At 56.0% G+C, this 56,881-nt stretch carries 55 protein-coding genes and 1 pseudogene (2 of these 56 cut by a window edge); 22 read left to right on the top strand and 34 right to left on the bottom strand.

The features are described 5' to 3' along the window. The 3 genes in view from RAL88_RS19550 to RAL88_RS19540 are tightly spaced (at most 3 nt apart) and all read left to right on the top strand, a layout consistent with a single transcriptional unit that may run on beyond the window. A protein-coding gene (locus RAL88_RS19550) for a transglycosylase domain-containing protein (RefSeq protein WP_306265752.1) crosses the window boundary here: on the top strand, window positions 1-1,354 show its 3' portion. 872 nt of this gene lie to the left of the window's left edge; the window shows 1,354 of its 2,226 coding nt (coding positions 873-2,226); its start codon lies beyond the left edge, outside the window; its stop codon occupies window positions 1,352-1,354. Window positions 1,355-1,357: 3 nt separating this feature from the next. Further along, window positions 1,358-2,002, top strand: a complete 645-nt coding sequence (locus RAL88_RS19545; RefSeq protein WP_306265751.1) for a DUF1214 domain-containing protein — start codon at window positions 1,358-1,360, stop codon at window positions 2,000-2,002. Beyond that, window positions 1,999-2,637, top strand: coding sequence for a hypothetical protein (locus RAL88_RS19540; RefSeq protein WP_306265750.1), 639 nt, complete (start codon window positions 1,999-2,001; stop codon window positions 2,635-2,637). The genes RAL88_RS19545 and RAL88_RS19540 overlap by 4 nt, the downstream gene beginning before the upstream one ends. Here RAL88_RS19540 and RAL88_RS19535 read toward each other — a convergent pair. Beyond that, window positions 2,612-3,442, bottom strand: a complete 831-nt coding sequence (locus tag RAL88_RS19535) for a hypothetical protein (RefSeq protein ID WP_306265748.1) — start codon at window positions 3,440-3,442, stop codon at window positions 2,612-2,614. The genes RAL88_RS19540 and RAL88_RS19535 overlap by 26 nt on opposite strands. Before the next feature lie 530 nt (window positions 3,443-3,972). Here RAL88_RS19535 and RAL88_RS19530 point away from each other — a divergent pair. Then, complete coding sequence (locus tag RAL88_RS19530) at window positions 3,973-4,845, top strand: hypothetical protein (RefSeq protein ID WP_306265746.1); 873 nt, start codon at window positions 3,973-3,975, stop codon at window positions 4,843-4,845. Window positions 4,846-4,853: 8 nt separating this feature from the next. Here RAL88_RS19530 and RAL88_RS19525 read toward each other — a convergent pair whose 3' ends face one another. The 3 genes from RAL88_RS19525 to RAL88_RS19515 are packed head-to-tail and all read right to left on the bottom strand — an operon-like array spanning window position 4,854 to window position 7,261. After that, window positions 4,854-5,201, bottom strand: coding sequence for a DUF1491 family protein (locus RAL88_RS19525; RefSeq protein ID WP_306265744.1), 348 nt, complete (start codon window positions 5,199-5,201; stop codon window positions 4,854-4,856). Between the two features lie 9 nt (window positions 5,202-5,210). Next, entirely contained in the window at window positions 5,211-5,909 is a 699-nt protein-coding gene (locus tag RAL88_RS19520; RefSeq protein ID WP_306265743.1) for a peptidoglycan-binding domain-containing protein, read from the bottom strand. Beyond that, window positions 5,909-7,261, bottom strand: a complete 1,353-nt coding sequence (locus tag RAL88_RS19515) for a sensor histidine kinase KdpD (RefSeq protein WP_306265741.1) — start codon at window positions 7,259-7,261, stop codon at window positions 5,909-5,911. The genes RAL88_RS19520 and RAL88_RS19515 overlap by 1 nt, the downstream gene beginning before the upstream one ends. A gap of 384 nt (window positions 7,262-7,645) precedes the next feature. Here RAL88_RS19515 and RAL88_RS19510 point away from each other — a divergent pair, with 384 nt between their 5' ends. Together RAL88_RS19510 and RAL88_RS19505 are read left to right on the top strand one after the other, a co-directional pair. After that, entirely contained in the window at window positions 7,646-8,050 is a 405-nt protein-coding gene (locus RAL88_RS19510; protein WP_306265740.1) for a DUF5330 domain-containing protein, read from the top strand. 114 nt (window positions 8,051-8,164) lie between these two features. Next, window positions 8,165-8,578, top strand: a complete 414-nt coding sequence (locus tag RAL88_RS19505; protein ID WP_306265738.1) for a SufE family protein — start codon at window positions 8,165-8,167, stop codon at window positions 8,576-8,578. 189 nt (window positions 8,579-8,767) lie between these two features. On the opposite strand, the gene RAL88_RS19500 is transcribed toward RAL88_RS19505, so the two are convergent. The 8 genes from RAL88_RS19500 to RAL88_RS19465 form a co-directional block, all read right to left on the bottom strand. Beyond that, window positions 8,768-9,211 (bottom strand): MucR family transcriptional regulator, encoded by a 444-nt coding sequence (locus RAL88_RS19500; RefSeq protein ID WP_306265737.1) that lies wholly within the window; start codon window positions 9,209-9,211, stop codon window positions 8,768-8,770. 304 nt (window positions 9,212-9,515) lie between these two features. Continuing rightward, a complete protein-coding gene (gene mnhG / locus RAL88_RS19495; RefSeq protein ID WP_371932122.1) occupies window positions 9,516-9,881 on the bottom strand; it encodes a monovalent cation/H(+) antiporter subunit G in 366 nt (121 codons plus the stop codon). Next, the gene (locus tag RAL88_RS19490; protein WP_371932196.1) at window positions 9,881-10,240 is read right to left on the bottom strand and encodes a cation:proton antiporter; all 360 of its coding nucleotides are present in this window, start codon (window positions 10,238-10,240) and stop codon (window positions 9,881-9,883) included. The genes mnhG and RAL88_RS19490 overlap by 1 nt, the downstream gene beginning before the upstream one ends. After that, entirely contained in the window at window positions 10,240-10,716 is a 477-nt protein-coding gene (locus RAL88_RS19485) for a Na+/H+ antiporter subunit E (protein ID WP_306265734.1), read from the bottom strand. Before RAL88_RS19485 ends, RAL88_RS19490 begins: the two co-directional genes overlap by 1 nt. Then, window positions 10,713-12,401, bottom strand: a complete 1,689-nt coding sequence (locus RAL88_RS19480) for a Na+/H+ antiporter subunit D (RefSeq protein WP_306265732.1) — start codon at window positions 12,399-12,401, stop codon at window positions 10,713-10,715. Before RAL88_RS19480 ends, RAL88_RS19485 begins: the two co-directional genes overlap by 4 nt. 116 nt (window positions 12,402-12,517) lie before the next feature. Continuing rightward, window positions 12,518-12,895 carry a Na+/H+ antiporter subunit C gene (locus RAL88_RS19475; RefSeq protein WP_306265730.1) on the bottom strand — a complete coding sequence of 126 codons (378 nt, stop codon included), beginning with the start codon at window positions 12,893-12,895 and terminating at the stop codon, window positions 12,518-12,520. After that, window positions 12,895-13,314, bottom strand: coding sequence for a Na+/H+ antiporter subunit B (locus RAL88_RS19470; RefSeq protein ID WP_306265728.1), 420 nt, complete (start codon window positions 13,312-13,314; stop codon window positions 12,895-12,897). The genes RAL88_RS19475 and RAL88_RS19470 overlap by 1 nt, the downstream gene beginning before the upstream one ends. After that, window positions 13,311-15,728 carry a putative monovalent cation/H+ antiporter subunit A gene (locus RAL88_RS19465; protein ID WP_306269766.1) on the bottom strand — a complete coding sequence of 806 codons (2,418 nt, stop codon included), beginning with the start codon at window positions 15,726-15,728 and terminating at the stop codon, window positions 13,311-13,313. Before RAL88_RS19465 ends, RAL88_RS19470 begins: the two co-directional genes overlap by 4 nt. Before the next feature lie 519 nt (window positions 15,729-16,247). Here RAL88_RS19465 and msrB point away from each other — a divergent pair. Further along, window positions 16,248-16,667 (top strand): peptide-methionine (R)-S-oxide reductase MsrB, encoded by a 420-nt coding sequence (gene msrB / locus RAL88_RS19460; protein WP_306265726.1) that lies wholly within the window; start codon window positions 16,248-16,250, stop codon window positions 16,665-16,667. Between the two features lie 81 nt (window positions 16,668-16,748). Beyond that, entirely contained in the window at window positions 16,749-18,833 is a 2,085-nt protein-coding gene (locus RAL88_RS19455; RefSeq protein ID WP_306265725.1) for a S9 family peptidase, read from the top strand. Window positions 18,834-18,851: 18 nt separating this feature from the next. Here RAL88_RS19455 and RAL88_RS19450 read toward each other — a convergent pair whose 3' ends face one another. The 7 genes from RAL88_RS19450 to RAL88_RS19420 form a co-directional block, all read right to left on the bottom strand. Next, entirely contained in the window at window positions 18,852-19,418 is a 567-nt protein-coding gene (locus RAL88_RS19450; RefSeq protein ID WP_306265723.1) for a hemerythrin domain-containing protein, read from the bottom strand. A 15-nt stretch (window positions 19,419-19,433) separates the two neighbouring features. Beyond that, a complete protein-coding gene (locus RAL88_RS19445) occupies window positions 19,434-20,093 on the bottom strand; it encodes a peptidylprolyl isomerase (protein ID WP_306265721.1) in 660 nt (219 codons plus the stop codon). A gap of 242 nt (window positions 20,094-20,335) precedes the next feature. Further along, complete coding sequence (gene narI / locus RAL88_RS19440; protein WP_306265720.1) at window positions 20,336-21,109, bottom strand: respiratory nitrate reductase subunit gamma; 774 nt, start codon at window positions 21,107-21,109, stop codon at window positions 20,336-20,338. A 12-nt stretch (window positions 21,110-21,121) separates the two neighbouring features. Then, window positions 21,122-21,826, bottom strand: coding sequence for a nitrate reductase molybdenum cofactor assembly chaperone (narJ, locus tag RAL88_RS19435; protein ID WP_306265718.1), 705 nt, complete (start codon window positions 21,824-21,826; stop codon window positions 21,122-21,124). A 1-nt stretch (window position 21,827) separates the two neighbouring features. After that, window positions 21,828-23,351, bottom strand: a complete 1,524-nt coding sequence (narH, locus tag RAL88_RS19430) for a nitrate reductase subunit beta (protein ID WP_306265717.1) — start codon at window positions 23,349-23,351, stop codon at window positions 21,828-21,830. Continuing rightward, window positions 23,348-27,088: a nitrate reductase subunit alpha gene (locus tag RAL88_RS19425; protein WP_306265716.1), complete on the bottom strand. Its 3,741-nt coding sequence runs from the start codon at window positions 27,086-27,088 to the stop codon at window positions 23,348-23,350. The genes narH and RAL88_RS19425 overlap by 4 nt, the downstream gene beginning before the upstream one ends. Before the next feature lie 13 nt (window positions 27,089-27,101). Then, the gene (locus RAL88_RS19420; protein WP_306265714.1) at window positions 27,102-29,834 is read right to left on the bottom strand and encodes an MFS transporter; all 2,733 of its coding nucleotides are present in this window, start codon (window positions 29,832-29,834) and stop codon (window positions 27,102-27,104) included. A 256-nt stretch (window positions 29,835-30,090) separates the two neighbouring features. Here RAL88_RS19420 and RAL88_RS19415 point away from each other — a divergent pair, with 256 nt between their 5' ends. Then, entirely contained in the window at window positions 30,091-30,786 is a 696-nt protein-coding gene (locus tag RAL88_RS19415) for a helix-turn-helix domain-containing protein (protein WP_306265712.1), read from the top strand. A 10-nt stretch (window positions 30,787-30,796) separates the two neighbouring features. Further along, a complete protein-coding gene (locus tag RAL88_RS19410; RefSeq protein WP_306265710.1) occupies window positions 30,797-31,108 on the top strand; it encodes a carboxymuconolactone decarboxylase family protein in 312 nt (103 codons plus the stop codon). Window positions 31,109-31,261: 153 nt separating this feature from the next. Here RAL88_RS19410 and rnhA read toward each other — a convergent pair whose 3' ends face one another. From rnhA to ispH, 3 genes are read right to left on the bottom strand one after another with little or no spacing between them, the layout of a single operon-like run. Then, a complete protein-coding gene (gene rnhA / locus RAL88_RS19405; RefSeq protein WP_306265709.1) occupies window positions 31,262-31,705 on the bottom strand; it encodes a ribonuclease HI in 444 nt (147 codons plus the stop codon). After that, on the bottom strand, window positions 31,702-32,667 hold the full coding sequence (gene thrB / locus RAL88_RS19400; protein ID WP_306265708.1) for a homoserine kinase: 966 nt from the start codon (window positions 32,665-32,667) through the stop codon (window positions 31,702-31,704). Before thrB ends, rnhA begins: the two co-directional genes overlap by 4 nt. Before the next feature lie 5 nt (window positions 32,668-32,672). Then, window positions 32,673-33,656, bottom strand: a complete 984-nt coding sequence (gene ispH / locus RAL88_RS19395; RefSeq protein ID WP_306265706.1) for a 4-hydroxy-3-methylbut-2-enyl diphosphate reductase — start codon at window positions 33,654-33,656, stop codon at window positions 32,673-32,675. 299 nt (window positions 33,657-33,955) lie between these two features. Between ispH and RAL88_RS19390 the strand changes: the two genes are divergently transcribed. From RAL88_RS19390 to RAL88_RS21755, 4 genes are all read left to right on the top strand, one after another. Beyond that, on the top strand, window positions 33,956-34,552 hold the full coding sequence (locus tag RAL88_RS19390; RefSeq protein ID WP_306265704.1) for a superoxide dismutase: 597 nt from the start codon (window positions 33,956-33,958) through the stop codon (window positions 34,550-34,552). Window positions 34,553-34,709: 157 nt separating this feature from the next. After that, complete coding sequence (locus RAL88_RS19385; RefSeq protein WP_306265702.1) at window positions 34,710-35,156, top strand: cytochrome c; 447 nt, start codon at window positions 34,710-34,712, stop codon at window positions 35,154-35,156. An 18-nt stretch (window positions 35,157-35,174) separates the two neighbouring features. After that, window positions 35,175-36,098 carry a cytochrome c gene (locus RAL88_RS19380; RefSeq protein ID WP_306265700.1) on the top strand — a complete coding sequence of 308 codons (924 nt, stop codon included), beginning with the start codon at window positions 35,175-35,177 and terminating at the stop codon, window positions 36,096-36,098. Between the two features lie 103 nt (window positions 36,099-36,201). Then, the gene (locus RAL88_RS21755; protein WP_371932121.1) at window positions 36,202-36,612 is read left to right on the top strand and encodes a BA14K family protein; all 411 of its coding nucleotides are present in this window, start codon (window positions 36,202-36,204) and stop codon (window positions 36,610-36,612) included. Between the two features lie 48 nt (window positions 36,613-36,660). On the opposite strand, the gene RAL88_RS19370 is transcribed toward RAL88_RS21755, so the two are convergent. Together RAL88_RS19370 and RAL88_RS19365 are read right to left on the bottom strand one after the other, a co-directional pair. Next, window positions 36,661-37,515 (bottom strand): branched-chain amino acid aminotransferase, encoded by an 855-nt coding sequence (locus RAL88_RS19370; protein WP_306265699.1) that lies wholly within the window; start codon window positions 37,513-37,515, stop codon window positions 36,661-36,663. A 36-nt stretch (window positions 37,516-37,551) separates the two neighbouring features. Continuing rightward, the gene (locus RAL88_RS19365) at window positions 37,552-39,462 is read right to left on the bottom strand and encodes a tetratricopeptide repeat protein (protein WP_306265698.1); all 1,911 of its coding nucleotides are present in this window, start codon (window positions 39,460-39,462) and stop codon (window positions 37,552-37,554) included. Window positions 39,463-39,686: 224 nt separating this feature from the next. On the opposite strand from RAL88_RS19365, the gene RAL88_RS19360 reads away from it, so the two are divergent. From RAL88_RS19360 to RAL88_RS19350, 3 genes are all read left to right on the top strand, one after another. After that, window positions 39,687-40,349 (top strand): haloacid dehalogenase type II, encoded by a 663-nt coding sequence (locus RAL88_RS19360; RefSeq protein ID WP_306265696.1) that lies wholly within the window; start codon window positions 39,687-39,689, stop codon window positions 40,347-40,349. A gap of 144 nt (window positions 40,350-40,493) precedes the next feature. Then, complete coding sequence (locus RAL88_RS19355) at window positions 40,494-41,924, top strand: saccharopine dehydrogenase NADP-binding domain-containing protein (RefSeq protein ID WP_306265695.1); 1,431 nt, start codon at window positions 40,494-40,496, stop codon at window positions 41,922-41,924. Between the two features lie 74 nt (window positions 41,925-41,998). Next, complete coding sequence (locus tag RAL88_RS19350; RefSeq protein ID WP_306265693.1) at window positions 41,999-42,553, top strand: hypothetical protein; 555 nt, start codon at window positions 41,999-42,001, stop codon at window positions 42,551-42,553. Window positions 42,554-42,620: 67 nt separating this feature from the next. Here RAL88_RS19350 and RAL88_RS19345 read toward each other — a convergent pair whose 3' ends face one another. The 5 genes from RAL88_RS19345 to RAL88_RS19325 form a co-directional block, all read right to left on the bottom strand. Further along, complete coding sequence (locus RAL88_RS19345) at window positions 42,621-43,346, bottom strand: cytochrome b561 domain-containing protein (RefSeq protein WP_306265691.1); 726 nt, start codon at window positions 43,344-43,346, stop codon at window positions 42,621-42,623. 111 nt (window positions 43,347-43,457) lie between these two features. Continuing rightward, the gene (locus RAL88_RS19340) at window positions 43,458-44,438 is read right to left on the bottom strand and encodes a tripartite tricarboxylate transporter substrate binding protein (RefSeq protein WP_306265690.1); all 981 of its coding nucleotides are present in this window, start codon (window positions 44,436-44,438) and stop codon (window positions 43,458-43,460) included. 37 nt (window positions 44,439-44,475) lie between these two features. Continuing rightward, window positions 44,476-46,044 (bottom strand): sulfatase, encoded by a 1,569-nt coding sequence (locus RAL88_RS19335; protein WP_306265688.1) that lies wholly within the window; start codon window positions 46,042-46,044, stop codon window positions 44,476-44,478. Then, window positions 46,041-47,561, bottom strand: coding sequence for a tripartite tricarboxylate transporter permease (locus RAL88_RS19330; protein WP_306265687.1), 1,521 nt, complete (start codon window positions 47,559-47,561; stop codon window positions 46,041-46,043). Before RAL88_RS19330 ends, RAL88_RS19335 begins: the two co-directional genes overlap by 4 nt. After that, window positions 47,561-48,037, bottom strand: coding sequence for a tripartite tricarboxylate transporter TctB family protein (locus tag RAL88_RS19325; RefSeq protein WP_306265686.1), 477 nt, complete (start codon window positions 48,035-48,037; stop codon window positions 47,561-47,563). The genes RAL88_RS19330 and RAL88_RS19325 overlap by 1 nt, the downstream gene beginning before the upstream one ends. A gap of 113 nt (window positions 48,038-48,150) precedes the next feature. On the opposite strand from RAL88_RS19325, the gene RAL88_RS19320 reads away from it, so the two are divergent. Further along, on the top strand, window positions 48,151-49,095 hold the full coding sequence (locus RAL88_RS19320) for a LysR family transcriptional regulator (protein ID WP_306265685.1): 945 nt from the start codon (window positions 48,151-48,153) through the stop codon (window positions 49,093-49,095). 290 nt (window positions 49,096-49,385) lie between these two features. On the opposite strand, the gene RAL88_RS19315 is transcribed toward RAL88_RS19320, so the two are convergent. Then, on the bottom strand, window positions 49,386-49,751 hold the full coding sequence (locus tag RAL88_RS19315; RefSeq protein ID WP_306265683.1) for a hypothetical protein: 366 nt from the start codon (window positions 49,749-49,751) through the stop codon (window positions 49,386-49,388). A 320-nt stretch (window positions 49,752-50,071) separates the two neighbouring features. Here RAL88_RS19315 and RAL88_RS19310 point away from each other — a divergent pair, with 320 nt between their 5' ends. Further along, window positions 50,072-51,235, top strand: coding sequence for a PLP-dependent aspartate aminotransferase family protein (locus RAL88_RS19310; protein WP_306265681.1), 1,164 nt, complete (start codon window positions 50,072-50,074; stop codon window positions 51,233-51,235). 38 nt (window positions 51,236-51,273) lie between these two features. Next, window positions 51,274-51,585, top strand: a complete 312-nt coding sequence (locus RAL88_RS19305) for a hypothetical protein (RefSeq protein WP_306265679.1) — start codon at window positions 51,274-51,276, stop codon at window positions 51,583-51,585. Between the two features lie 248 nt (window positions 51,586-51,833). On the opposite strand, the gene RAL88_RS19300 is transcribed toward RAL88_RS19305, so the two are convergent. Further along, window positions 51,834-52,268, bottom strand: a complete 435-nt coding sequence (locus RAL88_RS19300) for a type II toxin-antitoxin system HicB family antitoxin (RefSeq protein ID WP_306265677.1) — start codon at window positions 52,266-52,268, stop codon at window positions 51,834-51,836. A gap of 12 nt (window positions 52,269-52,280) precedes the next feature. After that, window positions 52,281-52,430: pseudogene (locus tag RAL88_RS19295) on the bottom strand (addiction module toxin, HicA family); the annotation flags it as partial. Window positions 52,431-53,283: 853 nt separating this feature from the next. Between RAL88_RS19295 and RAL88_RS19290 the strand changes: the two are divergent. Both RAL88_RS19290 and RAL88_RS19285 read left to right on the top strand, forming a co-directional pair. Further along, a complete protein-coding gene (locus RAL88_RS19290; RefSeq protein WP_306269765.1) occupies window positions 53,284-54,456 on the top strand; it encodes a PLP-dependent aminotransferase family protein in 1,173 nt (390 codons plus the stop codon). 33 nt (window positions 54,457-54,489) lie between these two features. After that, entirely contained in the window at window positions 54,490-55,026 is a 537-nt protein-coding gene (locus RAL88_RS19285) for a gamma-glutamylcyclotransferase family protein (RefSeq protein WP_306265676.1), read from the top strand. Between the two features lie 38 nt (window positions 55,027-55,064). Here the strand turns inward: RAL88_RS19285 and RAL88_RS19280 are convergent, their stop codons facing one another. After that, the gene (locus RAL88_RS19280; RefSeq protein WP_306265675.1) at window positions 55,065-55,661 is read right to left on the bottom strand and encodes a TIGR00730 family Rossman fold protein; all 597 of its coding nucleotides are present in this window, start codon (window positions 55,659-55,661) and stop codon (window positions 55,065-55,067) included. After that, window positions 55,658-56,881 carry the 3' portion of a dipeptidase gene (locus RAL88_RS19275; protein WP_306265674.1) on the bottom strand. The gene runs 162 nt beyond the window's last position, so the window shows 1,224 of its 1,386 coding nt (coding positions 163-1,386); its start codon lies off the right edge, out of view; it ends in the stop codon at window positions 55,658-55,660. Before RAL88_RS19275 ends, RAL88_RS19280 begins: the two co-directional genes overlap by 4 nt.

Here is a 56,881-nt window from a genome sequence, read left to right as displayed (position 1 = left end):
CCTTGCCGCCCGGCAGAATCCGGCCACCCCGGTACATATTTCCGAACAGGACTATGGCAATTACTATCTTGACTGGGCGTTTGAGGAGATCAAGCGTATTGCCCCGGGGCCCGAGCAGGTTCTGAATGTCACCGTCAGCTACAATCAGCGTCTGCAAAAGGCTGCGACTGAAACAATTGTAAACATGCTGCGCGAATTTGGTGATGAAAAAGAAGTTGAACAGGCAGCCTCGGTGACGATCGAAAATGATGGCCGGGTGCTGGCAATAGTTGGCGGCCGCGACTATGGCGACAGCCAGTTCAACCGCGCCACAGATGCCTTGCGCCAACCCGGATCGGCCTTCAAGCCGTTCGTTTATGCAACGGCCATGATGAACGGCTACACGCCTGACAGCATTGTGGTTGATCAGCCATTACGCATGGGCAATTGGCAGCCGAAGAATTATAACCGCAAATATGCTGGCCGGGTTTCGCTGACCACGGCTCTGGTGAAGTCGATCAACACAATTCCGGTCCGGCTGGCGAACAGCATTGGCCGCAAGAAAATTGTCGACACCGCCCGTGCCATGGGACTGACCACTGATCTGCCTGAATCCTCGCCCATGCCGCTGGGCGTGGCCGAGGTGCGGGTCATCGATATGGCATCTGCCTATGCGAGCATGGCCAATGGCGGCTTTCTGGCGACGCCTTATACGGTGCTCAAAATCTCGAGCACCGATGGCACGGTGTTGTATGAACGGGATTCCGAGGCGACTCCCAAACGTGTTCTGCCGGAACAGGCAGTGGCCAATATGAACGGCATTCTCAATCAGGTGACAACAAAGGGTACTGGCCGCAGAGCGCTGATCGAAGGCATTAATGCGGCAGGTAAAACCGGGACAACACAAGACTACAGAGATGCTTGGTTCGTGGGCTACACCGGGAATTTCACCACATCCGTCTGGTTCGGAAATGATGATTTCACCGGTACAAACCGCCTCACCGGCGGCAACCTGCCGGCTATGGCCTGGCAACAGATCATGTCCGAGGCTCACAAAGGCAAGACTACCTTACCTATGCCCGGTGTGGATATGCCTGTGGCGGAGGCTTTGATCGCCCGAGCGGACGCAGGTAAAACTCCCGGCAATGTGACTGAAACCGCCGGCTTTGATGGTGGGGCGACGAGTGATCAGGCGGCACGTCTGTCTCCTGCAACCGCACTTGCGTTGCAGCGCATTCATCTGTTGCTGGGGGGCGAGGGAATTCAGATTCAGCTGGGTCTGGATGAAACTGACAGTGACGTGGAACCGGTTGCTCTCGACCCTTCCGATAGTGCAATTCTGACGACCAAAACGGCCCCGGATCAGGCAGGTTAATTTATGGCATCGCTGTCTGGAATCAGTATAGCCATGGGGCTTGCTGTTGTCGTCGGCCTCGGGTCTACGGATTTCTTTCTGCGCGCAAAAGCACCGCTGGGAACCACCAGATACCAGATGTGGACCGGGTGGCCGAGTACGGGCCTTGGCACCGATGTCAATGCGGAAAATCCTTATCTTCAGGCCCATACCGCACGCAACGGGACAATTCCGCTTGGCGCAAATGAAGGCGTTCTGTTGAAAACCTATCGCGACAGTGCAGGTGACAAGCTCGTGCGCAATTGCCTCTACCGGTTCACAGGCGAGGTTCCGCGCTCACAATTGTGGACACTGACGGTGACGGACGATGTTGGCCGGGTTCTGCCGAATCCGTCCCTGCGCTACGGCATCACCTCGCGCCAGCTGCTGCGCTCGGCGGACGGGAAATTCGATATCTGGCTGGCGCGGGATGTGCAGCCCGGAAACTGGATCTCACTGGGAGACCTGCCAGAGGACCCCTACACGTTGAATGAACAGGTGCCGATCGAAGGCCGCGATCAGGATCAGAGTTTTCTGCTTACCTTGCGGCTCTATGGTGCCAGCCTCTCATCTGAAGCCTCCCTCAGTGCGGTGACGTTTCCGAGCGTGGAGAAGGTCAAGTGTCCGTGACAAGACGTTCTCTCCTGGTTGTTGCAATTATCGGTCTGTTTCTGGCAGCGATCATCCATATCGGCATTTTGCTGTTCGCGCCGCGCCTGTCGGTCAATGACGCCTGGGATGCGCTTGCGATGCCGTTAGACACCTTTGTGGCGTACCCGGCGCGACCGATGCAGCCGGGTGACGCCTTGCATATCGAGACCATTGAGGACAACCCGATTCTGGAAGTTCCGATCAAGGATCTGGACCCGCAATTTTCCCATGCAATTTGCCGGTTTGATCTGCGCACAGGACCAGTCCATCTGCGCACAGAGGGGCTGGAAGGGTTTTGGACACTCAATTTATTCAGTGCAGGAGGCATCAGTTTTTTCAGCACCAATGAACAGGTCAATGCCGGCAAACCCCTGAATTTGCTGGTCGCCACGCCTCAGCAAGTCGCCAGCATGCGCACAAATAACAGCGCAAGCCTCGACAATCTGGTGCTGGTCGAAACAGACATTGAAGATGCTGCCGTCCTGTTCAGGGTTTACCGCGAGCATCAGGTAGCATTGCCGGACACGGTATCGGAACTGCAAACCGTGTTTTTCTGCACCCCATTCCAGCAGAATCCGTTGGGCAGTTTTATTTCTGCGGAACCGGTGCGTTGAACAGATCCTCGGGCTGATTGCCACTTCCCGCCCCGCTGATATAGCGTGAGCGGCGGCCGCTGTTCTCCAGACCGGCAGGTTGGAGATGCGCAATCTGGGCCTTTCTGAAAATCAGCTCGAGACGCTGCAATTCGCCGTCGGCAAGCCCGGCCCGGCCGTCAGGTTCTTCGATGAGCAACCGTTCAATGGCGCGGCGGTAACTCTCGATACGATAGGCGACGGCGCGCTCCACCCAGTCGATCAACTCGCGATTTTCATCGACCCGCGCTTCAGCTGCGGCCTGCACAGAGGCCAGGGGACGCGGCACCGGACCCTGAACCGTAATCCATCTGGAATCCGGTTCATAGTAGACTGCGGCGGCTTCAAGCCGGATTACATCGGCTGCCATAACTTGGCCAGCGCGTGCAAAAAAAGGCGGAATCAATGCCGCATCGGCAGCAATATCTGCACTTATGCGACCATATCGCCCGGCGGTGGATCTGAACCTGTCAGACCGTAAATAGGAATAATAGGCATCCGGGCTGAGATATCGATCCACAGATCCCGTCAACCGGTAGCGCTGAACGCGCGCCGCAATTTGGTGCAGCCAGTCTCTTGCATGCGGCGGGGCCACAAGATGGCTGGCCTGCTGACGCAGCAATTCTTCATCGTCGGTCAGATTGAAATAGGAAACCGGTGCGCCGCGGAAGCGGGCGACAAAGCCTCCCAGAACGGGCAGCACCCTGGTCTCGATTATGCCGCGATCTTCGCGACCCAGATCAGCGGCAGACGATGGCCCGCCAGCAAACGCTGCGTACCCTGCCATCAAGGCAAGAATTGTAACTCTGGCGACGGAATTCCTCAGTAAGCAATTTCTCATGCTCTGGTTCAGCGCCGTCGCAGCCGTGGTGTGTCTTCCGGTTCTGAAATCCCGCCTTTCACTGCTTCATCCGCCGAAGACCATTGCGGCCTCTCACGCTGGAAAGCGGCAGTGTCAGATTCGCCGATTAGTGACCCGGCGGTCCGGGCTGTTGCGCCGGTCCTATCATGATATTCAACAAAAATTCCATCGAATAACACGACATTGTCGGATGTTCCGCGACCAACCGGACCAGCAAAGTCATGTGCGCGGCCCGAAGGATATTCAGTGTGAGATTTCAAGTCCGGAAAGGCCAAAATCCTTCCCATAGCCATACTCCGTTCGTCTGTTGTTAAACCGGAGTGGATATACGCCCTAACTCCCCGGAGCGGTGTCAACACTATAGCCATAACGCCGCCGAGGTTAACAGTCTGCTAACGAATTGCTGCGACATTTACAGTTCGTGAACCAGACCGGTTTTGTAACGTGTACGGTCAATGTCAAATCGCAAGTATCAAGTCGAACACCGGTTAGTCGCCGGACTGACCGGGAACGGTGAATTCCGTGCTCTGGCAAGCGTGTCGGGAAAGCATCCCGATCAGGCACTGTTGCGCGCGCTTACCGGACTGTTCATACAGAATACGGCTCCCACGCTGTGGGAAATCGGCCAGTTTCAGGAGCTGATGCTCAATTTTCTGCCGGTCGTTGACAGCGCCACCCGGCAGGAGCTGATGGTGCTGCTGGCGGAGCATCCGCATACACCGGAGAAGGTCCGCACAGCGCTTGCGAGCGAATTTGTCGTAAAGAGCCGCCAGATGAAAATGCCTTTAATCCATGATCCAGCGCAGATTTCGCGCCGACAACAGCGCTATACGCTCAAACAACTGCGCGACATTCTGCCGCTCCAGGTGTCGGGAAAAATCGCGCGGGTTGCGGCTCTGGCAGCGATGCGGGATGATCGCAATACGCTGCGGACCGTTCTTGCCACACATTTGACGGTGTCACGTCCGTTTGCCGAACATCTCCTGAGCGAGCCCGACGGTTTTGCACTGGCGACAGCGCTTCGCGCCCTGCGCATGCCAGACCAGGTGGCACGCACCATTTTGCTGGCCTGCCAGGCAATGCACAGCAGCCGTCTAACCGGCCTTCCGCAACCGTTCGAATCCTTCAAACGGCTTGATCCAGAGGCTTGCCGCAAACGGATCATGGACTGGGAACAGGCATTCCTGACCAAACGCAGACCACAGATGACCAGGAGCAGAACGGGCCATCAGCCGCTTTATGTTCCAAGCGGACAGGATCGCAGCCGTCCCGCCGACACCATTTACACTGTGGATGCAGCCAGTTCTGCAAAGCGCAAAGCCGGCTAGATCAGGCTTCAAACAGCCAGAGGCAGGTGATGATTGCCTGCGGTGTCTTCAATTTCGACAATCCAGATATCCGGGTCGAAATCCCGTTCCCGGCTGAGCCGCGCATCAATTTGTGCATCGTCTGCACTCAGGATCAGTTCGAACATCCGACTGTCTTTGCCATCCAGCTCGACAGACAGTTCCGCCTGCGGGGCCGGGGCATACAGGCTGATACTGCCGCCAGCCACGATGATTTTGACAAAGATCGCTCCGGCTTCAGTAGCGCCACGTCTGACGAGATAGCCGAAGGACCCGTTCAGCCGACATTGTCTGAGATAGGCCTGAACCCATAGTTCACTGGAAATTCGCTGCGCCATGGCGGGCAATCAGTCCAAAGCGCCGATCGCCAGCAGGCGGACCATCAGATCATCACTCATCTGCCCCGTAATCGGCATTCCCTGGTTCATTTCAAACCTTTGAATAGCCGCTGAAGTCTCACCGCCGAACATTCCGTCCGCAGAGACCGGTCCATAACCAAAATTGTTCATAGCCTGTTGAACCGACAGAATTTGAGGTGACGCCTCGGATGCTGGCGATTGATCAGAATGCGGGATAATTGTCGGCGAGCGGATCGGCAACGGTATCCCGCCCTCATCCCTGATGAGTTGGTCCATACGCATCCGTGCCAGAAGCTTGACCGAGGGCTCACCGGTTGGCGACACATTGATGCCGCGCTCATAATCTGCAATGGCGGCGCGCGTTTCCGGTCCGTCCACTCCGTCAACCCGGCCATGATAGAACCCTTTCACTGCCAACAGGCTCTGCACCTCGCTGACCATAGCACGGTCAGCAACCAATGGGGGGTAGCGCAGATCGGCGCCTGAAGAAACCGTCCGTATTTCGCGCTGCATCAAAGCTGCCAATTGACCGCCAGGCGCACGGGTCTGGAACAACGGAGCGGGATGATTTCCGGGTTGAAGATAAGCTGCATTGACTGCAACCAGCAGAGCAATGGCCGCGCACAGACCGATGGCGCTGTTGCGACCCGGCTTTTCAAGCAGTTTTTGTGTAATTCGGGCTGCCATCAGGCACTTCTCCTGAAGCCACCGGCTGGTTCCAGCAGGCTCGTCTCAAACAGGTTATCATCATCAGTCGTGTTGATGTCGGCCGGCGTTACACGCACACAGGGCAGCGAGATGGTGACCGTCGTCCCCTCGCCGAGCACGCTTTCCAGTTTCAATGCACCGCCGTGCAGCGATGCCATCTGATCGACCAGTGCCAGACCCAATCCGGTGCCGGTGCCGCAGGTGCCATTGACCCGTTCAAAAGGTCTGGCAAGACGTGGCAAAGCCTCGTCCGGGATACCCTTTCCGGCATCTCTCACAATAAAGTCCATATGTCCGTCAGATTTCCGCAAAGTCAGAACTATTTCCTGATTGGCAGTGCTGAATTTGACGGCATTGTCGAGGATATTCAACAGCATCTGACGGCAGTATCTCTGATCGGCATACAGCGCAGGCAGGTCAGACGGGCAGTCGAATACGATTTTCATGCTCCTGTCGCGCACTTGCGGTTCCAGAAATGAGATGCATTCCCGGCACAGCCGGGCAGCATCGAATAAGTCGCAGGACAGCTCCAGCCGTCCGGCCTCAAGTTGCCCTGCAGTCAGCATTTTTTCGACAACACCAAGCAAATGCTGACCTGCCGAATTGATCCGCCCGGCATAATCCTGTTTTTGTGCAGCAGTTCGCGGTGTCTTCGCTTCCCGGGTGAGCAATTCGGAAAAGCCAAGAATGGAATTCAGCGGCGAGCGCATTTCATGGGCCACATAACCGAGCGTGACGATAAGCTGATTCTCGTCTCCGCCTTTGCGCACCGGGTTAGCCGGTTCTTGATCCGGTGCTGCTGTGTCGGGAACGTCCCGAAGGCAACTGATGCAACCCTCTTTGGACCAATGGGCTGAAAATGCAAAAGGGTGGTAGACGCCCGGACTTTGATCGAGAGAGACCGCAAGCCGGACCGGCAGAACGGGCCTGCCCTGCGCCGCATCCGACACGGTTTTCAGGAAGGCCGGCCGGTCGCTGATACGAATCCGGTTCAACAGCCCCTTCCCCAACACGGCGTGGCCGAGATTCTGCAAAAGTGGATGCAGCGAGCCTGACTGCGATACGATGTCGCCATTGCTGTCATGCTGCAACGTCAGTTCTGTCAGCGGACGTATGGTTGGTGAACCGGCATTCCCTGAGCGCTTTGAAGCCACCGGAATTTCCGTGCCGCGGCTTTTGGCAAATGACTGCAGCAGACCGGCGAACGCCCCCAGAACCGAACTGCCTATAGCCATGCCGAGCAAAGGCACTGTCGGCATATCTGTGACACGGGAGACGGCCAGAAGGGCCGGCATGGACAGGCCGGCACCGATCAGTGCGCCTGTGAGCATGCGTGTCTCCAGACCACCGGGAAGAAGTGACAGGACAGGATTTGAACGGGTTTTCTCGACGATTTTCAAAGGTCTCTGCTCACGGTTTATGTGATTGGGACCTACCATCGCAGTCAAGGTTTACCGTAAGGCTAAGACACTCCCGTCAGGTGCCGTAACAGCCGGAATTTGCATTCAATCTGCAGAAAACCGGAAAACAGGGTTAACAGCCTGTGAAGAGCGGACAGACCCTGCCATAAAGCTGGCTTCCACAGTTCTCCTTTTCTTCGCCATATACATCCATTACAATTTGATTCAATTTCAAAACCAGTTTTCTATGTATTTTCAATTTGCCTGCCGCATAATTGCGCTTTAACCCCGGAACAGATCGTCGAGTTCTTCTGTATGTTTTTCATACGTTCCATTTTCTGGCTCTCCGTTGTCTTTGTGTTGTTGCCAGTGGCACCCGAAGACAAGAACAAAATTGAACCGATTTCTCCGTTTGAAGCGATCGGGGCTGCGGCTGCAACCGTTCGTGACTTATCCGGTTTCTGTGCGCGCAACCCGGAAACCTGTGCAACCGGAGGCAAGGCGGCGGTCGCATTTGGCTACAAGGCTAAATACGGGGCGCAGCAATTGCTGACTTCCTCGGACGAAGATGCCCCTGAGGAGTCCGAAAAAGTGCCTGTCGTGCCACATGTTGACAGCACACCTGCAAGCCTGACGACGAAATCGGACCCCGGTAAAGTACAGAGTGAGACAACTCCCGTTTTTGGCACACCGACACCACGCGCACGCCCCGTCACCTGAACCACTCACTTAGCCAGCGGCAGTAAATCCGGGCCACTGCTGAAAAGTGACGTTTACTCATTGGCGAAAGCCACTATATCTCTGGGCAATACAGCTTTGCCAAAGACAGGTCTGATGAACATCACGGAAATCGTTGAAAATTTCTCCTATCTGGATGAATGGGAAGACCGCTATAAATATGTGATCGAGCTGGGCAAGGAACTGGAACCCATGCCGGAGGCGCTTCAGGTCGATGCCAATAAGGTCATAGGCTGTGCCAGCCAGGTTTGGCTCTCGTCCTCAGTGAGGGAACAGGACGGTCAAAAAATATTGCATTTTCTGGGCAACAGCGACGCGCATATTGTTCGTGGACTGGTCTGCATCACCCTTGCGATTTTCAATGACAAGACCGCGCGCGAAATTTCCGATCTGGATGCGGAAGCCATTTTTGACGAAATCCAGTTGCGCGAACACATCTCCGCACAACGATCAAATGGCCTGAATTCCATGTTGCAAAGGATTCGTGCAGAGGCAAAACACATTCTTTGAACAATGATGCCGGCTGTGAGCCAAGTTGCCGGCTGTGAGCGATGATGCCGGATTTGAGGCCGCTTCCAATTGACCCTGGCCCGGTGGACCGCAAGCCAACCGCCCGCGATCAGACTCAAAAAGCCCGAAGAAATGATCTTCGGGCTTTCGGTTTGTGTGCAGTTCGGCTGTTCAGCCAGCACTGGCCATTTATTTCTTCGGACGGCGTCCACGTTTCTGGGTGCCACGACCAAGGCCCATCTGTTTGGCAAGCTCGGATCGTGCCCGCGCATAGCTTGGCGCAACCATCGGATAATCCGGCGCAAGACCCCATTTTTCCCGGTACTCTTCCGGCGACAGATCGTAATGCGTGCGCAGATGACGTTTCAGAGATTTAAACTTCTTGCCGTCTTCCAGGCAGATCAGATATTCCGGCGTGATCGACCGGCGCGGAGAAACAGCAGGTACTAAAGGCTCCGGCTCCGGCTCACTGTCTTTTTCACTGATATTCACCAATGCCTGATGTACATTGGTAATGATTCCAGGCAGATCTGAACCTGCAACCGCATTATTGCTAACATAAGCAGCAACAATATCAGCGGTAAGGTCAATCAGATCGCTCTCCACCAAACCAGCTGAACTTGTTTCACTCATCGAATTATACTCCATGTATGTCTTTATCTAACACTATATCGGATGTATCTAGGGCAAGTGTTGTAAAATAACAACCAAAAACATGGAAAAACAATATCCTCTGAAAATGTATTGAAGCAGCGCTCGTTATTTGACCCACCGCTAACGGTGTAAAATAGATTGAGTGGTCTCAATCAAAGCACCAATTCCAAATCTGCTTCAATTTGACGCATGGACAGAGGCACCGAAGTTCAACTTCGATGCGCTAATAACCAATTTGCATATTTATAGTTGTGTTGGTGTATTCACCGTGTATCGAGCGACCTCATTCCAACGTACTGGGTTGGCGTTGTTCATCGCTCAGAAAATCATTCATGGCTTCGCAACGAGTCGAAGGCTCCGGCCGATACCCTACAATATAGGCGCTGCGGGCCAGCAGGTGCGAGGAAATGGGTGTTGTCAGCAGAAAGAAAATAATGGCGGCAATCGCCCGTGTGACCACGTCCAGTTCTTGGGAGAACACAGCCAGGGCCAGCAACATCATACCGGAGCCGAGCGTGCCAGCCTTACTGGCCGCGTGTGTTCTGGTATACAGATCCGGCAATCGAACAAGGCCAATAGCGGCGATAACTGCAAAGCCGGATCCGATCAGAATGAAGATGCCGGTGACAACAAAAATAATATCCTGCATCATTCTTCTCCTGCTGCACTGTGCCGGGTTTCCTGATTTATAATATTCAGATCCCCTTCAGGATCGGGCGCTTCGTCCACCGTCGAGCCGCGGCTCAACACATAGCGGGCGAAAGCGACCGTGGCCAGGAACCCGATCAGGCCGAGCGCAATGGCAACGTCGATATACAGAAAAAAACCGGTTTTGATGCCGATCACAGCGATAAAACCAATTCCAACCGCAACCAGCATGTCGAGTGCCAGAACCCTGTCCGGTAAAGTTGGACCGCGAACAATCCGCACGATGATGAGCAGAAATGCCGAGACAAGCATGGCCAGCGAGATATTGATCGAGATATCCAGAAAGCTTTCAGCAAAAATCATCGGAATGCCTCCATGATTTTCATCTCGAAGCCTTCAGCGATATCCCGCTTCAAGGCTTCCTCATCTGTGACGTTGATGGCGTGAATATAAAGGGTCCGGCGGTCCGGCGAGACATCAACAGACAGTGTTCCCGGCGTCAGGGTGATCAGATTGGCCAATATGGTAATTTCAAAATCCTTATCCACACGCAACGGATAGGCGATAAAAGCCGGATTGATCGCCATACGCGGTGACAGGACGAGCTTTGCCACAGACAGGGCGGACAGAACCAATTCATAGAGGAACAGCAGGAACAGACTGATAACCCGTCGCGAACGACTCATATAGCCGACCGTCCCGACCTGCTCGCGGATCAGCGACAATGCCAGCGCCGACAGCGCAAAACCAAACAACAGGCTTGGGAGACTGAATGAGCCGGTGATCGCCGCCCAGACCAGGGCCATCAGAATGTTTATGAGAAACAGCGAATTCATGTCCCATCTCCTGAATTATCGTCCTGTGACAGGCTGTCACCAGACCCGACTTCCGGCTCATTCTCCGTTTCCGCCTGCGGCTGCATTTCAGGTGCTACAGCAGCCTCGCCCAGAACAGCCCGGATATAGGATTGCTCAAACAGCAGCCCACCGGCACCTCCTGCCGCAATATTGAGGTAAGGCCGGGGGAAAATACCAAGTGCGACCACCAGAGCGGTCAGGCCGATGATCGGAAACAGCAGATCGCGCCGGTTTGCCGGATCAAGTTTCGGCATGGTGTGAAGCGCTATGGACTCGCCATCAGGGGTTCCAACCGGGCCGCCGCGCCAGAAGCTCATGATCCAGATCCGGCCCACCGCAATCGTGGTGAAAAGACCGGTCAGCAATATGGCGGCCGCGAGCCAGCCATTGCTTCCTGCCAGCGACGCCTGAACCAGGGTCAGTTTCGGCCAGAAGCCGGAAAAGGGCGGCAGACCCGACACGGCAAAGGCCAGGATCAGAAACAGCGCGGACAAAAACGGGTCGCGCCCATAAAGCCCACCAAGCTGGCGCAGATCATGGGAGCCGGCCTGACGGATCATCAATCCGCACACCATATACAGCGCTGTCATTACAATCATGGAATGAACCGCATACAGAATTGCCCCCATCAGGCCCAGATCCGACGTCAGCGCAATACCAGCCAGCATGGAACCGATCCCGGAAATAACCAGATATCCCATCGTGCGGCGAATGTCGTTTTGAGCCAGAGCGCCAAGCACGCCGATCAGCATAGTGGCGGCGGCAATCCAGACCAGAACATCAGAAAAGATCAGTAGTGAGCCAGGCATCAGCATCACCAGCGTGCGCAGCAGTGCATAGACGCCGACCTTTGTCAGCAGACCGGCAAACACAGCGGATACGACGATGCGCGGCGTATGGTATGCGGCCGGAAGCCAGCTGAACAGGGGAAACGCAGCCGCTTTCATGGCGAATGCGACGAGATAAATCGCGGCAATGGTATGGATCGGAGCCCCGTCAGGCAGAGCCGCCACCCGAATTGCGATATCCGCCATGTTGAGTGTTCCAACCAGTCCGTAAAGATAGCCGGTTGCAATCAGAAACAGGGTGGTCGCAATCAGATTCAGAAAAGCATATTTGACCGCGCCGTCGAGTTGAGGTTTTTCGTTGCCCAGGATCAGCAGACCAAAAGAGGCAATCAGCAACACTTCAAACCAGACATAAAGATTGAAAATATCGCCGGTCAGGAAAGCCCCGCTGACACCAGCCATCAAAAGGACGAGAAACGGAAAGAACCCGTAGCGCCGCTCATGGGTTTCTATTTCGGTCAATGCGTAGAGACCGGAGAAAAACGCCACCAGGGCACCGACAAGCGCCAGGAGTGCACTTAAGATATCGACTGCAAAGCTGATGCCGAAGGGCGGCAACCAGCGCCCCATCGTCATGACAATCGGCCCGTTATTGATGACATGCACCAAAAGCCCGATACAGGCAGCCACCAGCAATGCCAGTATGGCGATCGCCGTGCGTCCCTGCAGCACGGTGTTTTTTCGCTGAGTGAGCAAAAATGCCCCGCCGAGCAAACAGATGATAATCGGCGCAACCACCAGCCAGTCCGCCAGCGCTGGTGAGTCTATCACCATCGCCCGGCTGATATCGGCGGCCTGTATTGCGTGTTTTGCCATAGTGCGCTCTCTGCCCTAAACCATTGCCTGTTTGCATTGTATCGTTTGGGCGGGGTTGCCCGCCCGCCCTTTGGTGATCCAGTTCAACACATGGTTCAATCCAAACATGAAACGCTCTAATATCCGGTCGGCGGAGCGGCTTCATCAGCCGGTTCCGCGATACGCATATCGTCCGTATCATCCGTGCCCAGTTCCTGATAGGCGCGATAGGCCAGGGTCAACAGAAAGGCGAAGAAGGAAAAGGAAATCACAATCGCCGTCAGAACCAGAGCCTGAGGCAAAGGATTTGCAATCGTCGGTTCGGCCACAGTCAGTCCGTCGGGCACAATCGGCGGCACTTCACGGGTGAGACGACCACTGCTGAAAATCAGAAGGTTGACTGCATTGCCAAGCACCACAACCCCCAAAAGGATGCGGATGACATGGGGCGACAGCATCATGTAGACCGCCGCGGTGAAAAAGATGCCGATCAGAGCGGCAAACGCAACTTCCATTACAGTTTCTCCCGCTCTTCAAGTCCCAGTGCTATCGAGGCAATGGTGCCGAGCACCACAAGATAGACCCCAATGTCAAACACCAGCGGAGTCGACAGCGAAAACTCGACCCCGAACAGCGTCGGATAGAACCACAGGCCGGTAAAAAAGGGCACGCCTGCGAACAGCGAGACAATGCCCGACAGAACGCCCAGAACCAGACCCGTGCCTGCTATCGACATGGGATGAAACACCAGCGCTCGGCGAACCGGCGGAACACCGCAGGCGACCCCGTAAATGGCAAAAGCCGAGGCCGCGATGAGCCCGCCGATAAACCCGCCGCCGGGCTCATTATGGCCGCGCAGCAGCACAAAGATCGAAAACAGCACCATCAGGCTTGTCAGATAGGGCGCAGTTGTCCGGAAAATCACTGTTCTCATATCGATGTCTCCTGTGCGCGCGCTGCAGCATTGTCTGTGATGGCGGCGGGAGTGGATGCGGCAGCAGCCTCCGGCACGGCCTCTCCGCGGGGCTTCTTTCTTGAGCGCACCCTGACCAGGGCCAGAATAGCCAGACCGGCAATTGCCACCACCGAAATTTCGCCCAGAGTATCCACACCGCGGAAGTCCACCAGAATAACGTTTACAATATTGCGGCCATGGGCGATTTCGACGCTGTGTTCACGGAAAAAGTCTGACAATTCAGTGTTGAATGGCTGTTGTGACACCGCCAGCAGCAGTAAAAAGAAACCGCCCCCGACAGCGACCGCAAGCGTGCCGTCAAACAAGGTTTTGCCGAATGAACGATGGTCATTCTGACAAAGGCTGAGCCGCGTCATCACCAGGGCCAGAATAACCACTGAAAGCGTTTCCACCATGAATTGGGTGAAGGACAGATCCGGCGCGCCGAACAGCATAAACAGCAGCGCCACGGCAAAACCCTGAATGCCGAGAGCCGCAATGGCGGTGAGGCGGTTTTTGGCACTCAGCACCGCAATCAGACCAATTACCCCAATCGCCATGATGCCCCATTCATAAAACAGCATCTGCGGCATTTCAGGCCAGGCTGGCAATTCATCGAGCAATATCAGCGGCACCAGCAGAGCGGCGGCAGTGGCGATAAAGGCGGCCTTCATATAAAGGTCCATTTGTCCCGGCTGCACCAAGCGGATCAACTTGTGCGCCAGCAATACCAAACCGTTGATAAACTGGTCGAAACCCAGATCCGGACCCCAGCCGATTGCAGTCAGCAGCCGGTTCATACCCGCGCGCATCGCCGCCAGGCGGAAAAACAGTATGATTCCAAGACCTACTGTAATTATCGACAGAATCAGATTCATCTTTATGGCAGTCGGCACCAGATGCAGTTCAGTATCCAAAGGCGTGCCAGCCACGCTGGAGGCCATCGGTCCGATCAGATTGGTAGCGGTCCATTGCAGCAGCAGAGCCGATGCAAGGCCGCAGATCGACAAAACAACAGGTCCCGCCAGCATCAGGACGGACCCTTCATGGGCCGCTTTCGGCGTTTCGGTTTTTGCCCCCACAAAAGGCTTGAAAGCCACAGCAAAGCCCATAACCAACATCAGCGCATTGCCGATTACCGCTGTGATAGTGAGGGCCAGAAACAGCGGCGAAGTGCCCCAGATGCCCAGATAGATTTCTTCCTTGGCGACAAAGCCGATGAAAGGCGGCAGGCCGGCCATCGACAAAGCCGCCAGAACGGCCGCACCAAAAGTAACCGGCATGGCGCGGGCCAGCCCGCCGAGTTTCGTCAGATCCCGAGTGCCGGTGCCATGATCAATGATCCCGGCCACCATGAACAAAGTGCCCTTGAACAGTGAATGGGCGAACAGATACAGCACCGCACCCTGAATTGCGATCTCGTTGCTGGTGCCGGTGAGCATGACCAGCAGGCCGAGCGAGGCAACGGTGGTGTAGGCAAGCATCAGCTTCAGATCGGTCTGGCGCGCCGCCAGCATAGTGCCGAAGATCAGCGTCATGCCACCGAAAATCGGCAGGATGGTTGACCACAAAATCGTATCACCCATGATCGGCTGAATCCGCATCAACAGATAAACACCGGCCTTGACCATGGTTGCGGAATGCAGATAGGCGGAAACCGGCGTGGGCGCCTCCATCGCGTTGGGCAGCCAGAAATGCAGCGGAAATTGCGCCGATTTGGTGAATGCGCCGCCCAGAAACAGCAGCAGAATGGGTACATAATATGGGCTGGTCTGCAGCAGGCCGGGCTGGGTCAGAAGCGTCGACAGATCAGATGTGCCGGTGACCAGTTGCACCATGATAACACCGGCCAGCAGCGACAATCCGCCGCCGCCCGTTACCACCAGTGCCTGAAGGGCTGCGCGGCGCGAGCGTTCCTTGGTATGGTTGAAGCCGATCAGCAGGAAAGATGTGATCGAGGTCAATTCCCAGAAAATGAACACAGTAATCAGATTGTCGGAGACCACCAGGCCCTGCATTGCACCCATGAACAGGAACATGAAAGACAGAAACCGGCCAAGCTGCGGATGGCCTTTCATGTAACCGCCGGAATACAGGATAATAAACGTGCCGATACCACTGATCAGCAAGGCAAACATCAGGCTCAGACCATCAATCAGATAAGATAGCGGCCACCCCATGCCCGGCCACCAGTCCCAGACATTGGCGAAACCGGCACCACCCGCTGTCTGGCCGATATACCCCAGAAAGTGAGCAAAAATTCCAGCCGGAACGAGCGCCAGGAGCCAGGCTCCGTGGTGGCCGGCCACACGCACGATGAAGGGCGCCAGAGCTGCGGCTACAAAGGGAGCCAGAATGGCAATGAAAGTGCCATCAATTGCTGCGTTCAAAATTCCCAACCCCTGTTATTCCGATCTGACGGTAAGCCAGCGTCTTACCCATTTGCAACAAAACCGGTCAAGGTGCAAACCTTGCGGTGTCATTTGGCAGGCGCAGGCTGGCTGCCAGGTTCCAAATCGGATGCGCCGGCCATTTGATCCACACCCACCACTGCCACAGATCAGCAATATTGCTGTCGATTCAACAGAATTCCCACAGGTGTAGCACTGTTTCCTCAAAATCTGATTCATCCACACCGAGTTTGATACCACGGAGGTGTCCTGTCTGCCGCGCGGCTGACAAGCTTCAATTGGCTCGGATGGGTTGGCGAATCAAGAGCTGCTGCGTTCGCGCCGTGGACAAGTGGTCTTGCCGACTTTTCTGGCCGGTGAAACTTCAACCGGCGCGCTCTGTGACACGATGCAGCGACAGAACCGGAGCATCAGCCAGCCTTCCTGGAATGGCACCCTTGCTGCATCCCTGCAGACGTCCTATTTGAAGTGGTTCCTGATACATTCAAAAAGCAGCTTGCCATGACAAAACAAAATCGCACTCCCACCGTTGTGAAATCCGAAGAGGAATGGCGTGCCGCACTGAGTTCGGAGCAGTTTCATATCACCCGCAAACACGGCACCGAGCGCGCCTTTTCCGGACCCAATTGGGATCAGAAATCGCCAGGTCTTTACCGCTGCGTGGCTTGCAATGAGCCGCTGTTCCGCTCGGAAACCAAATTTGATTCCGGCACTGGCTGGCCGAGTTTTTTTGCGCCGGTGGACGAGCAGGCCGTGAACGAATTTGTTGACCGCAAATTTTTCGTGAAACGCACCGAAACCCGGTGCGCCACCTGTGACGCGCATCTGGGTCATGTGTTTGCGGACGGGCCGCAACCGACCGGATTGCGCTATTGCATGAACGGGCATGCCCTCACATTCGAGGCCGACACTGCCGAATAACCTATCACGGCAGGCTCCTGCTTCGCTGACGCCGGTCCTGCCACACCATTCAGAACGCTGCTAGCACGCAAGAGAGCATCCATGACCGCCACACCCCCATCGCCCGAAAAACGGCCAACCACACACACCCATCATGGCATTGAAACCGAAGATTCCTACGGCTGGTTGCGGGACGATAACTGGCAGGAAGTGATGCGCGACCCGGCACTTCTGGCGCCCGATATCAGAGCGCATCTGGAAGCTGAGAATGCCTATACCGAGATGGCCATGGCGGATACCAGGAAGCTTCAGGACACCCTGTTTGAAGAAATGCGCGGACGCATCAAGGAAGATGACAGTTCGGTACCAACGCCCGATGGCGAATATGCCTATCTGACCCGTGAGCTGACCGGCGCACAACATCCGCTTCTGGTGCGTACACCGCGTGATGGTGGTGCGGAAAGCGTCCTGCTGGACGCCAATGTGGAAGCTGACGGCCTGGCCTATTTCAGGCTTGGCGGTGCCAGTCACGCCCCGGACCACAGCAAACTGGCCTGGTCCGCAGACCGCGCAGGATCGGAAAAATACCGGTTGAATGTGCGCGATCTGAGCACCGGCGAAGACATGCTCGACCATATTGAGGAGACCACCGGCAGCGCTGTCTGGGACGCCGGCAGCAATGGTATCTTCTACACCGTGCTGGATGATCATCACCGGCCCTGCAAGGTGTATTATCACCAACTCGGCACGGATCAGGCCGATGACAAGCTGATTTACGAGGACCCGGATGCCGGCTTTTTCCTTGGTATCGGCAAGACCCTCTCGGGAGACTATATCCTGCTGGACAGCCACGATCATGAAACATCGGAGGTCCGTGTCATTCCGGCAGACACGCCGCTGTCAGCGCCACAGCTGATTGCCGCCCGGACCAAGGGCGTGCAATATTCACTGGAACATCACAGCGACCGGTTTTATCTGCTGACCAATCGTGACGGGGCCGAGGATTTCAAGATAGTTACTGCCCCGGTTGACAATCCTGCGCCTGAAAACTGGGCCGACTTTGTGCCTCATGTTGCCGGCACATTGATTTTGTCGCTGACGCTGTTTTCCCGTCACATGGTGCGGCTGGAGCGGTTTGAAGGTCTGCCGCGCATCGTTGTGCGGGAGCTGTCTTCCGGCGCGGAGCATTCGATAGAATTCGACGAAGAGGCCTATGCGCTGGGCATGTCTGACGGGCTGGAATTCAAAACAGACAATGTCCGATTCTCCTACAGTTCAATGACGACGCCGGCACAGGTTTATGATTATAATCTGGACGATCGCCGCAGGACCCTTCGCAAAACCCAGGAAGTGCCCTCCGGACATAATCCGGAAGATTACAGAACGCGCCGGATTTTCGCACGGGCGGCCGATGGCGAACGGATTCCGATTTCCATTCTGTATCACAAGAACACCAGGCTGGACGGTACGGCACCCTGCCTGCTGTACGGATACGGGTCTTACGGTATCAGCATGCCTGCGGGTTTTTCCGTCACGCGTCTGTCGTTGGTGGATCGCGGCTTCATCTATGCCATTGCCCATATTCGCGGTGGTAAGGATAAGGGCGACCGCTGGTATCGCGATGGACGGCGCGACAAGAAAATCAACACGTTCAAGGATTTCATCACAGCGGGACGGTATCTGGCCTTTGAAAACTTCACGTCAGAAGGGCTCATCATAGCCGAGGGTGGTTCCGCCGGCGGTATGTTGATGGGAGCTGTTGCCAATATGGCGCCGGAACTGTTTGCCGGCATTATTGCGGACGTGCCGTTTGTCGATGTGCTGAACACCATGCTGGACGACACCTTGCCCCTCACTCCACCGGAATGGCCGGAATGGGGCAATCCTTTGAAAAGCAACGATGATTTCCTGACGATTCAAAGCTACAGCCCGTATGACAATGTGGCGGCCAAGGATTATCCGGCAATTATTGCGCTCGGTGGCCTGACCGATCCACGGGTTACCTATTGGGAGCCGGCGAAATGGGTGGCGCGGCTGCGCGAATTGAAAACCGACGATAATCTGCTGTTGCTGAAAACCAATATGGATGCCGGCCATGGCGGTGCATCAGGCCGTTTCGACCGGCTTAAAGAAACCGCCTTCACCGCCGCCTTTGCGCTGAAAATCGTCGGCCGGGCGGATGCGTAAGGTCGCAGGTCCGGAGATTTAAGTCTCGTTCTCCCGCAGACGGTCAGGGCGCCGCCGTTCCAGCATATGAGATCTCATGATTTCCAGATCGCCTTTAGTCAGGCGGGCTCGCGCGATTGGCAGAATAATGGCATTCTCGAGAATGAGATGACGCCGCGCATGATTGGCGAATTCTGTCATCTGCGCGCAGGCACTGTCTGCGAACGCCGCGTCGCCCGGTTCGTTTGCCTCGATCAGAGCAACTATGGCAGGTGCGTCGGCTAGGGCATGCACATGATCAGATTCCAGCTTGTCAATCACACAGTCGATTTCCACTTCGGGGTCGCAGCGTTTCAACAGCAGTGGAAAAAGGTCGATTTCCTCGTCTGCAAGGTGTTGCGGCAATTGTTCCTTCAAGAAGGTAAGCATCATCTGGCGTTCTGCGTTGTCGACGGGAAAAGTGGCAACCAGCCTGTCGATCAAGGCGCAAACCTCGCGTTCCCGCATGTGATCGTCGGCAATAAAGTCCAACGGATTCTCAAGCGAGCCGGTAGAACCTGTTTCGCTGCGCGCATTGCTTAACAATCGTTCGGTATGCCTCGTCATCGGCCTCTCCTCCGATCAGACCACGCTGAAGTCGGCACCTTTTATATCTGCCGCTTTGACCAGCCGGTCGACAAAATGCCGGGCCTGTATTGCCCAGGCGGTTTTCTCCAGGGCCTCTGCTATTTTTTCACGCACGGCCTCGAACGGCAGAACCTGCCCCTCGGCGAGCGCATCCAGCCGGATGATGTGATAGCCATGGCGGGTCAAAACGGGCTGAGATGTTATTTCACCCTCGGAAAGACTGCGCAGTGCAGCCTCGAATTCGGGAACCGTGTCACCCGGCCCGAGCTGTCCAAGCGCGCCACCGGAGGTTTTTGAGCCGCAATCGCTTTCGCGAGCAGCAAGAGATGAGAACGCTTTTGCGTTATTCAGAGCGAGCGCAAGAATACCATTTGCCCGCTCCAGGGCTTTGGCCCGCCCCTCTTCATTGCGCGGATCTGCAGCGCAAAGAATGTGGGAGACTTCCCAGAGCGGAGGCGTTTTGAAACGCGCCGGGTCCTTTTGCCATTCAAGACGAATATCTTCAGCGCTTGGCTTTGCATCATCAAGTGTCTGTTCAAGCAGGCTGCGGATCAAGGCTTCATCTTCTGTTTCAAAGCGGCCTGGCCCAACTTCAGCTGGCTCGGATGTGATGTGCTGACGTCTTGCCTCCTGTAAAAGAAGCGTGCGTATCACGACCGCCCTCGTGGCCTTAAGCCAGGCTTCCTGTGGTTTGCCTTTTGGAGCAGAATGATTCTGAGTTTCATGCCTGATAATCTCAGATTCGATTATTTCTCCATTTACCACGATGGGGGCAGCGGCCGCTCCTATTGCTGGCTCCTGGCGGGGTTGAGGCGCAGATTGCGCCCCGGCAACCACCTTGCCCCCAAAGGTGATGACAGTTCTGGCATTATGTTTTGCGTCACAACTCATTTCCATCACTCCGCAGGCTTGATATTTGTCACCATCGCAGATGCGGAGCGGGAAACCCCTCGATCTGGCAAAGCAACTTGACGCCGCGAGCGGACCACTTGATAGCCCGGGCGCAGCAGGAACCGGAACGGTGCTGCAAATCCCGAGAGCATGTGCACCAACCGTGTGAACGGAAACAGGATGGTGATCAGCAAGCCAAGGAAGATATGTATCTTGTAGAGCCAATGCACATCCACAACCGTCGCCCAGGCATTCAGGTTCAGAAGGACCACGCTTTGCGACCAGTTCATGAAGCGGACCATTTCCGATCCGTCCATGTGCCGCAGCGTCAGAAAGATGGTGCCCAGACCAATGAAAAGCTGCAGCCAGATAAGGACCAGAATGCCGATATCTGCGAAGCTGGTGTGTAGCCAAATACGCAGATCAGTCACCCGGCGGTGAATCAGCATCGTCGCACCGATAAGCGCCGCGACGCCCGCCACTCCGCCCAAAAGCACGGCCGCCCACTGTTTGAGTGCATAGGGAATGCCAAGCGTGTCCAGCACCCAAATTGGGGTGAAAAGGCCAATCAGGTGCCCGCCGAAGACTGTGATGATCCCTACGTGGAACAGGATCGAACCCCAGATCAACTGCTTGCGGCGCAACAATTGACTGGATGAGGATTTCCAGGTGAACGGATCGCGTTCGTATCGGGCGATGGATCCGACAATCAGCACGGTTAGCGCGATATAGGGCATGATCCCAAAAATAAAGTAGTCGATGTCGAAGTTCCAGAACATGGCGGTCTCTCCCTATTCGGCCGTATGCTGCGGCGCGGGGTTTACGGGCGTATCCATGCGCGAAAGCATGTCGCGCACTTGTGGGCACCCGGCATTGGGGTCAGGGCCGAAAAGCACTTCGCTTTCTTCCCAAACCTCGTCCAGTGCCTCCAGATCGGTGGGGTCGTCGTCAGGTTGTGCGAGCATCTCGGCGACGGCCTCACTATCTGCCTGCACACCAGCCAGCTGCAACAGGCTGGCGAACACGGCACCATAAGGACTTTCTCGCCGAACAAGCCGGGCGTTCAATGCCTCAAAGATATGGGCCGCGTCCGCCAGAATTTCCTGCGCCTCGGGTGCAGGACGCGTCGACAGGAATTCCAACAGCACCGGCAAGTGGTCGGGCAGTTCCGAAGTGACCGGATCGAACCCGCCTGCCCGGTATGTCTCGACCAGCGATACCATCGCACCACCGCGGTCACGGCTTTCGCCATGCACATGCTCAAACAGGTTGAGCGACAGAGTGCGCGAGCGGTCGAAGAGCAGTACGAACTGCTCTTCAAGGTCATAGATGTCGCGTCCTGTCAGTTCCTCCACCAGCGGGCGCAACGCCCGGCGTGCCGCCGCTGTCAAACGCGTGTCCGAGGTCAGAACGGCTCCGATCTCGGGCATGGCTTGCTGCAATTCGCGCGTCGGGTAACTCAGGATGAGCGACAAGGCTTTTAATGTGCGGTCCATTTCATTGTACCTCCGTCGGCATTTTGAGGGGCTTCTTGGACCCGCCGAAAAGTGAGCCGCTGGAGATACCGGTGGAGCATCCGTTGCTGTCGGTAAAACCGCAACCGCCCTTCAGGTCATAGGCATCTTCAACCTGCTCGCGGTGTGTCGTGGGAATGACGAACCGGTCTTCGTAATCGGCCAGAGCCATGATCTTGTACATGTCCTCGATCACCCGACCTGTGAGACCCACTCGCGCCGCGATGCCTTCGTCGATGACGCCCTCTACGGTCTTGGACCGCATGTAGGAGCGCATTGCCAGCATCCGTTCGAGCGCTGTCACCACCGGTGCCTCATCCCCTGCTGTCAGCATATTGGCCAGGTATTTGACCGGGATGCGCAGATTTTTCACATCCGGCATACCGGCGTTCATGCCAATCGCGCCCGCTTCGGCAGCATTCTGGATGGGTGAGAGCGGCGGAATATACCACACCATCGGCAGCGTGCGGTATTCCGGATGCAGTGGGAAGGCGACTTTCCACTCCATCGCCATCTTCCAGATCGGACTTTCCTGGGCCGCCTTGATCCAGTCCTCGGGGATGCCATCGGCCCGCGCGGTTTCAATCACCACCGGATCGTTGGGGTCAAGGAAAACGCCAAGCTGCGCATCATAAAGGTCTTTCGTATCCTCCATATTTGCCGCTTCTTCAATCTTGTCGGCGTCATAGAGCATAACACCCAGATACCGGATCCGGCCCACGCAAGTTTCCGAGCAAACTGTCGGATTGCCCGATTCAATGCGCGGATAGCACAGCGTGCACTTTTCGGATTTTCCGGTGGACCAGTTGTAATAGACCTTCTTGTATGGACAGCCACTGACGCACATCCGCCAGCCGCGGCATTTCTCCTGATCGATCAGGACGATGCCGTCTTCCTCGCGCTTGTAGATCGCGCCCGACGGACAGGAGGAGACGCAGGTTGGATTGAGACAGTGCTCGCACAACCGGGGGAGATACATCATGAAGGTGTTTTCGTATTCCCCGTAGATTTCTTTCTGGATGCCCTCAAAATTGTAGTCCTGCGAGCGTTTTGAGAATTCGCCGCCCAGGATTTCCTCCCAGTTCGGGCCTTTTTCGATTTTCTGAATCCGCTCACCGGTGATCTTGGAACGGGGGCGCGCCGTGGGGAACGCCTCCATTTCTGGCGCGGATTTCAGGTGGTCATAGTCGAAATCGAACGGCTCGTAATAGTCGTCGATCTGGGGCAGGTCGGGGTTGGCAAAAATATTCGCCAGAATCCGCCATTTCGATCCCTGCTTGGGCTGAAGCTTACCCGCCTTGGTGCGTTCCCAGCCGCCATTCCAGCGCGCCTGGTTCTCCCAGTCGGTCGGATAACCGGTGCCAGGCTTGGTTTCCACATTGTTGAACCAGGCGTATTCAACGCCTTCACGGCTCGTCCAGACGTTCTTGCAGGTGACAGAGCAAGTGTGGCACCCGATACACTTGTCGAGATTCAGCACCATGCCGATTTGTGCGCGGATTCTCATTCTGCAGCCTCCTTGGTGGTCGGTTCCCATGCCTTTTCGGCATCGAGCCAGTCGACCTTGTTCATTTTCCTGACGACGACGAATTCATCCCGGTTCGATCCCACGGTGCCGTAATAATTGAAGCCGTAGGATTGCTGGGCATAGGCACCGATCATGTGGGTGGGTTTCAGAACCGTCCGGGTCACCGAGTTGTGGATACCGCCGCGAAGCCCGGTCTTTTGAGACCCCGGCGTGTTCACGATTTTTTCCTGCGCGTGATACATGAAGGTCGTGCCTTCCTTAATCCGCTGGGAAACAACTGCCCGCGCTGTTAGAGCCCCGTTTATATTATAAAGCTCTACCCAGTCATTATCGACGATGCCCGCAGACTTCGCATCGACCTCGGAAATCCAGATCACCGGCCCGCCGCGGTTGAGCGTCAGCATCAAGAGGTTATCGGTATAGGTGGAGTGAATGCCCCATTTTTGGTGCGGCGTGATGAAGTTCAGCACCAGGTTATCGCCTTCGTCCTGAACGTCCTTGGTGATCGTCTTCAGATCGACCGGAGGCCGGTAGGACATGAAGCCCTCGCCAAATGCCCGCATCCACAGGTGATCCTGATAGAGCTGTTGTCGGCCCGTCAGGGTCCTCCACGGTATCAGCTCATGCACGTTGGTGTAGCCGGCATTATAGCTGACCTTCTCAGACTCAATCCCCGACCAGGTAGGCGACGAGATGATCTTGCGCGGCTGGGCGGCGATGTCCAGAAAACGGATCTTGTTGTGATGCTCGCCTTCAGCCAGATGGGCATGTTTGCGCCCGGTGGCCTTCTCCAATGCTTGCCACGCCTTGACGGCGACTTCACCGTTGGTCTCCGGCGCCAGCATGAGGATGACTTCGCAGGCGTCGATAGCCGTTTCGATTTTTGGCCGGCCCGCAGCCGGACCGTCCAGATGGACGCCGTTCAGGGCTGACAGGTTGTCGATTTCGGTCTGGGTATCCCAGTTGATGCCCTTGCCGCCATTGCCGAGCGTGTCCAGAAGCGGGCCAAGCGCGGTAAAGCGGTCGTAGATCGCAGTGTAATCCCGCTCGACCGTGACAAAGGCCGGGGCGGTCTTGCCCGGAATCAGGTCGCATTCGCCCTTCTTCCAGTCCTTTACCTGATCCTGCGCAATTTCGGCAGGGGTGTCATGCAGGATCGGAAGCACGACGATGTCGGTCTCCTTGTCCAGATAGCCCGGTGCGATTTCCTGGAATTTCCTGGCGATCGCCTTGAAGATTTCCCAGTCGGATTTGCTTTCATAGGCTGGGTCAACGGCCGCCTGCAGGGGGTGGATGAACGGGTGCATGTCCGATGTGTTCATGTCGTCTTTTTCGTACCAACTGGCCGTTGGCAGGACGATGTCAGAGTAAACGCAGGTCGTGGACATCCGGAAGTCGATGGTCACCAGAAGGTCCAGTTTGCCGCGCGGCGCATCCTCATGCCACTTGGCTTCTTTGGGCAGTTGCCGGCCCTCTTCGCCAAGGTCTTTGCCCATGACGCCATTGTCAGTGCCGAGCAGGTGTTTGAGAAAGTATTCATGGCCCTTGCCGCTTGATCCCAGCAGGTTAGACCGCCACACAAACAGGTTACGCGGCCAGTTTGCCGGATCGTCCGGATCTTCACAGGACATTTCCAGATCACCGGATTTCAGGCCTTCCGCGACATAGGCCGGGATTTCCTTGTCCGCTGCCTTCGCTGCTTTGGCGACATCAAACGGATTTGTTTTCAACTGCGGTGCCGATGGCAGCCATCCCATTCGTTCAGCACGAATATTGTAGTCGATCAGGCTGATATCCCAGTCCCCTTCGGGAGCAGTGGGAGACAGGATTTCGTTCGCCGTCAGTGTCTCATAGCGCCACTGGTCCGTGTGCGCATACCACGCACTGGTGGAGTTCATGTGCCGCGGCGGGCGGTTCCAGTCGAGCGCAAAGGCCAGCGGTTGCCAGCCGGTTTGCGGGCGCAATTTCTCCTGCCCCACATAATGCGCCCAGCCGCCACCGGATTGACCGACGCAACCACACATAACCAGCATGTTGATGACACCACGATAATTCATGTCCATATGGAACCAGTGGTTCATTGCAGCGCCGATAATGATCATCGACTTGCCATTCGTCTTTTCGGCATTGTCCGCGAATTCACGGGCCACATGGATAATCTTGTCTGCAGAGACGCCTGTGATCTTTTCGGCCCATGCGGGTGTGCCGGGCATGTCGTTGGCATAGTCGTTGGTCACCCAGTCACCGCCCAACCCACGATCAAGACCATAGTTGGCGCAGAACAGGTCGAACACCGTCGCGACGGCGATCTCGCCCGCGGCGCTCTTAATCTTTTTGACCGGAATATTGCGGGTCAGGACATCGGGGTGGTCGGCATCGGTCTTGAACTGTCCGAAAGCCTCGCCGCCAAAATAAGGGAAATCGACGCGCAGAACTTCGTCGTGATCTTCTCCCAGAACCAGCGACATTTTGAGATGTGTTTCAGCATCCTTCGCTTTTTCTTCAAGGTTCCATTCGCCGTCTTCACCCCAGCGGTAACCGACCGAGCCATTGGGTGCAACGAAGCCCTTCGACAACTCGTCAAAGGCCACGGTTTTCCATTCCGGATTGTTGTCTTCCCCCAGTTTGCCATCCAGATCGTCGGCACGCAGGAAGCGGCCCGGCACAAGGCGACCGTTTTTCTCGTCCAGTTTCACCAGCATCGGGAAGTCGGAGTATTTGCGTGTGTAGTCCTCGAAGTACTCTGTCTGTTTATCCAAGTGGAATTCGCGCAGGATAACGTGACCGAAGGCCATGGCAAGTGCGGCATCGGTGCCCTGCCTGGCGTTCAGCCAGACATCGCCAAACTTCGCGGCTTCCGAATAATCGGGGCAGATAACAGCTGATTTTGTGCCTTTATAGCGCGCCTCAGTATAGAAATGCGCATCAGGTGTCCGCGTCTGCGGCACGTTCGAGCCCCAGAGCAGCAGATAGCCCGCATTATACCAGTCAGCGCTTTCCGGCACATCGGTCTGCTCACCCCATGTCATCGGTGATGCTGGAGGCAGGTCGCAATACCAGTCGTAGAAGGACATGCAGACGCCACCCATCAGGCTCAGGTAGCGCGACCCGGCGGCATAGCTCACCATCGACATCGCCGGGATTGGCGAGAAACCAAACACACGATCAGGCCCATACTTCCTGGCCGTGTAGATATTGGCTGCTGCGGTGATTTCGGTCGCCTCATCCCAGGTGGCGCGTACAAACCCACCCTTGCCACGGGTTTCGACGTAAGAGGCGCGCAGGATCGGGTCGGCCTGTAGCTTGGTCCAGGCCTCGATCGGGCCCATCGTCTCGCGCATCTTGCGCCAGACCTTCATCAGGCGCCCGCGCACAAGCGGGTTCTTCACCCGGTTGGCGGAATAAAGATACCAGCTGTAGCTCGCGCCGCGTGCGCAACCACGCGGCTCGTGGTTGGGCAGATCGGGACGGGTGCGCGGATAGTCCGTCTGCTGCGTCTCCCATGTCACGATCCCGGATTTGACGTAGATCTTCCACGAACACGACCCGGTACAGTTCACTCCATGGGTCGAGCGGACAATTTTGTCATGCCGCCAGCGGTTGCGGTAGGTGTCTTCCCAATCGCGGTTTTCGCGGGTGACCTGGCCATGGCCGTTCGAAAACTGTTCCAGTTCTTTCGTCTGGAGGAAGTTCAATCTGTCAAGCAGATGGCTCATGTCATTTCCTTTCTTATTCAGCGGGTTGGGCAGCGGTGGCAGCGCTGCGATCACGTTCGATGTCATGGAGAAGCCCACCGCGCCGGGTGTAGAAAACCCAGGTCACGATCAGGCAGAGCACGTAGAAGCCAAGGAAAGTCCAGAGTGCGCCGTTCGGTGCCCCGGTCATTGTCATGGAGGTGCCGTAGAGCTTGGGAATGAAGAATGCTCCATAGGCTGCGATCGCCGATGTGAAAGCGATGATCGCGGCACTCTCGCGCTCGGCCTGCTTACGGCTGGCCGCAGCATCGAGCCCCGGCATAAGACGTGGGATTTCGCGGCCCATGATCGCCGGGATCATCTGGAACGTTGAAGCGTTGCCGATACCGGTCAGCAGGAACAGCGCCATGAAGCTGGCGAAGAAGCCCAGGAAGCTGCCACCGGCCCCATCAGAAGGCAGGAAGGTGATAACCCCGAAGACAGCGAGGATCATGCCCAGGAAGACCCAGAAGGTGACCCGTCCACCGCCGAAGCGGTCGCTGACCCAGCCTGTACCGGCACGACTCAACGCACCGACAAGTGGACCAAGGAACACGTATTGCAGCGCATTCACTTCAGGGAACATCAGGCGTGTCAGCAGCGGGAAGCCTGCTGAATAACCGATAAAGCTGCCAAAGGTGCCGGTATATAGCAAGCACATCACCCAGTTGTGGAACCGGCTGAAGATGATTGCCTGATCGCGGAAGCTCGCCTTGGCATCTGCGATATCATTCATGCCAAGCCATGCTGCGACAGTTGCCAGGATAATAAAGGGCACCCAGACAAAGCCGGCATTCTGCATCCAGAGCTGGCCGCCATCGTCCAGAGTGACCGGCGCGCCGCCCATCGCCCCGAAGACGCCCGCCGTGATGACGATAGGCACAAGGAACTGCATGACGGACACACCAAGGTTGCCCAGCCCGGCGTTCAGTGCGAGCGCATTGCCCTTTTCTGCCTTCGGGAAGAAGTAGGCAATGTTGGCCATGGAGGAGGCAAAGTTACCCCCGCCCAGACCACACAGAAGTGCGAGGGTGAGGAAAATCAGATACGGCGTTTCAGGATTTTGCACCGCGTAACCAATGCCAATGGCTGGCAGTAGCAGAGAAGCGGTTGAAAGCGTTGTCCAGAGCCTGCCACCGAAGATCGGCACCATGAAGCTGTAGAAAATGCGCAAGGTGGCACCCGACAGGCCCGGCAACGCCGCCAGCCAGAACAGCTGTGACGATGTGAACTCGAAACCGATGGCCGGCAAACGTGCCACCACCATTGACCAGACCATCCAGACCGAGAAGGCCAGAAGCAGCGCCGGGATCGAGATCCAGAGGTTTCGACGAGCGATCGCGCGCCCCTTGTCGGACCAGAAAGTCGCGTCCTCGGGTTGCCACTCTGTAAGTGTCCGAGGCATGGTTGTCCGCTCGGGCGAGTGTATTTCCTGCATCTCCGGGAGTTCCGGAAGCTCGTCAAGCGCGGGACCATGTGCAGCTCGCTCCATCGCGCGCACAGAAAAGTGCATCCAGCCCAGGGAGATCGCCACCACAGCGAACAGCAGCGCAAAGCTGCTTGTGTAGATGCCGGTCAGTTCCAGAAGGGCACCAAAGCCGATAGGAAGAACGAACCCGCCCAGCCCGCCGATCATGCCTACAAGCCCACCGACTGCACCAACATGGTGCGGATAATAGACCGGAATGTGCTTGAACACGGCCGCCTTGCCGAGGCTCATGAAGAAACCAAGCACAAACAATACGATGACGAAGGGTACGACATCCATCTGGGTCGAAAAGGAGATCGGTCCGTTCTTGCTTTGGATTACGTAATCAGTCGGCGGATAGGACAGCATGAACAGCAGCACGAGGCTGAAACCGAAGGTCCAGTACATCACCTTCCGGGCACCGACCTGATCCGACAGGTGACCGCCATAGGCGCGGAACAAGGAGGCTGACAGCGAGAACGCTGCCGCAGACATACCTGCGGTCCGCACATCAAGGCCATAAACCTCGATAAGATAGTGTGGCATCCACAGCGCCAGCGCGACGAAGCCTCCGAAAACGAAAAAGTAATAGAGCGAGAAGCGCCAGACCTGAAGATTCTGGAGAGGCGCGAATTGTTGTGCAAAGCCCGGGGCCTTGACGCCGGATTTCCGCCGCGCAACCAGTTCCGGATCATCCTTGGCAAACAGGAAGAACACGACAGCCATAATCGCAAGGCCGATCGCCCAGACATGAGCTACACCCTGCCAGCCATAGGCCACCATGACGAAGGGCGCGACGAATTTGGTGACGGCCGCGCCAACGTTGCCAGCGCCGAAAATGCCAAGCGCCGTCCCCTGATGGCCCGCGTCGTAAAAGCGCGATACATAGGCAACGCCTATGATGAAGGACCCGCCGGCCAGGCCAATGCCAAGCGCTGCGACAAGATACATGGTGTAGGTCGAGGCGAAGGTCAGCGCCCAGGTAGCCATCGCGGTCAACAGCATCTGTGCAGTAAAGACCAGTCGCCCCCCGTATCTTTCGGTCCAGACACCCAGAAACAGGCGCGTGACCGAACCAGTCAGAATAGGCGTTGCAACAAGCAGGCCGAATTGTGCCTCATTGAGACCAAGCTCGGCTTTGATCCCCACGCCAATAATCGAAAAAATCGTCCAGACCGCAAAGCAGGCCGTAAAGGCAACGGTGCTGAGCGCGAGGGCTCGGTCCTGATCGGCTTTTCGGACCGTTCCGGCAATGTCCATGATATGTCCACCTTGCGTCTGTGCCTGCGATACGCCCACTGCGGGCCTGCCGACAGAGGTGGAGGGCTTCGGGCTCTCGATCCTTGATCTGGATCAAGAAAAGAGAATTACATAACGAAACAAATAGCTTAGGCATATATATCAACCCGCATCCAGCGACGCATCAAGGCAGAGGTAGCTGAGGTCAATCCACCACTTGACAAATGTCATGTGACTCTACTAGATATTTCAAATCAAGTGGGAGACGGGCGTGAACATGTCTGAGTCGAACCGGGAAGACATTCGAAGCCTCAAGCTTTTCTTCGACATGGAAGAGACGAATTTCGATGCCCTCATGCGCGGCGCCTATGTCCAGAATTTTCCGCCCCGGATCGATCTGATTCATGAAAATGAACCGCCGGACTTTCTGCATGTCGTTCTTTCAGGGTCGGTAGATCTATTCTCGGCGTGGAACGGCAAGGAAACGAGCATGGCAACTGCCAGGCCCGTGTCGACATTCATTCTTGCCGCCACTGTCAGAGATTTGCCTTATCTGATGTCTGCCAGAACATTGGAGAAGAGCCGCATTGCGCTCATTCCATCCCAGGATGTGAGAACTGTGTTTGCGACGGACAGTGCTTTTGCTCAGGCAATTGTTTCCGAACTTGCGCAGAACTACCGGTCTGTCGTGAAAACCGCCAAGGATCTCAAGCTGCGCACATCGCTTGAGCGGCTGGCGAACTACCTATTGCGCCAAAAAGCTCGCACCAGATCCCTGGAGTTTGATCTGACCATGGAAAAAAGACGGTTGGCATCCTTTCTCGGCATGACACCTGAAAACCTCAGCCGCGCTTTCAAGGGTCTGGAACCCTATGGCGTCAAAGTCGAGGGCAACCACATCGTGATTACCGACCTCAAAGACCTGACACGCTATGCCAAGCCGAACCCGCTTATCGACGATTATTCAGCATAAGGATACAATCATGACGAACTCCCTGCCCGCCGCTGCCGCTGACCTTGCAGAGCAACACCCCGACATCTGGAGCGCCTATTCCAGTCTTGGCAATGCCTGCGCCAATGCAGGGCCCTTGAGCGACCGCGAGAAACGCCTTGTTAAACTGGCCCTTGGAATTGGGGCGAATTCCGTAGGGGCGGTGCACTCGCACAGCCGACGGGCAAGGTCCGAGGGCATTGAGGATGCCGCTCTCGTACAGGTGGCACTTCTGGCGATCGGCCCGCTGGGTCTGCCGCGCGCGGTGGCGGCCAAAACCTGGATCGAGGACAAAACTGATTGAGCTTTCACCCCCCAGCGGGCTCACCCAAACAGCCACGGATGCACCCAGTCAGCTCACCACACGATCATGGGGTCTAGACGTTTCGTCTTTACATTGACCCGTTTGAGCGGATTTGCGCCAGGCTGCGGAACCCGCCCGGGGTAGGGATAATTTTTAATCCTTGAAGGGAGCCATGCCGATGCGGGCCAGTTCATCGGCGCGCTCGTTCATGTCGTGACCGGCATGGCCCTTGACCCAGTGCCAGCTGATCTGGTGGCGGTTCAGGGCTTCATCGAGCGCCTGCCACAGATCGACATTCTTGACAGGCTTTCTGTTGGCGGTCTTCCAGCCGTTTTTTTTCCAGCCATGAATCCAGCCGGTGATGCCACCCTTGACATATTGGCTGTCGGTCCACAATTCCGCGCGGGTCGGCCGTTTCAGGGCATTGAGCGCTTCGATTGCCGCCGTCAATTCCATGCGGTTATTGGTTGTGTCCGGCTCGCCGCCATACAGTTCCTTGCTGGAAGCGCCGCAGGTCAGGATGGCCCCCCACCCGCCGGGACCGGGATTTCCCGAGCAGGCACCATCGGTATAAATCGTCACTTTGGTGTCGCTCATAAATCAATGCCGTAGGCGCCAACGCTGTCCACATCCATGTGAAAGCCGAGTTTCTTCATATATTCCAACGGGTTTTTTGGAACCACCAGCGCGCCGGGCGGAACACGCAGCCAGTCATGCAGGCGGGTCAGCAAAAAGCGCATCGCCGCGCCGCGCGCCAGAACCGGCAGGGCTTGCAGTTCTTCCCGCGTCAATGGGCGGACCGAGCTATATCCCTCGATAAGCGCGCGCGCCTTGGTGACATTAAATGCATTGTCGCGTTCAAAGCACCAGGCGTTGAGACAGATCGCAAGGTCGTAAGCCAGCATATCATTGCAGGCAAAATAGAAATCAATCAGGCCGGAAAACCTGTCGTTGAGAAAGAACACATTATCGGGAAACATATCGGCGTGAATGACGCCCGATGGCAGGTCCACCGGCCAGTTTTCATCAAGAAATTCCAGCTCCGCATCTATGGTCTGTGCAAGGCCCCTGCGCACTTCATTAGCTCGCTCTCGCGACTGCTCGAACAAGGGCCGCCAGCTTTGCTGGTTCAGATTGTTTGCCCGCACAGTGGCAAAATCCTGGCCATCCTTGTGCAGTTCGGCAAGCGCCTGCCCCACCATGGTGCAGTGTTCCACATGAGGCCGCTTGACCCACATGCCATTGAGAAAAGAGATGATTGCTGCCGGGCGGCCTTCGAGCCTGTTGAGGGTGCCGCCGTTTCTGTCATGGACCGGCACCGGACAGGCCAGACCCTTGGCGGCCAGGTGATCCATAAAGCCGAGAAAAAACGGCAAATCGTCAACATCCACACGTTTTTCATAAAGCGTCAGAATGAACTGGCCCCGATCCGTGCCAAGCAGGAAGTTGGAATTCTCAACCCCCTCGGCAATACCCTTGCACGACGTCAGATCGCCGATATCGTATAATGTGAGGAATTGCTGCAGCGCCTCATCGCTGACATCCGTATAGACCGCCATGACTGCTAAACCGCCGCCTCCATCTCGGCGACTTTCTCGCGCAATGCTCTTGGCAGCGTGAAGACGACATCTTCATCGACCGTGTGCTCCAGTTCAACTGTCACATCAAAGCGCGAGCGGAATGCATCTATCACCTCGTCAACCAGTACTTCCGGGGCTGAGGCACCAGCGGTCAGGCCGACGCTGCGCACGCCTTCCAATGCGCGCCAGTCGATATCAGCGGCTCTTTGCACAAGATGAGACGCGGCAGCACCGCTACGTTCGGCAACCTCGCGCAGGCGCTGCGAATTTGAAGAGTTCGGCGCACCAACAACAAACACCACATCGCTTTTGGCGGCAATCACCTTGACGACTTCCTGCCGGTTGGTGGTGGCGTAACAGATATCTTCCTTGTGCGGTCCGACAATGGATGGAAACCGCCGTTGCAGAATGCCTACGATGTCGCTTGTATCATCCACCGATAGTGTGGTCTGGGTGATCCATGCCAGATTATCGGGCTCCTGCGGCCGGATCGATTCAGCATCTGCTACGGTTTCGATCAACGTCACGGCCCCCTGCGGCAACTGCCCCATTGTCCCGATCACTTCCGGGTGGCCCTTGTGGCCGATCAGCAGAATGTCGCGCGCCCGCTTGCGATGAATCTTGGCTTCCTTGTGAACCTTGGACACCAGTGGGCAAGTGGCATCGATATACAGCATGTTGCGCGCCGCAGCGTCTTCCGGAACAGCTTTCGGCACACCGTGAGCGGAGAATATAACCGGCTGATCCGTCTGCGGAATTTCATCCAGCTCATCGACAAAAACCGCGCCCTGGCGGCGCAGACCGTCAACGACATATTTGTTGTGCACGATTTCATGGCGCACATAGACCGGCGGGCCATAGACTTTAAGGGCAAGCTCGACAATTTTGATGGCGCGGTCGACACCCGCGCAGAATCCGCGCGGGGCGGCCAGATACAGCATTAATGGCGGTTTTTCCGCAGCAGACATGTGAGGCAGGCTCCCTGGCCGGGCCGAAGATGGTTCAAGTTGAGTGCTGTGTATCATTGGCCAAATGGGATGGCAAAGCAGGATTTTCATCCCGTGGCAGGAAATTCGGACCTCAATTCATCGATGGTATCAGTCCAGACCCGGTGAAACGCGTGGCGCAGGCCTGGATTTGCGGAAAGCCCGGAAAAACCATTGCCGATATCAGGACAGCTGATTATGTTGCATCCAAACCGCCTTTGCCATTCTGTAAATAGAGTGGCTTCCGGCGGCGGCCCCGCCTCAACAACCGGAGACACCCGATGGCTTTTGAACTCCCCGACCTTCCATATGCCTATGACGCGCTGGCACCCTATATGTCTGCCGAGACGCTGGAATTTCACCACGACAAGCATCACAACGCCTATGTGACTGCCGGTAATGATCTGATCAAAGGAACCGAATACGCCGATATGTCGCTGGAAGAGGTGGTGAAAAAGAGCCACTCCGACAAGCCCGGCCTGTTCAACCAGGCCGGTCAGCATTTCAATCACATTCATTTCTGGCAGTGGATGAAGCCGAATGGTGGCGGGTCAATCCCCGGTAATCTGGAAGCGAAAATCATAGATGATCTGGGCTCTGTCGCAGAGTTCCGCGACGCCTTTATCAATGCCGGCAAGACCCAGTTCGGGTCCGGCTGGTGCTGGTTGGCGCTGAAAGGCGGCAAGCTGGAAGTGATGAAAACACCGAACGGCGAGAATCCGCTGATTCACAATGCGACCCCGTTGCTGGGCTGCGATGTCTGGGAACATTCATACTATATTGATTACCGCAATTTGCGGCCCAAATATCTTGAGGCATTTTTCGACAACCTGGTGAACTGGGATCATGTCGCCGAGTTGTACGAAGACGCTTCCTGACCACCAAAGATTGTATGACACGCGGATGGCCCGGCTGCAAAGCCGGGCCATTTTTGCTCACGCATCTGTGATAGCAGATAGGCCGCTGCAGCGGTGACAGCATGTTGATCGTGTGTTTTACTGCAGCTGAAATACCCCACCTCAACAGGAGTTGCGCATGAAGAGACTTTTGAAACTAGCTGTCGTACTGGGTCTTGCCAGCGCCAGCAGTCTTGCCTATTCGTCAGGCGACCCCGTTGCCGAACGCAAGGCAATGATGAAATCCAGCGGAGCGGCTGCCGGTGCTGCCGCCGCAATGATCAAGGGCAGTACGCCGTTTGATCCCCGCGTCGTTCTGCTCGCATACCGTACCATGAATGCGGTATCTCTGGGCTATGGATCAAAATTCCCCGCCGGTTCTGAAGGCAGTGGCCCATCCAAGGCTTCACAGAAAGTCTGGGACGATCCGGACGGCTTTGCTGCCGCACTCGCCAAGTTTCAGGCCGATACAGCGGCAGCAGTAGAAGCGCCGGCAACGGATCTGGACGCGTTCAAAGCACAATTCGGCCAGGTTGCGTCAAATTGCAGCAGCTGCCACGAATCCTACCGCATAAAAAGCAACTGATTTTTCGAAAGTTCTAAAATGCTGCGGCATCTGATTAAAATCGGACTCGTGCTGGGTCTTCTTGGCTTTGGTGCATTCTGGTATCTGACAATGCCGCAGCAATTATCCGCTGATCAACTGCCTGCCCATACGCCCGATCCAGAGCAAGGTGCCTATATATTTGCCGCTGGCGGCTGCTCTTCCTGTCATGCCGCGGAAAAGGCCAAGGGTGATGACAGGCTGATCCTTGGTGGCGGACGCCGTTTTGAAACGCAGTTCGGGACTTTTATCGCGTCCAATATCTCGCCCGATCCGAAAGCCGGCATCGGGTCGTGGAGTGCGCTTGATTTCGTCAATGCGGTCACCAGAGGTGTCAGTCCTGAGGGTGCACATTATTATCCGGCGTTTCCCTATACGTCCTACAGACAGGCTAAAATCACCGATATTCTGGATCTGAAAGCCTATATGGATACGCTGCCGCCGGTCGCCGATGCAGCGCCTGCAAGTGAAGTCGGTTTTCCCTTCAATATGCGGCGCGGACTGGGCCTGTGGAAGATGCTGTTCATGGATCAGTCCGCCTTCGAGGACGATCCTTCGCAAACGCCCCAAATCAATCGCGGGGCTTATCTGGTCAACACCCTTGGGCATTGTGCACAATGCCACACGCCACGCAATCATCTGGGTGCCTCTGACACCGCAAGAGCTATGGCCGGAGCACCCAATCCGGACGGCAAGGGCTTCATTCCAAATATTACGCCCCATCCGGACGGTATCGGCAACTGGTCGCAAGAAGATATCGCCTATGCGCTGGAAACCGGCTTCACCCCGGATTTTGACAGCCTCGGCGGATCCATGGTCGCTGTAGTGGAAAATACCGCGCAGTTAACCACGCAAGACAGAGAGGCAATTGCAGCCTATCTGAAATCGCTGCCGCCGCTGCCCAAAACCGGCCCGGATTCATGATCACAAAACTGTGGTCACTCCACCCGAAATTGCGTTTTACACAAGCGTAGAAAAAGTGTTAACTTTCATCCGGGTGCCTGAATTCAGTTCGGGAGAATTTCGGATGAAACGTAAACACTCTTTTATCTCAACCTTCAGCAGCCTTATGGTGGCGGTCTTCATGATCGCGACCTATTCGACGGTTGCAGACGCACACAGCTCACGATACCGCTCCAACAGTGGTGCCAGTTTTACCTTCGGTTTCAGTAGTGGCGGGTACTCGGCAAGCCACTATGATCAATATCGCCGCTACCCCAGCCGGGTCCACCGACATGGCGACCGCAGATATTACCACCGCGGTTACCGCCATATTTGGGTCGCGCCCCGGTACACTGCTCCGCGGCATTACCGCAATCGCGGTTCCTCAGCCCATGTGAGATGGTGTCAGAACCGTTACCGGAGCTATGACGTCTATAGCGACACGTTCCAGCCGTATCACGGCGCACGCAAACGGTGTAATTCGCCATATAGTTGATTGAACTGACAAAGGCCGGGCCCACGGTCCGGCCTTTGTCGCTAATTTCTATGAGTGCGCGAATTCCCAATACAGTTGGCGCGCGCGTGCCGAGACCGGTCCTGGTTGAAACTCGCGATCTTCAAACCGTGTTACCGGCATGACTTTGGAGTAATTTCCGGTCGAAAAAATCTCATCGGCATGACGGAAATCATCATAGGACAATGTGGTTTCAAACACGTCCAGTCCGGCCCCGCGCAACAAGCCGATGATACGCTGACGCGTGACACCGTTGAGGAATGTGCCGTTTGGCACCGGCGTTGCGACTTTTCCGTCTTTCACCAGAAATGCATTGGCTGTGGCAAATTCGGCAACATTGCCAAGCATGTCGCAACACAGTGCATTTTGAAATCCCCTGGCCTCGGCTTCGCGCAACATGCGGCCATTATTCGGGTACAGACAGCCCGCCTTTGCATTCACCGGCATGGAATTGAGAGTTGGGCGCTGAAATTCGGTGACCGTGGCAGTGAAGCCGTTGGGTGGCGGCATCGGCGTCTCATACAGACACAGGGCAAACCGGGTGCTGTGCGCCGCAGGGGGCACCGACATGAAGCCACCCTCCTCCGCCCAGTACATCGGCCGTACATAAAGCTCTGCATTTTTGCCAAAGCGGGCAAGGCCCTCATGGCACAAGTCAGCGATTTCCCCGCTCTTCATGGTTGGGGCCAGACCAAGGACTGCGGCAGAATTATTGACCCGCTGGCAATGCAACTCCAGATCGGGCATGACCCCCTCGAAAGCACGCGCGCCATCAAACACTGATGATCCAAGCCACATGGCGTGGCTGCGCGGGCCCAGAATCGGCGGGTTCCCGTCTAGCCATTCTCCGTCCAGCCATGTCCAAGTTTGCGACCAGTTTGCCATATGTTCTCCGAAGGATGGACGTATTGCCGGGCGAGACTATTCTGCCTTGCTGATACTCTGCTGCAATGCCTGGACACGGGCCAGACTCTGAACGACGCTTTCTGCATAGGCCGGAGCAGATTCAGACAACACTCCGAGCGCTGCCTCATAGGCCACAACAGCCTCGGTCAGAGCCGCAGCGTCCTGTTCCCGGTCCCCCAGCATATGCAGGACATTACCAAGATTATTCTGGGTTACTGCCCAGCGCGTGGGGTCTTTTGCCCTGTCGAATTCATCGAGCGCCGAGCGGAATGCAGTGAGTGCCAATTTCAAAGACTCAGTGCCCTCTTCCTGTTCTCCGATAGCGACCAGCACATTACCCAGACTGTGCTGGGCAGTTCCCCATTCAACGGGAGACGTATCCCGCTCCAACTGGCTGAGCGCCGCGCTGAATGCAGCAGCGGCTTCGCGCAATGTTTCAACGCTGCGCTGCCGCGTGCCCAGTGCCATCAGCGTCGCACCAAGATTGATCTGCGTCACAGCAAAGGCATTCGGCTGATCTTCGGCCGTGCGCACTTCCAGTGCGGCGTGATAGGCCACAGCGGATGCCTGCAAAATGGCAGGATCATTGTCTCTTTGCCCCAGCGACTGGAGGGCTGCGCCCAGATTATGCTGTACCGCGGCCCATTGTTGGGGAAAGCGCTCCGGGGCCTGCTCTTTCAGAACTTCCCGATAGGCCGTGACAGAATCCGCCAGCAATTGCGAATCAGATTGCCGTGCGCCCAATGCGTTCAAAGCTTCGGCGAGATTGCTCTGAATCATCGACCATTTTTCGGGGTACCGGCTGCGCGGCGTTTCTGAAAGCGCTGCCCGGAATGCATCTATGGCCAAACCGATTTCCTGAAACCGGTTGGTCAGCTTTCCGAATGTGGACCGTGCGACACCCATGTCATTCTGGACCCGCACCCAATCATCAGAAAGGTTGTAGCGGCCGAAGGTTTCGCTTGCTTTGCGGAAATTACCGAGTGCGCTCTCCATGCGCTGGGGATCATTTGCCTGTAAACCAAGCAGAAAACCCGCACCGGCAATTGAGTGATAAAGGGTTCCCTGTTGTTGCTCCGACCAGGACGTTGCGGCATTTTCGGACATTGGCGAAAGCAGATCCACTGTGTTCTGCATGCCCGCTGCAATCAGCTCTGTATCGAGGCTCGCTGTAACATCGGAGGAGAGCCAGACTTTTGCCGCCAGCAGACCAGCATAATCCGCGTCAAAATCTGCAGGCAGCGAAATCGCATCGATATCAAACAGGCCGCGGTCCACTCCTACGGGATAGGTTGTCAACAAGTCCAGCCGTTGCACATCGGGAGAAACTTCGCCCCAGACCAGCACATCCGCGCCAGTTCTGCGTAAAATATCCCGGCTCAGCGCTCGGGTCTTTGCCAGTTGTTGCAGCATGCCAGTGTTGTCGGGCGCGATTGAGCAGTCCAGCATCTGCAGTTGCATCAACGGTTGATCTGTTCCCTGAAAATCCTCAAGGGCCGATCTGACCAGCAAACGCTGGACATCGTCCACATCGTTGAACAGGGGTACCAGAATAACCTGAAGTTGCTGGCTTTCGGTGTCGATCAGGTCTGGCAAAGTGCGGTCAAGACAGGCTTCAGCGGTTTCACGCGCGGGTTTCGGGCCCCATTGCTGAAATGCAAGAACGCCCGCTGCGCCCAGTCCTGCTGCAACAAAAAAGCTGACTAGCCAGCCCCCCCAATTAGAGCGCCTTTTGGCTGGCGCGGACCGAATATGGTCAGCTGCGCGGCCCGAAGATGGCGCATCCAGATCATTTTCCGGCCGTGCTGCCTGCCCTGCTTGCCGTTCCGCCCGCCCTTTGGCTGACCGGGGCGAGAGCGCACCCGGCGACAAAGCGTCTTCCGGCACACCATCGTCCGGATAATCCGTTCTTTTCTTGTCGCTCAACTGACACTCCTGATCCGCTCGACAGGTCGGATGGGCCTTGTACGCACTGCAAATGTATGGCGTCAACTCCGGCCAATATCGCTGTTTTCCGGTTGAGCGGCCTGAATTGATGCCGGCACGGGACAGCGGCACAAGGCTTTTTGGCAACGGCTCTTTCAATCTGCCGAAGTTGCGTTAAGCTGGCACCCTACACGGATCCCATCCTTCTCACCAGATGAGTTAACATGCCTTACGCTGTCTATGTGTTCGACGCCTATGGAACACTTTTTGATGTTCATGCCGCCGTGCGCAAACATGCTGACACGATCGGGCCTGATGGTGCGCGCCTGTCCGAGATCTGGCGCGCGAAGCAACTGGAATATTCCTGGGTGCGCGCATTGATGGGCCGCTACCAGGATTTCTGGGCGCTGACAGAACAGGCGCTTGACCACGCTTTTGCCTGCGTTCCCAGCGCCGATCCCAAATATCGCGCTGCTCTTCTGGATGCCTACCGGGAACTCGATTGCTATCCGGAAGTCCCTGCCGTGCTGCGGGCGCTGAAAGAGCATGGTGCACGGACCGCCATCCTGTCCAATGGCTCTCCTGCAATGCTCGACAGTGCCGTGCGCTCAGCCAAGATCGATACATTGCTGGATGCGGTTCTGTCCGTCGACGAGTTGCAGACCTACAAAACCGCCGAGCCGGTCTACGAAATGGCGACCACGTCCTTTCGCGTCTTTCCGCAAGCCATCTCGTTTCAATCCTCAAACCGGTGGGATGTCGCCGGCGCAACAGCCTTCGGTTTCCGTACAGTGTGGGTCAACCGCACTGGCCAGCAAGACGAATATCGGGACTTAAGCCCGTCCGCAGTGCTGGCCACACTGGATGGTCTTCCAGCCCTGGGGTAAACCAGAGCACCAGTGCGGCGATGCTGCATTGGACACATCACAGGCGCAGCAAACCGAAGCAGTTGTTGTTTGAACTTCAGAGCCAGAATTCCTGTTAGGTTGCATTGACGAACCTCCCATTGTCATTCCCGCTTGAAAGTTTCTATGTCGCAAAAACAAATCTTTGACGGTACTTTTGTACTTTTGGGTTTCGGCTCCATTGGCAATGCCGGACTGGACATTATTTTCGAGCATATCGATCTGGACGCAAAGAAATTCTTCGTCGTGTCAGATGGCTTTGACCGGGCCGCCATGCATCAGGATCACGGGGTTTCATTCGTTGAAAACCGGATTACAGAGCAGAATCTTGATGAAGTCCTTGATGGTTTCTTCAAAGAGGGACCGGGGATTCTGGTCAATGCTTCTGTCAATATCTGCAGCAAGGCGCTGATCGAGTATTGCCAGCGCCGGTCCATTCTCTATGTCGATACCAGCTTTGAAATCTGGGCGGATCAGGTCGGTACAGATGGCATGATCAACAATGCTGGCCGGTTCCGCGACATCCAGCTGGCCAAAAAAAGGTTTGCCGGCGGACCGACTGCTATCACCTGTCATGGCGCAAATCCGGGCATTGTCAGTCATTTTGCCAAACGCCTCGTCAGCATGCTCGCCCAGGATGAGCTGGGTGCCGCCTTCACGCCGCCCCGCTCCCGGAGCGACTGGGCTAAGCTGGCGCAGCAACTTGGCATTACATCCCTGATTATCACCGAAATGGACAGTCAGCGCGCGCTTAGCCCGCCATGTGAAAAGATGGCGTTGAACACCTGGTCGATCTACGGGTTGCTTGAAGAAGCATCGGAGAAAATCTGTGTCCCCTTCGGAACCCATGAAACCGTGCGTGAGTCGATTTCGCCCTTTGTTTTTGAGGCAGAAGGTGTGCGCTATCTGGAGGTCGGTACCCGCTCTGCGCATTATCACTCATTGGGCTATTCCCCAACTTTCGGGGTTTTTAGCGGCATGATTATTCCCCATGTGGAGGCCTTCACGATTGCCAATTATTTTTCGCTGCATGATGGCGGCAAGCGGATTTATCAACCCACATCCTATTTTTGCTACCAGCCCTGTCCGGCGGCGCTGGACACGATCATCAATGCCTCGCGGAACGACTGGCACCCGGACGGCCCGGTGCGGGTTATGCTGGAAGAGATCGATCAGGGCATTGACTCCCTTGGCGTGATGGCCTTTCGCAGTACGACCAGGGAAGTGGTGTGGTACGGCTCGGAGGTTTCTGCAGAAATCGCCAGCGCCTACAAGACCACCAATGCGACAAGCCTTCAGGTCATCGCCGGACTGATTTCATCCATTCTGTATGTCATGGCCTACCCCCAGGAAGGCTTGCTCGAGCCGGAAGATCTGGATACGGATTTTATTCTGCGGATCGCCGAACCCTATCTGGGTCATGTCCATACCCACACGGTCGCAGACCCGTTTGCCGATGGCAAAAGCCTGTTTGACCGGCACCCTTTGAGTTCCGGGCAGGAAGTCCAGGCTGATCCCCGAAAAATCGGCATGCCATGGCGTCAACCGGCTAATTAAAAGATACCATTCGGGAGTATCCGCGCCCGCAACAGTCTCTTGCCAAAGCCGGTCGCTTCGCCGTATTTTGGACCATGGCACTTGCTCGAAGCCTTTTGTTGCTGATTTTTATGGCGCTGCTGCCTGCCGGCGGTTCTGCCGATCAAAGCGATCTGCGTCTGCCCGGGTTGTTTGACGAGTTGCAACAAGCCGCAACCGCAAAACAGGCTGCCTTGATAGAACAGCAGATCTGGGACATATGGCAAACTGCTCCGAGCTCAGAATTGCAGGGCCTGATGCAAGCCGGTATGCAAGCGATGAACCGGGCTGACCTGCTGCTGGCGCTAAATATTTTTGACCAGATGATCGCTCTTGCCCCCGACTATGCGGAAGGCTGGAACAAGCGCGCCACGGTGTATTATCTGCTGCGCAATTGGCCGGAATCCCTTGCCGATATCGCTGAAACCCTGAAACGCGAGCCACGTCATTTCGGTGCCATTGCCGGGCGCGGGCTGGTGCATATTCAGGGCAACAGACTGCGTGAGGCGGCCCGTGCCTATGAACAGGTCCTCAAGATCAGCCCGCAAAATCCGGGCTCGCGGTCCCATCTGGACGCAATCCGGGACGCGCTGGGCGAGCGGGATATCTGACGGTTCGGAAATTCAGCTTTCGCCGGAACAGGTCACTTCCGGATGCCACCGGATCGCATCCTGTCTGCTACCGGGTAATATTGCGCCCCTCGCGCGGTCCCCAAATGGCCTGATATGTTTCGACCGCATAACCGCGTCTTTGCAGGATGACAAACACGGCGATCAACACGCTCCACCACACCGCAAGAACGCCCCACATCCAATTGGGTGCATTCACCGTCAGCAGACCACTCCATAGAGTTGCAGACGCAACCAACAAGACGCCATATCCAACCAGTTTGTGGCAGGTCTCGAAAATGCGCCGTCTGGGTGTCATATCATAATGGTCGCCTGAAATGGAGCCATCGGGACCGGGATCTGTTGGTCCGCCCTTGGTGCCACGCAACCAGCCCGCCACAAATTGCAGCAGGCCAAATGTGATGACCCCGTAACCAAACATGCGATGATAGGGGGCCGCCGGGTTACCACCTGATCCAAGCCAGATCATCAAAAAACCTGCCAGCATGGCTGTGCCGCCCAGATATTGCAGCGTGAGATGAAGATACCACCAGGTTTTATTGTCGAGTTCATCTGGCCAGGTCTGACGCGGCGTTATTTTGAAAAACCGCGCGGCAATAATCCCGGCCGGAAATAATACGCTCCATGCCAGCACCATCAACCGACCGTGCCAGGACACGGACTGGCTTAACTGGTGGGGCCTGTCCGGGTCCAGCGATTCCAGCAACCAGCTGGTGCCCGCGAATGTTTCCCGGACCTCGGGCAACAGGGGAATTTCGATCAGACCGAAAGCCATGGGCCACACATCCAGATAAAAACCACTTTGTTGCGCATGGCTGCTCAGTTCTTGATCCGGGTTGTGATTGCAAACCACCGGGAAGGCAGAACCTTCCCGGCAGATTGTCTTCTAGCGCGTGCCGGCCAGTTCCAGTTCTTCAAGATTTTTCTTCCACCGTGCAGATTCTGTTGCGACGAACGCCGCAAAATCTGCGGGTGTGCTGGTCTGTACGACGGCACCTGCATTTGCGAAACGTTCGGCAACGGCAGGGGCTGCCAGCGCTTTGTTTGCGGCCGCATTGACCGCTTCCACGATCTCAGTGGGGGTACCCTTGGCCATAAAGAGCCCGTACCAGGCTTCTGCGGAATAGCCCGGCATGACCGTTGCCGCCAGCGTCGGCACCCCTGGCAGCAGTGGAAACTCCTCGGCGCTGCTGACCGCCAGGGCGACCAATGCGCCTGCCTTGATCTGGGGAAGTGCCGGCGGCATGCCCGCCATGAACATTTCAACTTCACTGGCCAGAACCGCCGTGGTTGAGGCTTTGCCACCCTTATAGGGAACATGCACAATATCAATGCCGTGCAATTTTGCCATTGCATCGGTGCCCATATGCTGCAGGGAGCCGACACCCGGACTGGAGTAGTTCAACTCGCCGGGTTTCGATTTTGCCAGATCGATAAACTCTTCGATCGTCTTGACGCCAAGGTCCGGCGAGACAACAACCACATTGGGGATGGATGCGACACGTCCAACAACTGCGAAATCAGTCGCTGGGTCAAAAGGTGGCGTTGCGGGCAGCCAGGTCGCAATCGCCATATTGATGGTGCCGATAAAAATTTCGTATCCATCGGGTTCGCCACGGGAGACGGCCTCAGCGGCGACATTGCCCGCTGCGCCAGGCCGGTTTTGGACCACCACGGGCTGACCCAGCGCTGCCGACAGTTCCTCCGACATGGACCGGGCGAGCACATCTGGTCCGGATCCGGGCGAGGATCCAACAATCAGTGTTACAGGCCGGGTCGGATATTCAGCAGCTGTTACCGGGCTGCTCACAACGGCAATTGCCAATGCCCCGAGAGCTGATTTTTTCAGTAGATTTATGAATCGCATTTTTCTTCCTCCTTCTGGTTTAATATCGGATTGCAGATCAGGCCGCGTAGACTGGTAGCGGTGAGGTCTCCGAGTGGAAGATCATCTCACGCAGCAATTGCTCGGTCATTTCGGCGCGTCTTGCTGCCGCATGCGGCTGTGTCCAAAGATTTTCAAGTTCATGCGGATCGTGGTTCAGATTGTACAATTCGCCATGGTTGAGGCCGTCATAAATTGTCAGGCGCCATCCCTCCGACAGCAATGTCCTGACCCGTCCGCGAACGTCATGACCTGCGACTTCGGATTGAATCTCGTCCTCGATCAGAACAGAATTGCGGGTGGCAGTGTCTGCGCCGGCACGGTCCTTAAACGGACGGCCCTGCAGACCGTTGAAGGGCGGGACGGCCGCTGTTTCCAGGATTGTGGCTGCTAGATCAATTGTGCTGACCGGCGCTGTGACAACGGCACCGCGCGGTGAGCGGGGATCAGACCAGATCAATGGGATTCTGGTCATGCCGCGATAATGGTATGGGCCCTTGAACATCAGCCCGTGTTCGCCCATCAGATCGCCATGATCTGACAGGAAAATGACTATGGTGTTGTCCGCCAGCCCCAGAGAGCCCAGCGATGACATAATCTCTCCCACGGCGTCGTCGATCATGGCAATCATGCCATATGTCAGCGCCAATGCGGCGCGCAGCTCATCCTCGCTGACTGCAATGGCAGATGTTCCGGCAAGGTTGGCCTGGCCATTCTGGCGCATCCGCATCAAAGTTCTGACAAACTCGGAGCCGGGAGCGGCATTGAAGGAGGCAGGCAATTCAACGTCCTGCGGTTTATACAAATCCCAATATTTTCCGGGCGGTGTGAACGGATGATGCGGATCGCAGAAACTGGCCCAATGAAAAAACGGCGTCCCGGGCGTTTGGGCATAGGAGCGCAAATGATCAATCGTTGCGCGGTGAATATAGCTTGTGGGATATAGCTCCTCGGGAACCGCTGTCCGCCACGCCTGAATGGTCTGCCGTGGTGAACCGGCCAGCGCGTTTTCAGGCCCTCTCAGTTCGCTCGGACTGACACCTTGCGCGCGCAGCCAACCGGTATAGTGACCGTCGACCTGATCTCCATGCCCGACGGCCAGATCAACGGACTCGAAGCCATAATAGGGCAGTTGCAGGCTGCGTTCCGGACAATCATGCCACAATTGCCCGATTTCCTGATCATAGCGGCCATTTTTGCGGCACCGGGCTTCGATGACCGGCTCTTCACCCGAGCGATTGCCCAGGCGCGCCGGATTTTGCGTGACACATTGAAAATGCGGTTTGCCGGACAGGGATGTGCGCCACCCTGCCCTGCGCAACGCTTCGGCAAAGGTCAGCGTGCCAAGTTCCAGATTCAGGCCATTGTGTCTGACGCCATGCAGCGAGGGCATGCGACCGGTAACCAGACTGGCACGGTTAGGCATGCAGACCGGGGAGGCGACATAGGCATTTTCATAGCGGGTTCCGTGTAGAGCCAACGCATCAATATTCGGCGTTTTCAACAGGTTCGCACCATAGCAACCGAGATGATCCGCGCGCTGCTGATCAGTGCTTATTAGGAGAAAATTGGGGCGCTGTGTGCTCATGTATCACCCGGCGCCGGAGTTTCGTTTTCCCGTTTCGGCCGCGCATGTTCGCCCCTGATTGAAAAGAGGATTATGGCAAGGCATGCCACCAGCAGAGATGCACTGATCGGATGCTCGACAAAGACAGCAATATCGCCGCGCGACAGAATGAGCGCCCGGCGAAAATTCTCCTCAAGCAAGGGGCCGAGCACAAATCCCAGAACCAAAGGTGCAGGCTCCAGCCGCACCAGTTTCATGCCGTAGCCGACAAAGCCGAAAAAAATCACCTGCAGCACATCGAACTGGCTGTTACCGACCGAGAAGACCCCAACGCATATCAATACGATTATCACCGGGTACAGAAACCTGTAGGGAATGAGCAGCAATCGGACCCAGAGGCCAATCAACGGCAGGTTGAGGATCAGCAGGATCACATTGCCGATGACAAAGCTTGCAACCAGCCCCCAGAACAAATCCGGGTGGTCGGTAATAACCGTCGGGCCCGGCTGGATACCGTGAATGATTAGCGCACTCATCATCAATGCCATCACAGCATCACCGGGTACGCCTAATGTCAGGGTCGGAATAAAGGCTGATTGAGCTGCTGAATTATTGGCCGCTTCCGGGGCTACGATTCCGGGAACATGTCCGGTTCCAAATTTATGCGGCGTTCGCGATATGCGCTTTTCAAATCCATAGGAGACAAATGACGCGATGGAGGCACCGGTGCCAGGAAGAATTCCCAAAATTGCGCCAATGATTCCGCCCCTTGCAGCGGGAGCTGAGAACTGACGCAAATCCTGCCGTGTCGGCACCAGATCCCGCAGTTTTATTTTGCTGGTCAGCATCGTGGCACCGGTGGTTCCTGCCAGATTGCTCATAATTTCTGCGACCCCGAACAAACCCATTGCCATGGCGATGATGCTGAACCCATCGGCCAGATCGAGAATGCCCATGGTCATTCTGAATGTGCCACTGGTGACATCGGAGCCGACAAGTCCCAGCATCAGACCAACCACAACCATGGCGAGGCCGCGCATGATGCCGTGCTGGGCCAGCGAGGCGGCGGCCACCAGCCCCAGGATCATCAGCGCGAAATACTCTGACGCACCAAAGCTCAGTGCGAGTTTTGCCGCCAGGGGCGCGACTGTGAACAGCAGCAGGATGGCAAACATACTGCCGAAAAAGGAGGCCATCGTTGTCAGGAAAATTGCCGGCCCTGCCCGGTTGGCCTTTGTCATGGGGTAGCCGTCAAGGCAGATCACAGCGGATGAGGGCGTGCCGGGTAAATTCAGCAGGATTGAGGAGATCGATCCGCCATATTGCGCGCCGTAATAAATCCCTGCCAGCATTATCAGTCCGACATCCGGCGCGACGTAGAAAGTGACGGGCAGCAGCATTGATATGGTTGCCATGGCCCCGATGCCGGGCAAGACCCCCATCATCATGCCCATGAAGACACCAAAGAAACAATACATCAGTTTTGTAGCTGACAGAGCGGATGAAAATCCGGCAATTACATTGTCAAAGATATCCATCAGAATGCCACCAGCCGAACCGGAATACCCAGAGCATAGACGAATACAAGTGTTGCAAATCCAGTGATGAGCAATGCGATGAGACACAACTCAAACAGCCGATTCTTCGGCTCCGCAAGGCCGGCAAGAACAGCGCCGACAAACACCGCAGGAGCAAATCCTGCAAATTTGATCAGGCCGGCAAACGCCAGAATACCGGCCAGGGGAAACAGAAGTGCGCGGAGATGACGTCCCACACTGGCACGGGGTGTGGCGTCGTCCTGTTTGTCTGTCGCGGGCCGCTCGAACAGCATCATGCCGGAAATCAGGCAAAGTGCTATCCCGAGCAGCATTGGAAAATAGCCTGGCCCCATGCGGCGGAGTGTGCCGATTTCGTAAGACAGAGCGCTGAACGCGACAGACGCACCGATGATGAACAGACCGATGGCTGTTAATCGGCTTAAACTCATCCACGCAGACACATTTGATCGCTGCAATGCTGTCCCTCCCCGGTGTCGCATCTTTCCCGATTTGAAGCTGAGTCAGAATAGGGCTTTCCATGATGAAAGAAAAATGAATTAATGAACAAAACCGATGAGAGAAAGTAATCATGACAATCGGATCAATCCGGATGCTGCGGCACTTTGTGGCCGCCTGTCAGAGTGAAAACCTGCATAAAGCGGCCAAAGCGCAATGCCTGTCTCAATCAGCCATTACCAAAAGTATCCGGCAGCTTGAAAGCAATCTGGGTGTTCAGCTTCTTGTCCGAACGTCCAGAGGCGTCACGCCCACCCTGTATGGCAAGGCACTTTACGACCGGGCAAGACGCGTCGAAGTGGAATGTGACCTGATTGAAAAAGAATTGTCGGAAATGGCCAGCGGACACGGCGGCCAGCTTAGGATTGGTGCCGGTTCGGTCTGGTCATCAATGTTCCTGCCCAGAGTGCTGGCCCGTTTATACACCGAACGCCCGCGGGCACAGTTTACGGTTCTGCGGAGTTCCGGCGCACGCTTCGCAGATCAGTTTGAAAAAGACGAGATTGATATTGGCGTCGGTGCGTTTGACGCCTTTATGGATTACTCCGATACGAATTCAGCTGATTTTGTCTGCGAACCGCTGTCAGAGGTCAGTACATCGTTCTTTGCCCATTGCGACCACCCGCTGCATAAATTGCCATATGCGCAACCGAAAGATCTGAATGCCTATCCCTATGCGGCCTTCCGCCAGGATCGTGAATTGCAAAGCCGGGTCGGACGCTATTTCGCACATCATGGATTAATGCAGCCGCACGCGGCACTTGTGTCCGACTCAATCTCCGGTGTCATGGAGATATTGAAGGTTTCACCGATGATCACATGTCTGCCCACCCCGTTGGCTGATATCGCATCTGCATTCGGCGCAGCGGCTATACGCACTAAAGAAAGCCCATGGATTATCAAGACCGGAATTATGCATCGAAAAGCCGGGCTTGGTTATCAGTTGCTGGATGATCTGGTAAAGGAATTACGCAGAGAAAGTGCCGCATTTGCCCATCGAAACGGGCTGCAGATTTGAACGTAAGAACTTTCAAAGAGACCAGCGCCGCGGACCCGAACTGAGAATTCAAAAACCAACTGAAGTCTATCGCTCCTGCCCTGCCTCACCCGGACATTACGCTTCACTGACAAGAATATCAGCGCGATTATTGCAGCGCGTCAGGGGCCGGAGCGTTTCATGACTGGTGAGCCGTCTGACCGGATGTTGCCGAACCGGTGTTCGTTTCAAGACACCGAACGGGAACTAAAATTCAATTTTGGCGGGTTTTATGCTATAGAACTCGCGCTCTGTTAGATTGTACGCAAACATTAAGGAGGGTTGATGTTATGCAACAGGATGTTGAGCGCGTTCGGGCGGAAACGCTTGCCGGCATGAAAGACTTGTTTGGCGATGACATGCCGGACGATCTGGATTTGTCCTATATAACTGCTGAACTTATTGAGACCTATGAGAAGCAGTCCAAGGATAAAGATCCCAAAGCCATGAAGGAATCTGAGGAAGGTTTCCCAGAGGAAAATCCAAAACTCCAGGCGCAGAACTGGTGTTTTTACGGTCATCACCTGACCAAGAACGGGGCGTGGTGGCACTGGCAGAACGGCAATCCCAATAATGGCTGCGATGCGCGGCATCACACTTGCCGGCCTGGTCATTTCTGGAGGTTCCAGATCACCCAATCAGCGCCTATCAAATGCGCAAGAGTAGCCAGAAACCCGGCTTTCTGTGGCAATTGAATGAACGGACTCACGGGCGTCTGAGTCAGGGACGGCGATGTCAGGGAGCGACCATATCAGGCTGGCTGGGCTTTGACACCGCCTGTCCGGGCGGGTGATTTTGATCGATATTGCTGCGCAGCGGTTCCCGGTGTGCACGGTCAGGCATCCGCAACGGGCTGACTTTGGCAGTCACATTCAGAAAACTTGCATGCAGAAAAATTCTGCGGGATATGCAAGATGTGACTTTGCTTTCAATCAGTCGACCACCGCGGACGCCCCCTATGACATCAAAACGCAACAGAACCTTCTCTCCGGCGACCCGCATTGCTCAGGCGTTGCGGTTTATTGACGAGGAAACCGGCGCGGTCGTACCGGCCATTCAGCCGGCTGCGACCTATGCGCGGGATGAGAATTACGAAACTCGCAAACCCTACTGGTACAGACGCGACGGCAACCAGACCACGGCCCATGCGGAGGCCATTATTGCCGAGTTGGAGAGCGCCGCCGAGAGCTTGCTGTTTGCTTCGGGCATGTCAGCTGCCACGGCAGTGATCGACCAATTGCCTGCCGGAGCCCATGTTGTGGTGCCTCGTGTGATGTATCACGGTGTGCTGGCCCAGTTTCAGAAATATGACGCGCTGAAGCGGCTGTCGGTCAGTTACTATGCCGCCGGCGATCTGGTGGAACTGGAAGAAGCCATGCGCCAGGGTGAAACCCGTCTGGTGTGGGTGGAAACCCCCAACAATCCGGAATGGGAGGTGACCGATATCGCAGCTGCTGCAAAGATTGCCCATAACGCCGGCGCGTTGCTGCTGACCGATTGTACCGGCACGCCGCCCTGCTCCACCCGGGCGCTGGATTTCGGTGCCGATATCTCGTTTCATTCCGCAACAAAATATCTCAACGGCCATTCCGATATCACAGCAGGCGTGTTGTCGGTCCGCGAGACCGGCGCGCTCTGGGATGACATTTGTATGGTGCGCAAATTACATGGCACCGTGCTGCACTCCTTCGATGCCTGGCTGCTGATCCGCGGCATGCGCACCCTGTTTTTGCGGGTTGAAAAGGCAACCCGAAATGCACTGGCGGTTGCCCGTCACTTCGAACATCATCCCAGGCTGGAAAAGGTTTTGTATCCCGGCCTGCCTTCCCATCCCGGTCATGCGGTCGCGCAGCGCCAGACAGGAGGACAGTTCGGCGGTATGTTGTCGATTATCGTCAAGGGGTCGAAGCAGACGGCGATTGATGTGACGCGCTATTGCGAGTTGTTTTATCCTGCGACCTCGCTGGGCGGCGTGGAATCCTTGATCGAACACCGGATGACGGTGTCGGGTCCCGGTTTCCCGGTGCACCCGCGTCTGCTGAGATTGTCGATCGGAATTGAGGATGCGGATGACCTGATCTATGATCTGGAACAGGCGCTGACGCGGGCAAATGGCGGATGAAACTGACAGGATTTTAGATCAAAAGCGGAGACTTCAACATGACGGAAAGCGAAATGCGGTTGGCCGGTGACAACTATCTGGTTCTGTCTGACGGTGATAAATCCTGCGTGGCAGGTGTCATTGAACATGAAGATTCCAAACAGATGACAACAATCGGCAGTCCTCATGATGTTTTTTATCAGGCTTTGGAGGCACTGGATTGGGCAGAAAAATTACCGGTGCCGGATCAATTGAAGGAGTTCGATTTCTGTGCATGCTGGACACTCACGCCACTGGGCCGTCATATGCTGCCGGAATTTCTGCCCGCAGTGATTGAGCGACACCGCCATGAAGCGTCACGGCGGTCCTGAAATACAAATGTGTCTATATGCATGCGTCTATATGCATGCCTGGGGGACCTGGTCAGAGGCCAAGGCTGGCGTCAGAAAGAGGATGGCATTCTACAATTATAAGTGCCCGCACTCCACACTTGGCGGCAAGTCGCCAGCCGTGGTCTATTGGCACAGAAATGAAACAACCCAACCCGATCAGCAGGTGCAGAGAGTAGTTTAATTCACGCCGAGAACTGTCCAAACGATGGGGAGTAGCTCAGTGTAGCTTATGCCGCTTTCAGTGCGGGCACGTTCACTTCCAGTGTCACGCCTAGAGCCGTAAAAGCAGCTTCTATGGAATCCATTTTGGAATTGTGATCAAGCCTAAAGAGCCTATCAACGTGCTCACGCTGGCAGCCAAGGGCGCGCTTTAAATCGGCACGGGTCCAGCCCTGCGAACGCAGCTGCATATGAAGACCGGCCTTCAGTATCACCATAACGGGCATCTGCACGAAATGACCTTTGCTTGGGGCCTCACGCATAGGAAAAGGAATATCTTCACCACGCGCAATTCTACCGGCGATAGCTTCTTCAATCGCATCACGAACGTTTCGGAGCGCCGATTCTGTATCATCACCAAAGGAAACAACCTCATCAAAGGCAGTCGCCGTAACAAGCCAGGTATCATTGTCGTCTGGGCGAATATCAACTTCATACCACATATCAAACTCCGTTCACTTAAGTCCCAAATCCTTCTTTATCTTATTCACGAGACCGGTTCCTAACTCTTTACTGGACCCGTGCATTGGTAGTTGAGACGTAAAATTCTCACGCCTTACGGTCAAGTGGCCGCTGCCGCCATGGTGGCTTTCGAATGAGCAGCCTTGTTTTTTAAGCTATTTTCTCAGTTCTTGAGCGTTCATAAAGGTGATTTAGTCAACACAAGTGTGGAAGTCAACACAGGTGTGGAGTGCGTTTAAACGGGTCTAGACCGTTCGGGGCCGTTTACGAAATGAAAACAAGGACATATGCAAATTCGTTACAGTTGGCGATTTTATCCTGAAATTTCGTCCATATCTCCGGAACGTTCTTTTGCATATTCACCAAATCCTTTGAAGCACGGTGAAACACCGGTTCGCTGTTATTGTGATCGTCCAGCAGCGATAGAGCGTCATCAGTTGTTGGATCGGCACAGGTCCATGCAGCATAATTATCTGGCTTCAGGATCACAGGCATACGGTGGTGTAAATACTCATTGTTGGTCTATGGTGGTGCAGTGATGGTTGTACAGGAAGTGCCGAAATCCTTGTGATGGCTCCAAAGGCCGGCAAAGCTGAATATCGATCACACGGGCATATGAATTAACCACGGCAAGCGATCCGTCATTGGCCCGGCACGTTCAGACGACCGTCTTCAAGGCAGGCGAGAAAACCTGAATAGTGTTGGTAAATCTCTCGTCACGAAAATGGGCATGACAAGCGCACCGCACATTGGCAAAGCCCTCCCTATTTCATCCGCACCATCACAGGCAAGGCGCTTCAGATGCTGGTTTTGCGGATAATCTGTGCGACACTTGATTTGCTGACCTGCCGGTCCAGGCACACATAATTCAGCCGCACCAAATTTAAGTCAGTAATATTGACATATATCAGCTTCCGTGTCCTTTTGGACCAGCCTAAAGCCAGGAGGAATGCGGCAGTGGAGTGGGAACATATACTGGCCTCGCGGTCGCAGCGGATGAGGGCGTCGGAAATTCGGGAATTGCTGAAACTGCTGGACCAGCCCGACATCATCTCATTTGCCGGTGGCATTCCTGACCCCGCGCTGTTCCCGGCCGAAGCGTTCCAGAACGCTTTCACCAGCATTCTCTCCGCCGAACGCCAGAAACAGGCGCTGCAATATTCCGTCTCTGAAGGCTACCTGCCGTTGCGGGCCTGGATTGCCGGGCAAATGCAGCAGCTTGGCATTCCCTGCAGCGTGGACAATATTCTGATCACCTCCGGATCGCAGCAGGCGCTTGATTACCTTGGCAAACTGTTCCTGTCACCGCACGATACGGCGCTCGTCAACTGGCCGACCTATCTCGGCGCACTGGGTGCGTTCAACGCCTATGAGCCGGAATATGACCGGCTGCTGGCGAACAGCAATCGGCTTCCAGACGATTACCGGGCGGCTGCCAGCGCCAGAGGCGGTGCCGTCAAATTCGCCTATTGTTCGGCCGATTTTGCCAATCCCACCGGCGAAACACTTGATCTTTCGGCACGCAATGACATTCTCAATCTGGCTGAAGATCTGGACATTGCCATTATCGAAGATGCGGCCTATCAATCGCTGCGCTACGATGGTGAGGCAGTTGCGCCGATCCTTGCGCTGGATGTTGCGCGCAGCGGCTCAATCGAGGCCTGCCGTACAATTTATTGCGGCAGCTTTTCCAAGACACTGGCGCCGGGGCTGCGCGTGGGCTGGGTCTGTGCGGCCCAGCCGGTGATATCAAAACTTGTACTGATCAAGCAGTCATCGGACCTTCACACGCCAACACTCAATCAAATGGCAATCGCCGATGTGGCCAGCGCCTGTTTCAGCAGCCAGGTTGATAAGGTGCGCGCGGTCTATGGCGCGCGGCGGGATCGAATGCTGCAGGCACTGGCAATCCACATGCCGGACACGGTTCAATGGACGCGACCGGAAGGCGGGATGTTTATCTGGCTGACCTTGCCCGGCCATTTGAATGGTGGAGACTTGCTGGCCAGAGCGCTGCGGACACACAAGCTGGCCTTTGTTCCGGGCCAGGCTTTCTTTGCTGACGGTTCCGGCGCCAACAGCCTGCGCCTCAATTTCACGCGGATCGATGAAGCGACTATTGATGAAGGCATCAAGCGGCTGGGAAGTGTGTTAAAAGGGGCTGTTTGAACCACATTTTCGGCACCTATTTCGGCACTTATGATGCATAAGCATATTTTCTCCTATGGCTCAAACCTGCTGCTGGCGCGGCTCACGGTCCGCGTTCCCTCGGCGCGGTTTATCGCCAGGGGCACCCTGGCCGGCCACACACTGCGCTGGCACAAGGCGGGCCAGGACGGCTCCGGCAAATGTGATGCTTTTTTCACTGGTGATCCTGCAGATCGTCTGTGGGGCGGCGTGTTTGAAATTGCCTCTTCAGACAAGCATCTGCTGGACAGGGTGGAGGGGCTTGGCAGCGGCTATGATGAGAAACATGCTGAAATTGAGTGCCTGCAGAATGGTCAGAACCCGCTTGTCCTCAAGGCCAGTTATTACACAGCGCTGACAACCGACCCCGATGCCAGACCGTTTGCCTGGTACAAGGCGTTTGTCGTGGCCGGAGCCCGCGAATGCGGCCTGCCGGCATCGCATCTGGAAACGCTGCACTCTGTCGCTGCTATCAGAGATCCGGACAGACCGCGCAATGCCGGAAACCGTGCTCTGCTGCCACGGGTTTTCAAGGAAAAACGAAAGTCGTGAGCATCGATTGCAAGATCGTCAGTTGATCGCCAAACCGATCAGGTCTCTTCCCGCTCGACCCATTTTGGCAGATCCGGCGCGTCGTAACTGGCAAAGGCCCGCAATATGTCGTCGGCATCGTCGCTGAAAATGGCCATGTCGCGATGTCCCTTGCGGACAAAGCCCTCAGAGGATTGATGGTCGAGAAAGGCGCAGAGCGGATCGTAGAAACCGGCGACGTTCAAAAACGCGAGAGGCTTGGCGTGATGGCCAAGCTGCGCCCAGGTCCAGATTTCAAAAATCTCCTCCAGCGTGCCGACACCGCCGGGCATTGCGATAAAGCCATCCGACAGATCCTCCATCAGCGCCTTACGCTCATGCATTGAGGAGACCTCATGCAATTCCGACAGATCCTTGTGAGCGATTTCCTTGTCGAGCAGTGCCTTCGGCATCACACCGATAACATGGCCACCGGTTTGCAGCGCGGCGTCTGCCACCGCGCGCATCAGGCCTACGGCCGCTCCGCCATAAACCAGTTCGTAATCATGGGCGGCGATGCTGCGGCCCAGAGCGGCCGCCGCCTCCAGATAGGCCGGATCATTGCCGGGGTTTGACCCGCAAAACACACAGATGCGTTTCAAAGCGTTGGTGGTCATTTCGCCAGAGCCTCCATGACCCGTGCCCAGGAGCGGATACCCTTGTGGAAACTGGTCAGATTATATTTCTCATTGGGACTGTGAATACTGTCGTCATCAAGCCCGAAGCCGATCAGCAATGTGTCCATATCCAGCACGCGCTTGAACTCGCCGACAATCGGAATCGAGCCCCCCATACCCATCAGAACCGCCTGTTTGGGCCATTCATCGGTCAATGCCTGCTGCGCTTTAACAATCTCGGGCATGTCGCGCGCCAGAGAGAACGCCCGGTCATTGCCGTAACCGGTGAACTCGACGCTGCAATCTACCGGTAATCGACTTTTCACATAGGCGCGAAATGCAGCCTGAATGGCCTTTGGATCCTGTTCGCCCACCAGGCGGAACGAGACTTTGGCAGAGGCTTTTGACGCGATCACCGTCTTGGCACCGGCACCGGTATAGCCGCCGATGATGCCATTGACGTCACAGCTTGGCCGCGACCAGATTTGTTGCAGGGCCGGATAGCCGCTCTCGCCCGCCGGTTGCGACAGACCGACGGCACCAAGAAACGCATCGGCATCAAAATTCAGTGCATCCCAGCTTGCGGCAATATCCGGTGCAAGTTCACTCACACCATCGTAAAATCCAGGCAGAGTGATGCGGCCATCATCATCATGCAGACCAGCCAGGATTTTCGACAGAACCCGGATCGGGTTCTGTGCCGCACCGCCATACAGGCCGGAGTGCAGATCACGGCGCGCCGCCGTGACGACAACTTCTTCATAAACCATACCGCGCAGCATCGTATCAATCGCCGGGGTGGCTGCATCATACATATTGGTATCGCAAACCAGGGCAAAATCGGCACGCAATTCACCGGCATTGGCCTTCAGAAATGCGTCGAGGCTGGGGCTGCCGGATTCTTCCTCGCCCTCGAACAGCATGGTGATGCGCAACGGCAGCTGACCATGTTCAGACATAAAGGCGCGACAGGCTTCGAGGAAGGTCAGCAATTGACCCTTGTCATCCGCCGCGCCTCGGGCAAAGACCTGCCGGACACCATTGACGACGCGGATTTCCGGCTCAAAGGGCGGCGTTTCCCACAACTCCACCGGATCGACCGGCTGGACATCATAATGGCCATAAAACAGCACATGGGGCGCATCATCACCGGCTGCGTGATTGCGGGCAATCACCATGGGATGACCGGGCGTATCGCGGCGCGAGGCTTCAAATCCCAT

The sequence above is a fragment of the Pararhizobium sp. IMCC3301 genome (genome assembly GCF_030758315.1).
Classification (GTDB): Bacteria; Pseudomonadota; Alphaproteobacteria; order Rhizobiales.
This window is presented reverse-complemented; position numbering and strand designations above follow the sequence as displayed.

Excerpts from the sequence above, each read along its gene's own strand:
- RAL88_RS19545 (WP_306265751.1), top strand. The coding sequence starts at position 1,358 with ATGGCATCGCTGTCTGGAATCAGTATAGCCATGGGGCTTGCTGTTGTC.
- RAL88_RS19535 (WP_306265748.1), bottom strand. The coding sequence starts at position 3,442 with ATGGCAGGGTACGCAGCGTTTGCTGGCGGGCCATCGTCTGCCGCTGAT.
- RAL88_RS19530 (WP_306265746.1), top strand. The coding sequence starts at position 3,973 with ATGTCAAATCGCAAGTATCAAGTCGAACACCGGTTAGTCGCCGGACTG.
- RAL88_RS19525 (WP_306265744.1), bottom strand. The coding sequence starts at position 5,201 with ATGGCGCAGCGAATTTCCAGTGAACTATGGGTTCAGGCCTATCTCAGA.
- RAL88_RS19520 (WP_306265743.1), bottom strand. The coding sequence starts at position 5,909 with ATGGCAGCCCGAATTACACAAAAACTGCTTGAAAAGCCGGGTCGCAAC.
- RAL88_RS19515 (WP_306265741.1), bottom strand. The coding sequence starts at position 7,261 with ATGCTCACAGGCGCACTGATCGGTGCCGGCCTGTCCATGCCGGCCCTT.
- RAL88_RS19510 (WP_306265740.1), top strand. The coding sequence starts at position 7,646 with ATGTTTTTCATACGTTCCATTTTCTGGCTCTCCGTTGTCTTTGTGTTG.
- RAL88_RS19505 (WP_306265738.1), top strand. The coding sequence starts at position 8,165 with ATGAACATCACGGAAATCGTTGAAAATTTCTCCTATCTGGATGAATGG.
- RAL88_RS19500 (WP_306265737.1), bottom strand. The coding sequence starts at position 9,211 with ATGAGTGAAACAAGTTCAGCTGGTTTGGTGGAGAGCGATCTGATTGAC.
- mnhG (WP_371932122.1), bottom strand. The coding sequence starts at position 9,881 with ATGCAGGATATTATTTTTGTTGTCACCGGCATCTTCATTCTGATCGGA.
- RAL88_RS19485 (WP_306265734.1), bottom strand. The coding sequence starts at position 10,716 with ATGAATTCGCTGTTTCTCATAAACATTCTGATGGCCCTGGTCTGGGCG.
- RAL88_RS19480 (WP_306265732.1), bottom strand. The coding sequence starts at position 12,401 with ATGGCAAAACACGCAATACAGGCCGCCGATATCAGCCGGGCGATGGTG.
- RAL88_RS19475 (WP_306265730.1), bottom strand. The coding sequence starts at position 12,895 with ATGGAAGTTGCGTTTGCCGCTCTGATCGGCATCTTTTTCACCGCGGCG.
- RAL88_RS19470 (WP_306265728.1), bottom strand. The coding sequence starts at position 13,314 with ATGAGAACAGTGATTTTCCGGACAACTGCGCCCTATCTGACAAGCCTG.
- msrB (WP_306265726.1), top strand. The coding sequence starts at position 16,248 with ATGACAAAACAAAATCGCACTCCCACCGTTGTGAAATCCGAAGAGGAA.
- RAL88_RS19455 (WP_306265725.1), top strand. The coding sequence starts at position 16,749 with ATGACCGCCACACCCCCATCGCCCGAAAAACGGCCAACCACACACACC.
- RAL88_RS19450 (WP_306265723.1), bottom strand. The coding sequence starts at position 19,418 with ATGACGAGGCATACCGAACGATTGTTAAGCAATGCGCGCAGCGAAACA.
- narI (WP_306265720.1), bottom strand. The coding sequence starts at position 21,109 with ATGTTCTGGAACTTCGACATCGACTACTTTATTTTTGGGATCATGCCC.
- narJ (WP_306265718.1), bottom strand. The coding sequence starts at position 21,826 with ATGGACCGCACATTAAAAGCCTTGTCGCTCATCCTGAGTTACCCGACG.
- narH (WP_306265717.1), bottom strand. The coding sequence starts at position 23,351 with ATGAGAATCCGCGCACAAATCGGCATGGTGCTGAATCTCGACAAGTGT.
- RAL88_RS19425 (WP_306265716.1), bottom strand. The coding sequence starts at position 27,088 with ATGAGCCATCTGCTTGACAGATTGAACTTCCTCCAGACGAAAGAACTG.
- RAL88_RS19420 (WP_306265714.1), bottom strand. The coding sequence starts at position 29,834 with ATGGACATTGCCGGAACGGTCCGAAAAGCCGATCAGGACCGAGCCCTC.
- RAL88_RS19415 (WP_306265712.1), top strand. The coding sequence starts at position 30,091 with ATGTCTGAGTCGAACCGGGAAGACATTCGAAGCCTCAAGCTTTTCTTC.
- RAL88_RS19410 (WP_306265710.1), top strand. The coding sequence starts at position 30,797 with ATGACGAACTCCCTGCCCGCCGCTGCCGCTGACCTTGCAGAGCAACAC.
- rnhA (WP_306265709.1), bottom strand. The coding sequence starts at position 31,705 with ATGAGCGACACCAAAGTGACGATTTATACCGATGGTGCCTGCTCGGGA.
- thrB (WP_306265708.1), bottom strand. The coding sequence starts at position 32,667 with ATGGCGGTCTATACGGATGTCAGCGATGAGGCGCTGCAGCAATTCCTC.
- ispH (WP_306265706.1), bottom strand. The coding sequence starts at position 33,656 with ATGTCTGCTGCGGAAAAACCGCCATTAATGCTGTATCTGGCCGCCCCG.
- RAL88_RS19390 (WP_306265704.1), top strand. The coding sequence starts at position 33,956 with ATGGCTTTTGAACTCCCCGACCTTCCATATGCCTATGACGCGCTGGCA.
- RAL88_RS19385 (WP_306265702.1), top strand. The coding sequence starts at position 34,710 with ATGAAGAGACTTTTGAAACTAGCTGTCGTACTGGGTCTTGCCAGCGCC.
- RAL88_RS19380 (WP_306265700.1), top strand. The coding sequence starts at position 35,175 with ATGCTGCGGCATCTGATTAAAATCGGACTCGTGCTGGGTCTTCTTGGC.
- RAL88_RS21755 (WP_371932121.1), top strand. The coding sequence starts at position 36,202 with ATGAAACGTAAACACTCTTTTATCTCAACCTTCAGCAGCCTTATGGTG.
- RAL88_RS19370 (WP_306265699.1), bottom strand. The coding sequence starts at position 37,515 with ATGGCAAACTGGTCGCAAACTTGGACATGGCTGGACGGAGAATGGCTA.
- RAL88_RS19360 (WP_306265696.1), top strand. The coding sequence starts at position 39,687 with ATGCCTTACGCTGTCTATGTGTTCGACGCCTATGGAACACTTTTTGAT.
- RAL88_RS19355 (WP_306265695.1), top strand. The coding sequence starts at position 40,494 with ATGTCGCAAAAACAAATCTTTGACGGTACTTTTGTACTTTTGGGTTTC.
- RAL88_RS19350 (WP_306265693.1), top strand. The coding sequence starts at position 41,999 with ATGGCACTTGCTCGAAGCCTTTTGTTGCTGATTTTTATGGCGCTGCTG.
- RAL88_RS19345 (WP_306265691.1), bottom strand. The coding sequence starts at position 43,346 with ATGGCTTTCGGTCTGATCGAAATTCCCCTGTTGCCCGAGGTCCGGGAA.
- RAL88_RS19340 (WP_306265690.1), bottom strand. The coding sequence starts at position 44,438 with ATGCGATTCATAAATCTACTGAAAAAATCAGCTCTCGGGGCATTGGCA.
- RAL88_RS19335 (WP_306265688.1), bottom strand. The coding sequence starts at position 46,044 with ATGAGCACACAGCGCCCCAATTTTCTCCTAATAAGCACTGATCAGCAG.
- RAL88_RS19330 (WP_306265687.1), bottom strand. The coding sequence starts at position 47,561 with ATGGATATCTTTGACAATGTAATTGCCGGATTTTCATCCGCTCTGTCA.
- RAL88_RS19320 (WP_306265685.1), top strand. The coding sequence starts at position 48,151 with ATGACAATCGGATCAATCCGGATGCTGCGGCACTTTGTGGCCGCCTGT.
- RAL88_RS19310 (WP_306265681.1), top strand. The coding sequence starts at position 50,072 with ATGACATCAAAACGCAACAGAACCTTCTCTCCGGCGACCCGCATTGCT.
- RAL88_RS19305 (WP_306265679.1), top strand. The coding sequence starts at position 51,274 with ATGACGGAAAGCGAAATGCGGTTGGCCGGTGACAACTATCTGGTTCTG.
- RAL88_RS19300 (WP_306265677.1), bottom strand. The coding sequence starts at position 52,268 with ATGTGGTATGAAGTTGATATTCGCCCAGACGACAATGATACCTGGCTT.
- RAL88_RS19290 (WP_306269765.1), top strand. The coding sequence starts at position 53,284 with ATGAGGGCGTCGGAAATTCGGGAATTGCTGAAACTGCTGGACCAGCCC.
- RAL88_RS19285 (WP_306265676.1), top strand. The coding sequence starts at position 54,490 with ATGCATAAGCATATTTTCTCCTATGGCTCAAACCTGCTGCTGGCGCGG.
- RAL88_RS19280 (WP_306265675.1), bottom strand. The coding sequence starts at position 55,661 with ATGACCACCAACGCTTTGAAACGCATCTGTGTGTTTTGCGGGTCAAAC.